This window comes from Evtepia gabavorous, from assembly GCF_003425665.1.
Taxonomy (GTDB): Bacteria; Bacillota; Clostridia; order Oscillospirales; family Oscillospiraceae; genus Evtepia; species Evtepia gabavorous.
This window is the reverse complement of the sequence record NZ_QQRQ01000014.1, coordinates 1-52861: the sequence shown is the minus strand read 5'-3', so window position 1 is coordinate 52861 and position 52861 is coordinate 1. Positions and strand designations below refer to the sequence as shown.

48 protein-coding genes, 1 tRNA gene, 1 rRNA gene and 1 riboswitch are annotated in these 52861 nt (G+C 60.3%); of the genes, 9 read left to right on the top strand and 41 right to left on the bottom strand.

The features are described 5' to 3' along the window. Positions 1–488: ribosomal RNA gene (locus DV520_RS08585) — 16S ribosomal RNA — on the bottom strand; the annotation flags it as partial. 394 nt (positions 489–882) lie between these two features. Next, on the bottom strand, positions 883–1968 hold the full coding sequence (locus tag DV520_RS08580; protein ID WP_165850077.1) for an alpha/beta hydrolase: 1086 nt from the start codon (positions 1966–1968) through the stop codon (positions 883–885). Positions 1969–2229: 261 nt separating this feature from the next. Here DV520_RS08580 and metA point away from each other — a divergent pair, with 261 nt between their 5' ends. From metA to DV520_RS08565, 3 genes are all read left to right on the top strand, one after another. Further along, positions 2230–3153 (top strand): homoserine O-acetyltransferase MetA, encoded by a 924-nt coding sequence (gene metA / locus DV520_RS08575; RefSeq protein WP_021920368.1) that lies wholly within the window; start codon positions 2230–2232, stop codon positions 3151–3153. A 780-nt stretch (positions 3154–3933) separates the two neighbouring features. Continuing rightward, positions 3934–5079, top strand: coding sequence for a transglutaminase domain-containing protein (locus DV520_RS08570; protein ID WP_021920367.1), 1146 nt, complete (start codon positions 3934–3936; stop codon positions 5077–5079). Beyond that, positions 5076–5588 (top strand): DUF4358 domain-containing protein, encoded by a 513-nt coding sequence (locus DV520_RS08565; RefSeq protein ID WP_117142450.1) that lies wholly within the window; start codon positions 5076–5078, stop codon positions 5586–5588. Before DV520_RS08570 ends, DV520_RS08565 begins: the two co-directional genes overlap by 4 nt. Before the next feature lie 44 nt (positions 5589–5632). On the opposite strand, the gene DV520_RS08560 is transcribed toward DV520_RS08565, so the two are convergent. The 19 genes from DV520_RS08560 to DV520_RS08470 all read right to left on the bottom strand — a co-directional run bounded on the left by DV520_RS08560 (position 5633) and on the right by DV520_RS08470 (position 23717). Next, on the bottom strand, positions 5633–6352 hold the full coding sequence (locus DV520_RS08560; protein WP_021920365.1) for an MBL fold metallo-hydrolase: 720 nt from the start codon (positions 6350–6352) through the stop codon (positions 5633–5635). 13 nt (positions 6353–6365) lie between these two features. Next, positions 6366–7733 carry a dihydrolipoyl dehydrogenase gene (gene lpdA / locus DV520_RS08555; RefSeq protein WP_117142448.1) on the bottom strand — a complete coding sequence of 456 codons (1368 nt, stop codon included), beginning with the start codon at positions 7731–7733 and terminating at the stop codon, positions 6366–6368. Position 7734: 1 nt separating this feature from the next. Beyond that, positions 7735–8721: a lipoate--protein ligase gene (gene lplA / locus DV520_RS08550; protein WP_021920363.1), complete on the bottom strand. Its 987-nt coding sequence runs from the start codon at positions 8719–8721 to the stop codon at positions 7735–7737. Positions 8722–8742: 21 nt separating this feature from the next. Beyond that, positions 8743–10179: an aminomethyl-transferring glycine dehydrogenase subunit GcvPB gene (gene gcvPB / locus DV520_RS08545; RefSeq protein ID WP_117142447.1), complete on the bottom strand. Its 1437-nt coding sequence runs from the start codon at positions 10177–10179 to the stop codon at positions 8743–8745. Beyond that, positions 10176–11492: an aminomethyl-transferring glycine dehydrogenase subunit GcvPA gene (gene gcvPA, locus DV520_RS08540; protein WP_117142446.1), complete on the bottom strand. Its 1317-nt coding sequence runs from the start codon at positions 11490–11492 to the stop codon at positions 10176–10178. Before gcvPA ends, gcvPB begins: the two co-directional genes overlap by 4 nt. Before the next feature lies 1 nt (position 11493). After that, the gene (gene gcvH, locus DV520_RS08535; RefSeq protein ID WP_117142445.1) at positions 11494–11877 is read right to left on the bottom strand and encodes a glycine cleavage system protein GcvH; all 384 of its coding nucleotides are present in this window, start codon (positions 11875–11877) and stop codon (positions 11494–11496) included. A gap of 88 nt (positions 11878–11965) precedes the next feature. Beyond that, the gene (gene gcvT, locus DV520_RS08530; protein ID WP_021920359.1) at positions 11966–13051 is read right to left on the bottom strand and encodes a glycine cleavage system aminomethyltransferase GcvT; all 1086 of its coding nucleotides are present in this window, start codon (positions 13049–13051) and stop codon (positions 11966–11968) included. A 162-nt stretch (positions 13052–13213) separates the two neighbouring features. After that, positions 13214–13293, bottom strand: a riboswitch (glycine riboswitch). 216 nt (positions 13294–13509) lie between these two features. Next, complete coding sequence (locus DV520_RS08525) at positions 13510–14094, bottom strand: TetR/AcrR family transcriptional regulator (protein ID WP_021920358.1); 585 nt, start codon at positions 14092–14094, stop codon at positions 13510–13512. Between the two features lie 44 nt (positions 14095–14138). After that, the gene (locus DV520_RS08520) at positions 14139–15767 is read right to left on the bottom strand and encodes an AMP-binding protein (protein WP_117142444.1); all 1629 of its coding nucleotides are present in this window, start codon (positions 15765–15767) and stop codon (positions 14139–14141) included. 12 nt (positions 15768–15779) lie between these two features. Then, a complete protein-coding gene (gene accA / locus DV520_RS08515; RefSeq protein WP_021920356.1) occupies positions 15780–16592 on the bottom strand; it encodes an acetyl-CoA carboxylase carboxyl transferase subunit alpha in 813 nt (270 codons plus the stop codon). After that, a complete protein-coding gene (locus tag DV520_RS08510) occupies positions 16589–17452 on the bottom strand; it encodes an acetyl-CoA carboxylase carboxyltransferase subunit beta (RefSeq protein ID WP_242984673.1) in 864 nt (287 codons plus the stop codon). The genes accA and DV520_RS08510 overlap by 4 nt, the downstream gene beginning before the upstream one ends. A 5-nt stretch (positions 17453–17457) precedes the next feature. Further along, positions 17458–18765: an acetyl-CoA carboxylase biotin carboxylase subunit gene (locus DV520_RS08505; protein ID WP_021920354.1), complete on the bottom strand. Its 1308-nt coding sequence runs from the start codon at positions 18763–18765 to the stop codon at positions 17458–17460. Next, the gene (locus tag DV520_RS08500) at positions 18747–19184 is read right to left on the bottom strand and encodes a 3-hydroxyacyl-ACP dehydratase FabZ family protein (RefSeq protein WP_021920353.1); all 438 of its coding nucleotides are present in this window, start codon (positions 19182–19184) and stop codon (positions 18747–18749) included. Before DV520_RS08500 ends, DV520_RS08505 begins: the two co-directional genes overlap by 19 nt. A gap of 11 nt (positions 19185–19195) precedes the next feature. Continuing rightward, on the bottom strand, positions 19196–19621 hold the full coding sequence (accB, locus tag DV520_RS08495; protein ID WP_021920352.1) for an acetyl-CoA carboxylase biotin carboxyl carrier protein: 426 nt from the start codon (positions 19619–19621) through the stop codon (positions 19196–19198). Then, the gene (gene fabF / locus DV520_RS08490; RefSeq protein ID WP_242984672.1) at positions 19618–20865 is read right to left on the bottom strand and encodes a beta-ketoacyl-ACP synthase II; all 1248 of its coding nucleotides are present in this window, start codon (positions 20863–20865) and stop codon (positions 19618–19620) included. The genes accB and fabF overlap by 4 nt, the downstream gene beginning before the upstream one ends. A gap of 56 nt (positions 20866–20921) precedes the next feature. Continuing rightward, positions 20922–21656, bottom strand: a complete 735-nt coding sequence (fabG, locus tag DV520_RS08485; RefSeq protein ID WP_117142443.1) for a 3-oxoacyl-[acyl-carrier-protein] reductase — start codon at positions 21654–21656, stop codon at positions 20922–20924. Further along, complete coding sequence (locus tag DV520_RS08480) at positions 21650–22567, bottom strand: ACP S-malonyltransferase (RefSeq protein ID WP_117142442.1); 918 nt, start codon at positions 22565–22567, stop codon at positions 21650–21652. The genes fabG and DV520_RS08480 overlap by 7 nt, the downstream gene beginning before the upstream one ends. After that, the gene (fabK, locus tag DV520_RS08475; protein WP_021920348.1) at positions 22555–23499 is read right to left on the bottom strand and encodes an enoyl-[acyl-carrier-protein] reductase FabK; all 945 of its coding nucleotides are present in this window, start codon (positions 23497–23499) and stop codon (positions 22555–22557) included. Before fabK ends, DV520_RS08480 begins: the two co-directional genes overlap by 13 nt. Further along, positions 23496–23717 carry an acyl carrier protein gene (locus DV520_RS08470; protein ID WP_021920347.1) on the bottom strand — a complete coding sequence of 74 codons (222 nt, stop codon included), beginning with the start codon at positions 23715–23717 and terminating at the stop codon, positions 23496–23498. Before DV520_RS08470 ends, fabK begins: the two co-directional genes overlap by 4 nt. Before the next feature lie 340 nt (positions 23718–24057). Here DV520_RS08470 and vanG point away from each other — a divergent pair, with 340 nt between their 5' ends. From vanG to vanT, 3 genes are read left to right on the top strand one after another with little or no spacing between them, the layout of a single operon-like run. Then, positions 24058–25110 carry a D-alanine--D-serine ligase VanG gene (vanG, locus tag DV520_RS08465; RefSeq protein WP_117142440.1) on the top strand — a complete coding sequence of 351 codons (1053 nt, stop codon included), beginning with the start codon at positions 24058–24060 and terminating at the stop codon, positions 25108–25110. Next, the gene (locus DV520_RS08460) at positions 25107–25853 is read left to right on the top strand and encodes a M15 family metallopeptidase (protein ID WP_021920345.1); all 747 of its coding nucleotides are present in this window, start codon (positions 25107–25109) and stop codon (positions 25851–25853) included. Before vanG ends, DV520_RS08460 begins: the two co-directional genes overlap by 4 nt. Continuing rightward, positions 25846–27969: a serine racemase VanT catalytic subunit gene (gene vanT / locus DV520_RS08455; protein WP_117142439.1), complete on the top strand. Its 2124-nt coding sequence runs from the start codon at positions 25846–25848 to the stop codon at positions 27967–27969. Before DV520_RS08460 ends, vanT begins: the two co-directional genes overlap by 8 nt. Positions 27970–28022: 53 nt before the next feature. On the opposite strand, the gene yfcE is transcribed toward vanT, so the two are convergent. The 7 genes from yfcE to DV520_RS08420 form a co-directional block, all read right to left on the bottom strand. Then, positions 28023–28571: a phosphodiesterase gene (yfcE, locus tag DV520_RS08450; protein ID WP_117142438.1), complete on the bottom strand. Its 549-nt coding sequence runs from the start codon at positions 28569–28571 to the stop codon at positions 28023–28025. 187 nt (positions 28572–28758) lie between these two features. Then, positions 28759–29535, bottom strand: a complete 777-nt coding sequence (gene phnX, locus DV520_RS08445; RefSeq protein ID WP_117142437.1) for a phosphonoacetaldehyde hydrolase — start codon at positions 29533–29535, stop codon at positions 28759–28761. Next, entirely contained in the window at positions 29532–30629 is a 1098-nt protein-coding gene (locus tag DV520_RS08440; RefSeq protein ID WP_117142436.1) for a 2-aminoethylphosphonate--pyruvate transaminase, read from the bottom strand. The genes phnX and DV520_RS08440 overlap by 4 nt, the downstream gene beginning before the upstream one ends. An 87-nt stretch (positions 30630–30716) precedes the next feature. Further along, the gene (locus DV520_RS08435; protein WP_117142435.1) at positions 30717–31721 is read right to left on the bottom strand and encodes an extracellular solute-binding protein; all 1005 of its coding nucleotides are present in this window, start codon (positions 31719–31721) and stop codon (positions 30717–30719) included. After that, positions 31712–33382 carry an ABC transporter permease subunit gene (locus tag DV520_RS08430; RefSeq protein ID WP_117142434.1) on the bottom strand — a complete coding sequence of 557 codons (1671 nt, stop codon included), beginning with the start codon at positions 33380–33382 and terminating at the stop codon, positions 31712–31714. The genes DV520_RS08435 and DV520_RS08430 overlap by 10 nt, the downstream gene beginning before the upstream one ends. A gap of 11 nt (positions 33383–33393) precedes the next feature. Further along, positions 33394–34158, bottom strand: a complete 765-nt coding sequence (locus tag DV520_RS08425; RefSeq protein ID WP_117142433.1) for an ABC transporter ATP-binding protein — start codon at positions 34156–34158, stop codon at positions 33394–33396. A 187-nt stretch (positions 34159–34345) separates the two neighbouring features. Continuing rightward, positions 34346–35218, bottom strand: coding sequence for a MurR/RpiR family transcriptional regulator (locus tag DV520_RS08420; protein ID WP_117142432.1), 873 nt, complete (start codon positions 35216–35218; stop codon positions 34346–34348). Positions 35219–35515: 297 nt separating this feature from the next. On the opposite strand from DV520_RS08420, the gene DV520_RS08415 reads away from it, so the two are divergent. Then, positions 35516–36859, top strand: a complete 1344-nt coding sequence (locus tag DV520_RS08415) for an MATE family efflux transporter (protein ID WP_117142431.1) — start codon at positions 35516–35518, stop codon at positions 36857–36859. A gap of 69 nt (positions 36860–36928) precedes the next feature. On the opposite strand, the gene DV520_RS08410 is transcribed toward DV520_RS08415, so the two are convergent. The 10 genes from DV520_RS08410 to DV520_RS08365 form a co-directional block, all read right to left on the bottom strand. Continuing rightward, positions 36929–40009, bottom strand: coding sequence for a CocE/NonD family hydrolase (locus tag DV520_RS08410; RefSeq protein WP_165850076.1), 3081 nt, complete (start codon positions 40007–40009; stop codon positions 36929–36931). A 206-nt stretch (positions 40010–40215) separates the two neighbouring features. Then, complete coding sequence (locus DV520_RS08405) at positions 40216–41211, bottom strand: choloylglycine hydrolase family protein (RefSeq protein ID WP_021920334.1); 996 nt, start codon at positions 41209–41211, stop codon at positions 40216–40218. 191 nt (positions 41212–41402) lie between these two features. Then, entirely contained in the window at positions 41403–41939 is a 537-nt protein-coding gene (locus DV520_RS08400; protein ID WP_021920333.1) for a TetR family transcriptional regulator, read from the bottom strand. A gap of 35 nt (positions 41940–41974) precedes the next feature. Continuing rightward, positions 41975–43255, bottom strand: a complete 1281-nt coding sequence (gene obgE, locus DV520_RS08395) for a GTPase ObgE (RefSeq protein WP_021920332.1) — start codon at positions 43253–43255, stop codon at positions 41975–41977. Between the two features lie 81 nt (positions 43256–43336). Beyond that, positions 43337–43624, bottom strand: a complete 288-nt coding sequence (rpmA, locus tag DV520_RS08390; RefSeq protein ID WP_021920331.1) for a 50S ribosomal protein L27 — start codon at positions 43622–43624, stop codon at positions 43337–43339. Positions 43625–43627: 3 nt separating this feature from the next. Then, complete coding sequence (locus DV520_RS08385) at positions 43628–43957, bottom strand: ribosomal-processing cysteine protease Prp (RefSeq protein WP_021920330.1); 330 nt, start codon at positions 43955–43957, stop codon at positions 43628–43630. Further along, the gene (rplU, locus tag DV520_RS08380) at positions 43957–44265 is read right to left on the bottom strand and encodes a 50S ribosomal protein L21 (protein ID WP_021920329.1); all 309 of its coding nucleotides are present in this window, start codon (positions 44263–44265) and stop codon (positions 43957–43959) included. The genes DV520_RS08385 and rplU overlap by 1 nt, the downstream gene beginning before the upstream one ends. 170 nt (positions 44266–44435) lie before the next feature. Further along, complete coding sequence (locus tag DV520_RS08375) at positions 44436–45530, bottom strand: metallophosphoesterase (RefSeq protein WP_021920328.1); 1095 nt, start codon at positions 45528–45530, stop codon at positions 44436–44438. A 4-nt stretch (positions 45531–45534) separates the two neighbouring features. Then, on the bottom strand, positions 45535–46479 hold the full coding sequence (gene prmA / locus DV520_RS08370; protein ID WP_117142429.1) for a 50S ribosomal protein L11 methyltransferase: 945 nt from the start codon (positions 46477–46479) through the stop codon (positions 45535–45537). Positions 46480–46722: 243 nt separating this feature from the next. Then, positions 46723–47952, bottom strand: a complete 1230-nt coding sequence (locus DV520_RS08365; RefSeq protein ID WP_021920326.1) for a thiolase family protein — start codon at positions 47950–47952, stop codon at positions 46723–46725. A gap of 323 nt (positions 47953–48275) precedes the next feature. Here DV520_RS08365 and DV520_RS08360 point away from each other — a divergent pair, with 323 nt between their 5' ends. Then, the gene (locus tag DV520_RS08360) at positions 48276–49406 is read left to right on the top strand and encodes a response regulator transcription factor (protein ID WP_165850075.1); all 1131 of its coding nucleotides are present in this window, start codon (positions 48276–48278) and stop codon (positions 49404–49406) included. A 105-nt stretch (positions 49407–49511) separates the two neighbouring features. Here DV520_RS08360 and DV520_RS08355 read toward each other — a convergent pair whose 3' ends face one another. Further along, entirely contained in the window at positions 49512–50894 is a 1383-nt protein-coding gene (locus DV520_RS08355; protein WP_021920324.1) for an AlbA family DNA-binding domain-containing protein, read from the bottom strand. 186 nt (positions 50895–51080) lie between these two features. On the opposite strand from DV520_RS08355, the gene DV520_RS08350 reads away from it, so the two are divergent. Further along, a tRNA-Val gene (locus tag DV520_RS08350) sits at positions 51081–51157 on the top strand. 80 nt (positions 51158–51237) lie between these two features. Here the strand turns inward: DV520_RS08350 and DV520_RS08345 are convergent. Further along, a complete protein-coding gene (locus DV520_RS08345; protein ID WP_412246542.1) occupies positions 51238–52014 on the bottom strand; it encodes an HAD-IIA family hydrolase in 777 nt (258 codons plus the stop codon). Between the two features lie 259 nt (positions 52015–52273). Then, complete coding sequence (locus DV520_RS08340; RefSeq protein ID WP_021919109.1) at positions 52274–52834, bottom strand: HD domain-containing protein; 561 nt, start codon at positions 52832–52834, stop codon at positions 52274–52276. Between the last annotated feature and the right edge of the window lie 27 nt (positions 52835–52861).

The window sequence follows — 52861 nt, the reverse complement described above, 5'->3', positions numbered from 1 at the left end:
TCATGAGGTACCGTCACTTCCTTCGTCCCTCATAAAAGAAGTTTACAACCCGAAAGCCTTCTTCCTTCACGCGGCGTTGCTGGGTCAGGCTTGCGCCCATTGCCCAATATTCCCCACTGCTGCCTCCCGTAGGAGTCTGGGCCGTGTCTCAGTCCCAATGTGGCCGGTCAACCTCTCAGTCCGGCTACTGATCGTCGCCTTGGTAGGCCGTTACCCTACCAACTAGCTAATCAGACGCGAGGCCATCTCAGAGCGATAAATCTTTGGCAGTCAGAGCCATGCGACCCAACTGCATCATGCGGTATTAGCACAAATTTCTCTGTGTTATTCCCCTCTCCAAGGCAGGTTCCTCACGCGTTACTCACCCGTCCGCCACTAAGGATTCCTATCCGTTGTCCGAAAACTCCGTCAAGGGTCCTCCGTTCGACTTGCATGTGTTAAGCACGCCGCCAGCGTTCATCCTGAGCCAGGATCAAACTCTCAATAAAATGGTATCTAAACAGCGGCTTTCACCGCTATTCAAATCAATTCATTGATCGCTAATCGTTAGCTTCAAAGAAATAAAACGTTGCCCCACAAAGCCTTAAGCTTCATGGACAACTTCTACTTGTCCGTTTTGGTGCTTCGTGTTTCTTACTTACGTTGTTTAATTTACAAGGTGCACACCGCTTCTGCGGGGTAAGCTGTATTTTATCACAGCTTCGACGCTTTGTCAAGAAATTTTTTCCGTTTTTTTCAAACTTTTTTCATTTCCTGACCTCTTGTCGGCCCGTGTCTCGCGACAGCTTTGATAGAATACCACGCCTCCCCTGGAATGTCAACCCTTATTTTTCATTTTCTTTCTCTTTTTTTGAACCGCCTCCATTTCTTCCAAACAGCCTCTTATTGATGCTCCCCATTCCCTTGGGAATGACAGCACGCCTGCGCCACGTCAAAAACACAGTGCAAGCCTTCCGATAGCATACCGTTAAAAATATAATGCAGATAATTCAAATCGTGGTCATGTTTTGGAAAGGTAAAAATACGTAAATTCGACTTCCCCGCTCGATGAAAATCATCGTGGATATGATGGATCTCGGTAATTGGGACATTGGCATCATCCTCCCCCTGGAAAATATAAATCGGTACAGATAGTCTGCTCAGCATTGCAGATACGTTAGGCAAAGCAAAATGTTCCTTACACCACTTGGATGTAATTTGAACCGGATAGTTTTCCCTTAACCAAGTATCATCGTTTCTCTCGATCGCTTCAAAGACCTCTCTTTTATATTCTGCCAGTTGCAGTGCAAAATCACGCTGTGTCAGTTTTCCGTCTCCGTCTATGTCCAAGGCTTCAAAGGGTATGTCCTGAAACAGTGTTGGACGAACGTTATATTTATCACGGACAAAATCCTCCTTCTCTATAAATCCCTTTTCCCTGCAGTCAAAATACTTGCACATGTTAACCATGGAACTTCCGCCACTTAATTGCCAGTTCAAGGTATCCCTCATATTTCCATAGGAAAACCCTGCAAGCAGCAGCCCCGCAATATCATCACACTGAACCGCCGCAAATGGGGCCAGCGTGGCGCCTTCGCTGATCCCCATAAGCAGTATTTTTGCATATCTGAACTGCGGCAGTGCTTTTACATAGTTTTTCACCGTGATAATATCTTGAATCGAAGTTGCTGGACAATAGGTTTCATACCCCGCCCTGTCAATGGCCACGAAGTCGGGGGGATGATTTGACACAGCGCACCCCCTTGTGTTCCAGCGGCAGAAGGCAAGGCTTCGCCTGCAAAATTCATCCGCAAACAAATCAAAATAGTTAAAATGTTTTCCCTCAATTTCTCTGGGATTATCGTAAGTATTTGGGCCGCTGCCATGGCAAAAGATCACTATACCGTCACTCTTTCCAGGATAATCTATTTTAACTTCAAGTTTATAGTTGTCATGCGCTTTTACTTGTGCTATGTAAGTTTGCCTCATGTGGTTCCTCTCCCAAAAAGAAAAACAAAAATTCACCATTATGTCATATATGGTCTATGATTTTATTATAACAGTACCGGATTGGCCATTCAATGAAATTGCAAGAGGAGCAGCCGTGTAGGTCTCCCCGTTCCATAGGGCACATGGCGAAGGTTCTTTCCCTCCCGATGAGAAAGGTTTGCGTTCTCCCAAGATCTATGGTATTTTTAATAGGAAAAGGAAACCCAGTTTCCCCACCGCATACCAAGAGGGAGGTTCCCCATGCCCATCAAAATTCCCAACTCTTTGCCCGCCCGCGCCACTTTGGAGGGCGAGAATATTTTTGTCATGACGGAGTACCGGGCCATCCACCAGGATATCCGTCCCCTCAAGCTGTTGATCCTGAACCTGATGCCCACCAAAATTGCCACAGAAACCCAGCTGCTGCGGAAATTTTCCAACACACCCCTTCAGATCCAAGTGGAGCTGCTGCAAACCGTCAGCCACAGTGCCCAGAATGTAGATCGGAGCCACCTGGAGTCCTTTTACACCTCGTTTGACCAAATTAAGAACAAATTCTATGACGGGCTGGTGATCACCGGCGCGCCTGTGGAAAACATGGACTTTGAAGCCGTGGATTACTGGGCGGAGCTGTGCCAAATCATGGACTGGTCCAAAACCCATGTGCATTCCACGCTGCACATCTGCTGGGGCGCCCAGGCCGGTCTCTATTACCACTACGGGATCCCCAAATACGTTCTCCCCCAGAAGGTTTTTGGCGTGTTTGACCACCAGGTGCTCAAACCCTCCTCCCCCCTCTTCCGCGGGTTTGATGACCGTTTCTATGCCCCTCACTCCCGCCACACCGAAGTGCTGGAAGAGGATATCCGAAAAATCCCCTCCTTAGAGGTCCTGGCTGTTTCAGAAGAGGTGGGAGTTTTCGCAGTGAAAACAGAAAACAGCCGCCAATTTTTCCTGTTGGGACACCTGGAGTACGACCGGGATACCCTGGCCCAGGAATATCAGCGGGATGTTGACCGCGGCCTGACCATTCAAGTCCCCCGCCACTACTTCCCCGGGGACGACCCCACCAAGCCCCCCGTGGTTCGGTGGCGTTCTGCCGGGCAGCTGATCTACACCAACTGGCTCAACTATTACGTCTACCAGACCACGCCCTATGATTTATCCGCCCTGGACCGCGAATGACAGTTCCCGCAGACGCCTGAATGCGCCTTATTTTTTAGAAAATTTTTATATTTTCTCTTGACAACCTCCTATTTTTCTTGTATTATTTAGACAGAGAGAAGGAAAGATGCTTTCCAAACTCTCCGGAAGATTCCTCCCAGATGAATCAAAGAAAGGATCGGTGAGTCCCATGGGCGATGCAGTTTCCTTTCAGAGAGCATGGGCACCCCTTCATTGAGGCAAGTAGCAACGGGATATTTCCTACATGGGTTCTGTCCTCGTTCCTTGTAACCAGCAAAGGCTGTTTGGGCGGTTGTCCCTGTGATCTCTGATCTATGACCCCCAGAATGTTTCGCAAGTGCGGTAATTCTTCCTGCTCAATTGAATATAGAACCTTTTAAGTTTGCAAAGAAAGCGCATGTTCGACAGTGTGATTGTGTGATGTGAGAGAGCTACGCAAGCATCCCCTGTTTGGGTTTCCTTGGATGACCTGGGTGTGATAAGCTACGTTGTTCTTCCTTCGTTCCTCTGAGGAGAGGAGCAGTGATTTCAGCACACCCTGTACGATCAAGTGGCGTAGACGTGTCGAACTTATTCCAGAGGGTATTCCGAGTGGAATACCCTCTGTTTTTTTACTTCTGCCGCCATCCCTTACAAGAAAACAACAAATCAATAACAGTTTAGGAAAAATGCCGTAACCTTTATTATGTTTTTATTAAAACCATTGACAAAAACCTTTGCTTCCTATATAGTTTGCACGACTCAATGACAGAGCGTGTCATCTTAGAAAGCGAGGTTTTTATGACAGACACAAAGAAAAACACCCTCACCATACTGGCCGTCGTCTTGACAATCGCTGTGATTTTCAGTGCCTGCACCAGTATTTTCACCGCCAAAGCGGTGTATGATCTCCGGGCGGAAGCCAAAGCACAGACGGAAACCCAAGAGGATGGGGTTGTCATTCTGGACCAGTATGAAATTGTCTCCACCCTGCCCATCTCTGAGGCTTATCGTTCGGGCAACACCAACGGATTAAGCGCGAAGGACAAGGAGACCTTGGAACTGGCCTCCGCTGTGCTGAAAGAAATCATCACAGAAGATATGACGCCCTATGAGAAAGAAAAAGCGGTATATGATTGGATGGCCAAGGAATTGAGCTATGACACCGGCGCCCTTCAAGTCGTCCCGCAGACCTCCGCTGACTGCGACAACCCGTACGGGACCCTGAAATACCACAACGCAGTCTGCGTGGGATATGCCACAACCTTCCGTCTGTTCATGCAGATGCTGGATATTCCCTGTATGGTGGTCCACAACACAGAGCGCTATCACTCCTGGAATCTGGTTCAGATCGAAGGCAACTGGTATCACGTGGACATCTACTCCGACCAAGGGGTGGGGAGCTACGCCAATTTCAACATGAATGACGAGCTGGCCGCTGTCAGCCATGACTGGGACCGGGACTTCTTCCCCGCCGCCACTTCCCTGGAGTACAACTATGCTTATCAGAATAGAGTCTCCGTAAAAGACATCTATCAGATTCCCGCCATGATTCGGCAGGCGATGGAGGAAAAACAGGGCGGTCTCTTCCTGGACTTCCCCTCTTTGGATGAAAACGGCGCCCAGATCGTTGAGGCCATGATCAGCGGCGTGGAAACCGCCCTTGCAGAGTCCCCCGAGGGCCCCGCTCTCTGGATGCACTGGAGTTGGATGCCGATTTCAGGCAGTGGGTATGTCTTGGGACTCTCTATCGAAGGTTACGACGCGGAGGAAGCCCCAGAGGCCACGATTTCCGAGGAGGACCAGCAAAAGGTGGAGCAAGCCGTCAATGACGCCTTTGGAGCCAACCTGGATTGGGAAAGCATCCAGGCGGGCATGGACGATGGCGGTGGAAGCGGCGAGTCATCTGAATTCCTCACCGACAGCGCGGAGGAACTGCTCCCATGAGAAACAGAATCCGATTGCTTGTCATCGCTCTGCTCGCAGTCCTTTCTCTGGCCGCCTGCGGCAACGAGGGCAGCGGCACCGCCACCGTCAACATGAAGCAGCTCCAACAGGCCATGCTGGCCGCCGCGCCCTCCCTGTCGGAGACCGCCTCTACAACAGGGGACGCCGCCGACGCCAAAGAGACCTTTTCCTATGTCTCCGACCTTCCCTACGACAAGGTGGAAAACTTCCTCCTGTCTTACTCCACCACCGGCAAGGCCGACGAGATTGCCGTCATCGCGGTAAAAGATTCCGCGGATGTGACCAAGGCCGCCGACTCCCTCCGGGCCCATGTGGAAAGCCGCCGAAAGCTCTTCCTGCAATATGGTCCCGCCGAAGCTGCCCGGGTGGAAAAAGCCCAGGTTTTTACCAAGGATCAATATGCCGTTTTGATCATTTGCGACGATAGTCCGACTGTCAAAACCGCATTTGATGATTTCCTCCCTTCCTCGGACACTGGTTCCGACTAAAAAACCCTCCGGGGCAGCGCGGCTGCCCCGGAGGGTTTTTTCTGTCAGTCCGGTCGCTGCCACCGGCTCTGGTCGAAAAAAATCACAGACCTTCCCCCCGCCTCCCGATGCTGGCTCCGGCATACCCCCGAGCCATAGGGTCCAGGACGGGCGGAGGGTGCTTGTTGCAGATGGTCTAAATGCCGCAGATGGAGTCCCACCTGCTTTTTGCGCAGCGGCCCAGGGGTGTGGCTGGCCAAATACCGGTCAAAGGGCATTGCCTCTGCCGCCGCCAACGTACGCCGCAGCTGGGAAAATGATCCCGCCTCCGGCCCCAGCATCAGCAGCGTTGGGTTGAGGGCATCCCCTGCCAGGAGGAGCCGCTCCCTCTCCAGAAGCAGACCCACGGAACCCCTGGTATGCCCCGCCAGAGAGACCACCTGCGCCTCCCGTCCCCCCAGATCAAACCGCTGCCCCGGCTCCAGGGGACGAGCCGACCAATCTCTCCCTGTCAATCTGGCCTGGGCAGCCAGCAGCGGCCAGTCCGCCGGATGGGCATAGACCAAGGGGAAGCGAAAATTCCCCCCAATGTGGTCGCTGTGGCCATGGCTGTTGCACACTATACAGGGTGTGGACACCTGCGCGGCCACCCAGGCCGACAGGTCCTGTTTCCCCTGTCCGGTGTCCCAGAGGATGGCCAGCCGCTCCCCCTGTACCAAGGTGCAGTAAACCCGATAGTCCTCCTCCCAGTGCCAGATCCCCGGCTCGATCTCCCTTCCATTCACAGGGTAATCCGATTCACTCCAGCCGCAGGCCTTCCGCCGCGCCGAAGAGCATTTCGCTGAAGGTGGGGTGGGGATGGATAACCGCGGACAGGTCGTCGGCGGTGAGGCCCTTCTGAATGGCCAGGGTCAGTTCGCCCACCATGTCCGTGGCCCGGGGGCAGACCAGCTGCGCCCCCAAGATCCGTCCGCTGGCCCCGTCGGTGACCAGCTTGACATATCCGCTCTCTGTCCCTTCAATGAGGCACTTGCCATTGGCGCCGGTGAGATACTTTCCGGTCTTTACCGGGATCCCCGCCGCCTTGGCTCCCTCTTCCGTCAGCCCCACCGAGGCAATTTCCGGTTCTGTGTAGACGCAGCTGGGCACCACGGACAGATCCAGGGGCGGATTTTTGCCGGCAATGACCGCCACCACATTCTCCCCTTGGGCGCTGGCCACATGGGCCAGCTGAATATTTTTGGCCTTGGCATCCCCGATGACATAGACATGGGGAACACTGGTGCGGCCCATGTCATCTCCTACCACAGCCCCCCGGTCCAGTTCCAAGGAGAAATCTGGGCCAAAGAGGCCGTCCAGGTTGGCCTTTCGTCCGGCGGCGGCCAGAACCCCTTGGGCTGTCACGGTGTGCTCGGCCCCCTTCTTATCTGTATAGGTAACCGTCATCTCTCCAGGGATTCCCGTGATCTTCTGGACGCTGGCCTTGGCCTCCACCTTGACCCCCTTCTTTTTCAGAATCATGGTCAGGCGCTGGGCAATCTCCCGGTCCATAAAGGGCAGGATGTGGTCTGCCGCCTCCAGCACGGTGACTTCGCAGCCCAGGCAGTGGTAAATGGAGGCGCACTCCACCCCCACCACACCGCCGCCGATGATGACCAGGGAGGAAACCTCCCGCCCGCCCCCTTCCAGCAGATCCCTGCTGTTGTAGACCCCCGGCAGATCTATGCCGGGAATGGGGGGATAGGAGACCTTGGACCCGGTGGCGATGACAATATCCTCAGCCTCATAGGTCTCCCCATGGCAGGCAATCACGCCGGCCCGCTGGATGCAGGCCGAGCCGCTGACCACGGTGATCTTATTGGCCTTCATCAGCTTCTCCACCCCTTGCCGGAGGGTCTCCACCACCTGGTCCTTCCGCCGGTGCATGGCGGCAAAGTCATAGGATACCCCCTGGGTCTGGATGCCCAGGGTCTGGGCATGCTCCAGGGCCGCATAGGTCTCCGCGCTGTGGAGCAGGGCCTTGGTGGGCATGCAGCCCCGGTTCAGGCAGGTGCCTCCCAGGTGATCCTGCTCAAACAGGACCACCTGCATCCCCGCTTTCGCGGCTTTCTCCGCGGCGGTGTACCCACCGGGGCCGCCGCCGATGATCGCAATGTCGTACTTCATGTTATGCCTCCTCCATGAGCAGTGTCAGGATGTCTTCCACCAGTGTCCTTTCGGCCCCCTTTAGGGCCATGAGCCGCGCCCGAACCGCCGCCGGCTGCCGGGGGCAGCCCTGAAGCGCGCCGGGGACTTGGCTTAAAAAGTCCGCCTCCAGCCCGTCCGACCAGAGAGCCGCCTGGGTGATACTCCCCTCCGCCTGGCTGTAATCCAGGCGCAGCAGTCCCCAGGTAAACCGGGCCTCCCGGCTCACCGCCAGGGGGCGGCTGTCTCCATAGACCCAGGCCGGGTCGGCAAACCGGGCTCGTCCCCGGGCCAGGGCCTGGGCGTCCAGCTGATCGGTCCGAAGGGGATGGACCGGCAGACCATACACTCTGCCGAAGGCCTCCACCAGCGCCTGGCGCAGCTGGGCAACGGTGAGCTCCGGCCGGAACTGGGTCAGGTTCACCACCCGGGCGCGCACCGACTTCACCCCTTTGGCCTCCAGCTTCAAGGGGGACACCTGCAGATAGGCTGCCAGAGGGGACAGGTCCACCGACACCATCAGCGTGCCGTGGTGGTAGCACTGCTCTCCAGTTTGATAGTACGCGTGGCCGGAGAACTTCCCCCCTGCCGCCGTCAGGTCATTTCTTCCGTTCTTCTCCGCCGGAATCCCCAGGGCCCGCACCGCCTGGAGAATGGTCTCCGTCTGCCTGGCCACGTCGTAGTCCCGCCGGACGGTGAGAAAGGTAAAGTTCAAATTTCCCAGGTCGTGGTAGACCGCCCCACCACCGGACAGACGGCGGACAAGATGTCCGCCGTCTGCTTCCAGTGCTTGAATCCGGCACTCGTTGGATGCGTGCTGATTGCGCCCGATCACCACGGTGCGCTGGTTTTGCCACAGGTACAGGATACACTCCCCCGGCTGTACCCGCTCCAGGAGATAGGCCTCCAGGGCCAGATTTTCATAGGGATCTGTGCCCTCTGCGGCAATGGCATATAAACGGCGCAGCATGTCGGTCTCTCCCTGCCCCCGTTATTCCCCAAAGGAATACCGAAGGATGGGAGACCGTGCCGCTGTCACCTCGTCGGGCCGTCCCACCGGGCAGCAGCGGGGGGCCTGGTGAAGGCTCTCCGGGTCCGCCTTGGCCTCAGCCAGGATATCCAGGAAGACCTGGGCCGCCTGGTCCAGGGTCTCGGGGCTCTCGGTCTCCGTGGGCTCCACCATGAGGGCCTCATGGACAATGAGGGGGAAATACATGGTGGGGGGATGGATGCCGAAGTCCAGCAACCGCTTAGCCACATCCATGGCGGTGACCCCTGTGTCGTGGGCCAGCCCCTGGAGGGTCATGACGAACTCGTGCATACAGCGGGTGTTGTAGGACATGTCATAGTGGTCCATGAGCTGCTTCATCAAATAGTTGGCGTTGAGTACCGCCCCGGCGGAGGCTGCGGGGATGCCCTCCTTACCCAAGGTCAAAAGATAGCTCAGGGCCTTCACCACCACCAGGAAGTTGCCATAAAAGCTGCGCACCTGGCCCATGGTCTGCTCCGGCGTGAACAGGGAATAGACGCCGTCGGCCTCCTTCACCCGCGGGGTGGGCAGGAAGGGCTCCAGCATGGCCTTGCAGCCCACCGGGCCGCTGCCCGGGCCGCCGCCGCCATGGGGCGTGGAGAAGGTTTTGTGCAGGTTCAGGTGGACACAGTCAAATCCCATGTCCCCGGGGCGCACCTGTCCCATCACCGCGTTGAGATTGGCGCCGTCGTAGTAGCACAGGCCGCCGGCGTCGTGGACAATCTGAGTAATCTCCAAAATGTTGGCGTCAAAGAGACCCACCGTATTGGGGTTGGTGAGCATCAGGCCAGCGGTATCCGGTCCCACCGCCTGGCGCAGGGCGTCCAAATCCACTCCGCCCGCCTGGTTGGAGGGAATGGAGACCACCTGGAATCCCGCCATGGTGGCCGAGGCGGGGTTGGTGCCGTGGGCCGCGTCAGGGACGAGAATCTTGGTCCGGGCGGCATCCCCCCGGGACTGGTGGTACTTGCGGATGAGGAGCAGGCCGGTGTACTCCCCATGGGCCCCGGCGGCGGGCTGGAAGGACATGCCGTCCATCCCTGTAATTTCACACAGCAGGCGCTCCGCCGTGGCCAGGACCTCCAGCGCCCCCTGTACCGTCTCCACCGGCTGGAGGGGGTGCAACTGGGTAAACCCGGGCTGGGCCGCCGCCTCTTCGTTGACCCGGGGGTTGTACTTCATGGTGCAGGAGCCCAGAGGATAGAATCCATCGTTGACCCCGTGGGTCTGCTTGGCCAATTCCGTATAGTGCCGGCCCAGGTCCACCTCGGCAATCTCCGGCAGGCGGAGCGGGGCGCCACGCAGCAGGGATGGGTCAAACTGCGTCACCGGCACATCGCAGGGAGGGAGCAGATCATTGCCCCGGCCGGGGCGGCTCCGTTCAAACAGCAGTTTCATTTTCCAAGCACCTCCCCAATGACCGCGATGAGTTGATCCATGTCCGCCTTGGTGTTCAGCTCTGTACAGCACCAGAGGATGCCGCCGTCCACCGGCAGACCGCCCAGAATCCCCCGTTCCTCCAGCTTGGCGCAGAGCAGCGCAGGGTCCATGGGACAATCCGTGCAGAACTCATGGAAGAAGGGTTTTTCCCCGCTGCGCAGGGAGAAGCCCAGCTTGGCCAGTTCCCCCGCCAGATAGTGGGCGTGGGAAGCACAGGTCTCCGCCACCTGCCGCAGGCCCCGGGGGCCCATGGCGGCCAGGTAGACCGAAGCGGTCATGGCGCACAGGGCCTCATTGGAGCAGATGTTGGAGGAGGCCTTCTCCCGGCGGATGTGCTGTTCCCGGGCCTGGAGGGTGAGCACAAAGCACCGGTTGCCCTGGGCGTCGGTGGTCTGGCCCACAATCCGGCCGGGCAGCTTCCGCATCATGGCCTTTTTACAGGTCATAAAGCCCAGATAGGGGCCGCCAAAGGAGAGAGGCATGCCCAGGGGCTGGCCCTCTCCCACGGCGATGTCCACGCCGTACTCCCCCGGGGGTTTCAGCAGGCCCAGGGAGATGGGGTTGACCCCCATAATGACCTTCGCCCCCGCCCCGTGGGCAGCGGAGACAATGGCATCCATATCCTCCAGCACGCCGAAATAGTTGGGGCTTTGGACATAGACCGCGGCGGTATCCCCGGCCAAAACCGCCTGCAAGGCGGCCGGGTCGGTGGCACAGCCGTCCACCGGCAGGATGGTCACCGGGACATCCCGGCTCTCGCAATAGGTCTTAATCACCGCCAGGGTCTGGGGGTCCGCGGCGCCGGAGACCACCACGCTGGTGCGCTTTCTCTCCTGGCACATGAAGATGGCCTCTGCGGCGGCAACCGCACCGTCATAGACCGAGGCGTTGGACACCTCCATCCCGGTGAGTTCACACATCTGTGTTTGGTACTCAAAGATTGACTGAAGAACCCCCTGGCTGATCTCCGCCTGATAGGGCGTATAAGCTGTGAGGAATTCCTCCTTGCTGGTGACGGTTTTCACAATGGACGGGATATAGTGGCGGTATGCCCCGGCCCCCCGGAACACGGACCGAAAGACCCGGTTCTTCTCGGCCAGGGAAGCCATGGTCTGACTGACCTCCCATTCACTCAGGCCCTCGGGCAGGTCCAGATTCTTTACCCGGACCGCCTCCGGCACCACGTCAAAGAGCTCTTCCACAGAGGTCAGGCCGATGGCCTGGAGCATGGCTTGCCGCTCTTCCCCTGTGGCGGGAATGTAGCTGCCCATCTTACGCCTCCTCTGCGGCCACAACCGCTTCATATCCCTCCGCGTCCAGCAGCTCCTCCGTGTCGCTGACCTGGGATACCTTGATGAGCCAGGCCTCATAAGGGGCCTCGTTCACCTGGGCGGGATCGTCCAGCAGCGCCTCGTTCACCGCAGTCACCGTGCCGGTGACGGGGGAGAACACGTCGGAGACCGCCTTGACCGACTCCACGTCGGAGAAGGACTCCCCGGCGGTGACGCTGTCTCCCTCCTCGGGGAGGTTGATGAACACGATGTCTCCCAGCGCGCTCTGGGCATAGTCGGTCAGGCCGATGGTGAAGACGCCATCCTCCTCCAGAATCCACTCATGGGACTTGCTGTACTTCAGGTTTGCGGGAATGTTAGACATGATTTTTTCCTCCATTTTGATTGATCTGTATGCGCTATTTTACTATGATTTCCGTTTCCATGGCTCCTCAGCCCTGCAGGTGCTGGTCTCAGCCTCTCTTATAGAAGGGCAGGGGAACAATCTTGGCGCCGATCCGGCGGCCCCGGACCTCCACTTCCAGTTCGGTACCCTCCTTGGCGTGCTTGGCGTCAAGGAGCGCCATAGCCACCGCCTTGCCCAGATAGGGGCAGTGGGTGCCGGAGGTGGTCTGGCCGATCTTCTCCTGGCCTAAGAACACATCCTGGTGCTCCCGGACGATTCCCCGGCCCGTGACCTCCAGGCCCACCCGGACCCGCTGGGGGGCGCCGGCCGCCACAAGGGCATCTTTTCCAATAAATTCCGCCTTCTGCAGCTTCACGCCAAAGTCCAGCCCGGCCTCCAGGGGGGTGACGGTCTCATCCATCTCATGGCCGTACAGGGGCATTGCCGCCTCCAGGCGAAGGGTATCCCGGGCACCCAGGCCGCAGGGAATGAGGCCGAACGCCTCCCCGGCCTCCCGGAGAATCTTCCACAGCTTGGGGGCGTCCTCGTTGGCCGTATAAATCTCATAGCCCAGCTCTCCGGTATAGCCTGTGCGGGAGATCATGCACGGTATCCCCTGTATCTCCACACGGGGCAGGGCGGTGTAGTATCCCTTGGGAATCTGGTCCTCCGGCAGCAGGCTCTTCAGGATAGCCGGGGCCTTGGGCCCCTGTAAGGCCAGCTGGGCCACCGTGTCCGAGATGTCCTCGGCCTTGGTGCCGGGCAGCAGGTTCTGGGCCATGTGGGCATAGTCCTTCTCCCGGTTGGAGGCGTTGACCACCGCCAGATAGGCCTCCTCTCCAAACTTGTAAACCACCAGGTCGTCAATGGTGCCCCCCTGGGCATTGCACATGACGCCGTACCGCACCTTGTTCACGGGCATGCCGCTGTAATCGTTGGTGAGCAAGTGATTCAGCGTGTCCAGGGCCGTGGGGCCGGTGAAGAGAATCTCCCCCATGTGGGAGACGTCGAACAGGCCCGCCTGCTGGCGGACGGCCATGTGCTCTTGGATGACGCCGGTTCCATACTGCACAGGCAGCAGGTAGCCAGCGAAGGGGACCATCTTGCCGCCCTCTGCCACATGGACATCATAGAGTGGGGTTTTTCGTTCCATTGTGTTCGCTCCTTTTCCTTCTCATGTTCCAGTCGCCGTTTTCAAAAAACGGAGGCACTGCATCTGGACCCATGCCAAATACAGTGCCTCCGTAACCTAACCTGAAAGATTCTCCGCCGGGACGGATTGCCTCTTCGGTGCGTCCTTCGCTCTCCGGAGTCTCGTCAAAAACCGGTCCTTTTGCCTGAGAGTTTCCGCTGCCCCTTCGGCTCCGCTTGCACGGCATCTCCCGGTTTCATCATCCGATCCATATCTGATTCCATTCTCAGCTCAGCTCCCCCGTGATCTGCCCAGGGGGCCCAGCTGGTTTTCTGGTTCTATTATAATAACCGCCCCTCCCCCTGTCAACGCATTTTTTCCAGAGAACGGCAAATCCTTCCCCTCTCCTCCCCGCCCCCTGACCGCACAGCGCCCCCTTCGGCGTGTATATTCCGAAGGGGGCGCTGGTTCCTGTCCCGTCACGGCAGCAGGAGCTCTCGCTCAATGCTGTCGTGGACCATTTTCAAGGTGTGCTCACTGTATGGGAGCTCCCCGTTGTCAAACTGAATGGCCGCCCCAAAGATCAGGGAGCGGACCACATAGACCTTCCGCTGGCGGGTTTCCTCATCCAGCTGTTCCTCCTGGCAGTACCGCTGGATCAGCCGCTGGGTGGGGCTGCTGAGTTCCCCCCGCACCCGATGGTAGACGTTGTCAAAGTCCCGGTCCTTCAGGGTGAGGATGGCCCGCAGGTGGGGATTCTCCGCCAAAAACTGAACATAGCCCGTACTCATCTCCACGATCTGCTTCCGGGTGTCCCCTTCATAGGCCGCCAGGAGCTCGGCCTGCCGGGCATGCCACTGGGCGTTGACATCGTCGATGATGGCGGCAATGAACTCCTTCCGGTCCCCAAAGTGCTTATAGGGCGCGCCGCAGGACACCCCGCACAGCTGGGCGATCCGCCGCATGGAAAACCCGGCCACCCCGTAGCGGTTGATCTCCTCCACCCCGGCCTTGATGAGCTCTTCCCTGGTGTTGCGGCGCCTGGCTTTTGGCTGCTCTGCCATCTTCTGTTCCTCCTGCCTGGTGAATTGGGCGGCCAGAAGCTCCCTCAGGTTCTGAGTTCGGTTTTTCGAATCTTCCCGCTGATGGTCTTGGGCATCGCCGCCACGAACTCAACGGTGCGGACCCACTTGTACTCCGCCAGCCTGCTGTTGCAGAACGTCCGAATCTCCCGCTCCAGGGTCTTGCTGGGCTCCCGTTCCGGCACAGGGACCACCACCGCCTTGATGGCCTGGCCCCGGAGGGGATCGGGAATCCCCACCACACTGCACTCCAGCACCGCCGGGTGTTCCATGAGAATGTTTTCCACCTCAAAGGGGCCCACCCGGAACCCGCCCGTCTTGATGATGTCATCAAACCGGCCGTGGAACCAGTAGTACCCCTTCTCATCCTGCCAGGCCGCGTCCCCTGTGTGGTAGACGCCGCCTCTCCAGGCCTGGGCGTAGAGCGCCGGGTCCCCCAGGTACTCGGTGAACAGGCCCACCGGCTTGCCCGTCTCGGGGGGCAGGATGACCACCTCCCCGATCTCTCCCACCGGTGTGGGGGTGCCGTCGGGGTTTTGCAGCTGGATGTGGTAGAGGGGGGAGGGCACCCCCATGGAGCCCTCAAGGGGCTCCCAGCCCTGCAAATTGGCCAACAGCAAGGTGGTCTCCGTCTGCCCGTATCCCTCCATCAGCGGCAGACCGGTGCTCTGGGTGAACCGGCGGAAAATCTCCGGGTGCAGCTGCTCTCCCGCGGTGGCCGCGTGCCGGAGGGTGGGCATGGGCGGGATGCCCTTTTTCACCAGGTACCGGTATACCGTGGGCGGGGCGCAGAAGGAGGTCACCCCGTATTGGTTAATGATCCCCACAAGCCGTTTGGGATCAAAGTTGTCAAAGTCAAAGACCATCACCGCGCTCCCGATGAGCCACTGGCCATAGATCTTTCCCCAGGACGCCTTTCCCCAGCCGGTCTCCGCCACGGTAAAGTGGAGCCCGCCGTCCTGGGCCTGCTGCCAGTGCTTGGCCGTGACAATATGGGCCAGAGGATAGGTAAAGTCATGGACCACCCCTTTGGGCTGTCCCGTTGTCCCGGAGGTAAAGTACATAATCATCGGGTCGGTGGCCAGGGTGGGGAGCCGGTCCAAGGTGTCCTCGGCCTCCTCCATGGCCCGGGTGAGGTTAGAGAAGCCGGGGATATCCTGCTGAACCGTCCACAGCTTACACGCGCCGCCCGCCTGGGCCACGGCGCCGGCTACCCGCGCCGGCACTTGGTCCTGGGGGGTGCAGACGATGGCCTGGACCGGCGCGCAGCGCAGCCGGTAGAGGATATCCTCCTGGGTGAGCATGTGGGTCATGGGAATCAGGACCGCGCCGATCTTGTGCAGCGCCACGGTCACAAACCAGTATTCATAGTGGCGCTTCAGCGCCACCATCACCCGGTCTCCCCGGCGGATGCCCGCCTGGAGAAAAACCTGGGCGGCCTGGCTGCTCCGGCGGCTGATGTCCGCAAAGGTGAACTGCGCCTCTTGGCCCTCGCTGTTGCACCAGACCAGCGCTTTCTGCTGGGGGGCCAGGCGGGCCATGGCGTCTACCACGTCGTAGGCAAAGTTGAAATCCGCCGGGTAGTCCAGCTGGATTTGGGTCAGCCGGCCCTTTTCATCAAAGGTCTCCCGGCAGTAGGTCTCATAAACATGCATCAGGTTACTCCCTTATTTCACCCCTACCAGGGGCTGGGTCTCCAGGGGTTTTGGGCTTCCAAAGGCGCGAAAGCGCGCGTAGCGGCGCTGGAGCAGGTCCTCCTGTCCCATGAGCACGTGAAGCTCCTTTTCCAAACGGTCCGCCAACAGGCCATAAAACGCGGGCTGGCCCAGATCCCGCTCGGGGATGATCTTCTCAATGATCCCCAGCTCCAGCGCGTCCCGGGCGGTGAGCCGCAGCCGCTGGGCCGCCTCATCGGCCTTGCCCGCGTCCTTCCAAAGGATGCTGGCACAACCCTCGGGGGAGATCACGGAATAAACCGCGTTCTCCAGCATCCACACCCGGTCGGCCACCGACAGCGCCAGGGCGCCGCCGCTGCCGCCCTCCCCAATGAGAAGGGTGATCACCGGGGTGTTCAGGCTCATCATGCCCATGAGGTTCTCCGCAATGGCCTGCCCCTGGCCCCGCTCCTCGGCGCCAATGCCGCAGTAGGCCCCGGAGGTATCCACAAAGCAGAGCACCGGGCGGTGAAACTTCTCCGCCTGGCGCATGAGACGAAGGGCCTTTCGATACCCCTCAGGGTGGGGCGCCCCGAAGAAACGGCTCATCCGCTCCTTGGCGCTGTGCCCCTTTTCAATGGCCACGAAGGTCACCGGAATCCCCCGGAAGTGGCCCACGCCCCCCACAATGGCGGCATCGTCGGCATAGCACCGGTCCCCGTGGAGCTCTAAAAAATCCCCGCACAGGTTCTGGATATAGTCCAGCCCCGTGGGCCGTTTGTTGCTCCGGGCCAGCTTAACAATATCATAGGCTTGGGTACTCATAATGCCTCCCCTCTCTGGTGGAGCTTCAGCAGAGAGGACACCACCTGCTGCTGGTCCCGCCGGGGGACAATGGCGTCCACAAAGCCGTGCTTAAGCAGGAATTCCGCAGTTTGGAATCCCTTAGGCAACGCTTTCCGGGTGGTCTGCTCCACCACCCGGGCCCCGGCAAAGCCCACCGTGGCGCCGGGCTCGGCCAGGATGATGTCTCCCTCCATGGCAAAGCTGGCCGTTACCCCGCCGGTGGTGGGGTCGGTGAGCACCGTGCAGTAAAACAGACCGGCGTCGCTGTGGCGCTTCACCGCGCCGCTGGTTTTGGCCATCTGCATAAGGGACAGCAGCCCCTCCTGCATCCGGGCCCCGCCGGAGACGGTATAGCCCACCACCGGCAGGCTGTGCTCGGTGGCGTATTCAAAGAGGCTGGTGATCTTTTCTCCCACCGCCGTGCCCATGCTCCCCATCATAAAGTAGGGCTCCATGATAAACAGACAGCAGGGCGCACCCCCGATCCGGGCGGTGCCGCAGAGGACCGCTTCCTTCTCACTGCTGGCGTCCCGGACCATCTCCAGCTTTTCCCGGTAGCCGGGAAACGACAAAGGGTCCCTCCCCTCCACCTGGGAAAACAGCTCCTGAAAGGAGCCCTTGTCCGCCAGGAACCGAAGGCGCTGCCGCCCTCCCATGCGGAAGTGATAGCCGCAGGCACAGGTGTTCCAGTTGGACCACAGCCGGCTCAGGGGGATGGACTTGTGACAGTTGGGACAGGTCTTCTCCGGCTCGCTGGCGTCCTCTTGGACCAGCGCCGCCGTGCGGCCTCCCTTTTCCAGCTCATTTTTTGGTTTGTGAATAAAATTCAGAAAGGGCAACGGTGTCACCTGCCTTCCATAAAGGTCAAATCATATTGCCCGGTCATAAACCGGGGGTCGCTGACCAGCTCCAGCTGCTCGGCAATGTTGGTTTCAATGCCCTCCACCACCAGCTCACACAGAGCCGCTTTCATCTTTCGCATGGCCTCCTCCCGGGTGCCGGCGTAGACGATGAGCTTGCCCAGCAGCGCGTCATAGTAGGGGGAGACAGAGATGCCGCTGACCAGATAGGTGTCAAAGCGGACAAAGGGGCCGCCGGGCACGTGGAGCATGGAGAGGGTCCCCGGCGTCAGGGCGTTGATCCGGCACTCCACACAGGCCCCGTTGAGGGCGACGTTCTGCTGCTGGAAATTCAGCGGAACCCCTGCGGCGGTGCGGATCTGCCACTTTACCAGGTCCACCTGGGTCAGCATCTCCGTCACCCCGTGCTCCACCTGGAGGCGGAGATTCATCTCCATGAACCAGAACCGTCCGTCCCGGTCCAGGAGGAATTCCAGGGTCCCCACCCCCACATAGCCGATGGCCTTCACCGCCCGGGCGGTGAGCTCCATGAGCTTTTTCCGCTGGGAACGGCTCACCGCCGGAGAGGGGGACTCCTCAATGAGCTTCTGGTGGTGGCGCTGGACCGAGCAGTCCCGCTCCCCCAGGCAGACCACGTTGCCCGCCTCGTCGGCCAGAACCTGTACCTCAATGTGCCGGGCGGGGTGGACATACTTCTCCATGTAAACCGACCCGTCCCCAAAGGAGGCCTCCCCCTCGGCCACCGCCAGGGCATAGGCCTGGGTCATCTCATTGGGGGCGCTCACCAGCCGGATGCCCCGGCCGCCGCCGCCGGCACTGGCCTTGAGCATCACAGGATAGCCGATCTCCGCCGCTGCCGCCAGCGCCGCCTGGGCGCTGGCGAGCACCTGGGTGCCCGGAATGACCTCCAGGCCGTTTCTCCCCATGATCTCCTTCAGCCGGGCTTTGTCGCTGAGCTCCTCCATGCTCTCCGGAGAGGGTCCGATGAACACCAGCCCATTTTTCCGGCAGAGGGCGGCAAAGTGGGCGTTTTCCGACAGGAAGCCATACCCCGGGTGGATGGCCTGGGCCCCGGAGACCAGGGCGGCGGAGACCACCCGCTCCTCGTTGAGGTAGCTCTCCCCGGGGGAAGCGCCGCCCACGCAGTAGCTCTCATCTGCCAGGGCCACGTGGAGGGCGTCCCGGTCCGCCTGGGAGTAGATGGCCACGGTGGCAATGCCCATCTCCTTGCAGGCCCGGATGATCCGGACGGCGATCTCCCCCCGGTTGGCAATCAGGATCTTTGAAAACATACTTCGCGCTCCGTAATCCCAAAGGAGAATTCCGCCTTCACGCAGAGGGTATCCCCCACATACCCCTCTCCCTCGGCAAAATAGAAGGGATGCTTGGCCCGGGTGATGCGGCACTTGGTCTCAAAGAGGTCCCCCGGCAGCACCGGGGCCCGGAACCGCACGTTCTTCATGCTGGTATACATGGGGATGGTGTCCTCGGTGAGGGAATCCTGCATCAAAATCCCCGCCGACTGGGCCAGAATCTCACAGAGAATCACCCCAGGCACCACCGGGGCGTCGGGGAAATGTCCCTGGAGGAACCACTCGTCCCCCTTCACCCGGTACTGTCCATGGGCGATCTCTCCCTCCCGGTCCAGCTGATCCAGCAGGAGCATGCTGTCCCGGTGGGGCAGGATGGTTTTGATCTCATCTCGATTCATCGCGGTCCTCCTTACTGCCCTTTGATGCGGAAGAGGGGACAGCCGAAGTCCACCACCTGCCCGTTCTGGACGCAGACCTCCACGATCTCTCCGTCCAGCTCGGCCATGATCTCATTCATCAGCTTCATCGCTTCCACAATGCACAGGGTCTGTCCCCGTTTCACCCGGTCTCCCACCTTGACAAAGGGTTCCGCGTTCTCTGCCGGGGCCGCGTAAAAGACCCCCACCATGGGAGAGGTGACCTCCGTGGTCCCTTCCTGGGGCGCAGCCGCGGGAACTGGCGGGGCCGGGGGAACCGCCACCGTCTCCCGAGGAAGCACCGGGGCGGCCGGGGTGCGCTCCAGCCGGACCACACAGCCGTTCTCCGTCACTTCCAGGCCGGTCAGGTCCAGCTCCCGCATCAGCTCGGCATACTTTCTAATTTCTGCTTCGTTCATCGTGTCACCTTCCGGAATGCAATGCAGGCGTTGTGGCCGCCAAAGCCCAGGGAGTTGGAGAGAACCAGGTCCACCTCCGTGTGGATCGCCTGGTTGGGCACATAGTTCAGGTCACAGGCCGGGTCGGGGTCCAGGAGGTTGATGGTGGGCGGCAGAACGCCCTCATTCAGGGCCTTCAGACAGGCCAGGGCCTCAATGGCGCCGGCGGCGCCCAGCATGTGGCCGGTCATGGACTTGGTGGAGCTCATGTAGGCCTTCTTGGCCTCCTCCTCTCCCAGGGCCAGCTTCACCACCTGGGTCTCCAGGGAATCGTTCATGGGGGTCCCGGTGCCGTGGGCGTTGATGTACACCCGCTCTCCGGCCTGGTGGCCAGCCTCCTGCAGGGCCAGCTGAATGGCCCGGGCGCCGGCGCTGCCGTCGGGCCGGGGCGCGGTGATGTGGAAGGCGTCACAGGTGGCGCCGTAGCCGCACACCTCGCCGTAGATCTTAGCGCCCCGCTTCACTGCGTGCTCATACTCCTCCAGCACCAGGGCAGCGCCCCCTTCCCCGATGACGAAGCCCCCTCTTCTCTTATCGAAGGGAAGGCAGGCCGCGTTGGGGTCCTCCGAGGTGGACAGGGCCTGCATATTGATAAAGCCGGCCACGCCGCACTCCGTAATGGCCGCCTCAGAACCGCCGGTGATCACCGCGTCGGCATAGCCGTGGCGGATGGCCCGCATGGCCTCACCGATGGCATTGGTGCCGGAGGCGCAGGCGGTCACCGAGGGCATCGCCGCCCCCCGGCAGTTAAAGCGAATGGCGATCATTCCCGCGGCCATGTTGGCAATGAGCATGGGGATAAAGTAGGGGGAGACCCGCTTGGGGCCCCGGGCCAGGAGCTTATTGTGCTCCTCGGTAAAGGTGCGAATGCCGCCGATGCCGGAGCCGAAGTACACCGCCACCCGCTCGGGGGGCAGGGTGCCGATGACGCCGCTCTCCTCCACCGCCTGGCAGGCCGCCGCCACCCCGTACTGGGAAAAGGCGTCGCTGCGCAGTACCTCGGTTTTGTCCATATAGGCCCGGGGGTCAAAGTCCTTCACCTCGGCCGCGATCTTGGTCTTGTAGTCTGTGGTATCAAAAAGAGTGATGGGGCCGATGCCGTGGACGCCGGACTTCAAGCTGTTCCAGCACGCCTCCACCGTGTTGCCCACGGGGCTGATGACCCCCAGGCCGGTTACCACCACTCTGCGCATGGTATTCTCCATTGGTATTGGTCCTCCGTTTAACGGGGAAGGGCCCCAGACCCTTCCCCCCAAAAATGTTACATCGCAATGCCACCATCCACCCGCAGCACCTCACCGGTGATATAGGGCGCGGTGGCCAAAAACGCCACTGCCTCAGCCACTTCCTGGGGCTGGCCCATCCGTCCCAGCGGGATGGCGGCCAGGAGCCCGTTGTCCTGGCCGGACAGGTCTCGGGTCATATCCGTCTCGATAAAGCCCGGGGCCACCGCGTTGCAGGTGATCCCCTTGGGGGCCAGCTCCTTGGCCACGGCCTTGGTCAGGCCGATGAGCCCCGCCTTGGCGGCGGAGTAGTTGGCCTGGCCGGGGTTGCCGATCATCCCGGACACGGAGCTGACATTGACAATGGCGCCGTGCTTCTGCCGCAGGAACATCCCGGCACAGTGCCGGATGCAGTTGAAAGCCCCTTTCAGGTCCACGTCCAGGACCCGGTCAAAGCTCTCCTCCTTCATCATGGCCAGCAGGCCGTCCTGGGTCACCCCGGCGTTGTTCACCAGGATGTCCACGGTGCCAAACTCCTTTTTAATCTGGGCCATCAGGTCCTTCACCGCGGTAAAATCCGCCACGTCGCAGCGGTAGGCCACGGCTTTTCCCGAAAACTCCGCCGCGCACTGGGCGCACAGTTCCTCCGCCAGGGCCTGGCTGCCGGCATAGACCACCGCCACGTTGGCCCCTTGAGAGGCCAGCTTTCTCACAATGGCCGCGCCGATGCCCCGGGAACCACCGGTGACCACCGCCGTCTTTCCTGTCAGCATCCTTTGACCTCCTTCAAGATGGTCTCCAAGTCCGCCTGGGTGGACAGCGCGTAGGTTTTCACGGTTTTGTCGATCTTTTCAATGAGGCCGCACAGGGTCTTGCCCGGCCCCAGCTCCACAAAGGTGTCCGCCCCGGCGGCAATCATATTCCGCACGATGGTCTCCCACCGAACCGGGGAGGCAATCTGCTGGGACAGCAAAGGTTTGGGGTCCCCTTCGTAGACCGCCCCCGTCCGGTTGGAATACAGGGGCATCTCCGGCTGTCCCACCCGGCATTCCTCCAGCACCTGGGCAAAGCCCTGGGCTGCCGTGGCCATGAAGGGCGAGTGAAAGCCCCCCCGCACCTTCAGCGGCAGAGCCCGTCCCCCGGCCGCCTTCACCGCGGCGGAGAAGGGGGCCAGCTGCTCCTTGGCGCAGGCCACGGAGACCTGTCCGGGACAGTTGTAGTTGACCGGATAGACCTGCGCAAATTGGGCGCAGATCTGCTCCACCTCCTCGTTGGACAGCTTCAGCACCGCAGCCATGGCGGTGGGCTGCTCCTCCGCGGCCGCCTGCATCAGTTCCCCCCGGCGGCAGACCAGGTGGAAACCGGTCTCCAGGTCCACTGCCCGGGTGTAGGTCAGGGCTCCAATCTCCCCCAAGGAGAATCCAGCGGCCATGTCCGCCCGCAGCCCCCCCTCTTCCAGGGCGGCGGCGGCGGCCAGCTCCACGGCAAACATGCAGGGCTGGGTGTTCTTGGTCTCTTTCAGTTCCTCATCGGTGCCCCCGAAGCACTGGGCAGAGGTGCCCGGCCGCAGGGCGTCCAGCTTTGCAAAAATCTCTGCGGCCGCCGGGGAGCACTGGGCCAGCTCCTGGCCCATGCCGGGATACTGGGCCCCCTGGCCGGCGAAGACAAAGGCTATTTTACCCATTGTGTGGCTCCTTTCAGCACGGGCTCGGCCCCTTCGATCACCTCTCGGACAATCTCAGCCGCCGGCTGGATTTTGTTCACCATGGCGGCCACCTGGCCGGAGAGGAAGCACCCCTCCTCCAGATCGCCTTCCACCACCGCCTTGCGCAGGGCGCCGCTGCCCAGGGCCTCCAGGGCCTCGTCGTCCATGCCGCCGTACTCGGCTTTGGCATAGTTGCGGGCAAAGTTGGTCCGCAGGCTGCGCACGGGATGCCCCAGGCGCTTGCCGGTGACCATGGTGCACAGGTCGTTGGCCTTCAAAATCCGCTCCTTATAGACCGGATGGATGGAGCACTCCTCGGCGCTGAGGAACCGGGTGCCCATCTGGACCCCGCAGGCCCCCAGCATGAAGGCCGCCGCCACGCCGCGGCCGTCCGCGATGCCGCCGGCGGCGATGACGGGAAGGGTGGTGGCGTCACAAATCTGGGGAACCAAAACCATGGTGGTCAGCTCCCCCACGTGGCCGCCGCTCTCGCCGCCCTCCGCAATGAGGGCGGAGGCCCCCAGGCGGGTCATCAGCTTGGCCATGGCCACCGAGGCCACCACGGGGATCACCCGGATGCCGGCCTCTTTCCACAGGGCCATGTACTTGGTGGGGTTGCCGGCGCCGGTGGTCACCACGGCCACCTTCTCCTCAGCCACCACCTGGGCCACCTCTTCCACAAAGGGGCTCATCAGCATGATGTTCACCCCAAAGGGACGGCTGGTCAGGGACTTGGCCACCTGGATCTGCTCCCGGACCGCGTCTCCCGGGGCGTTGCCTGCGGCAATGATGCCCAGGCCGCCCCCCTCCGACACCGCCGCGGCCAGCTTGCCGTCGGCGATCCAGGCCATGCCCCCCTGGAACACCGGATACTCGATGCCCAGCAGATCACATAACGGCGTGCGAATCATGCCTGCTTGCTCTCAATGAAGGCCACCAGGTCGCCCACGGTCTCCACCTTCTGGTCCAGCTCGATCTCAATGCCCAGCTTGTCCTCCAGGTTCATCAGCAGCTCCACGGTGTCCAGGGAGTCAATGCCCAGGTCCCGGAAATTGCTCTCCATGGTGATCTCGGAGACATCCTTTTCCACGCGCTCTGCTACCAGCTCTGCAATTGCTTCAAATACCATGATAAATGACCTCCATGTGTCGTTTTTTACAAGTTTTTATGTTAGTAATCACTGATTACTTCCGCTATATATACCGCGCCCCATGCCCTTTGTCAATACAATTTCTAAAATTATTCACATTTTGTTCACATTTCAGGGGGAATTCCCCGGGTTTTCCCCTATGGGCCCCGGCGCTTCAAATCTTCTTAATGGTTTTTAAGAAAGACGCAATTCTTTTTAAGAAAACCGCAAGGTTCTCTTAAAACATGAATCACTTTTCTCTGCTACAATAACAGGCAGATTCCCGACGAATTTCTTTTTTTGCCCCAATTCGTTCTTCTACATTGACAGGAGGATTCCCATGAAAAAGCCCACCCTTGCCGTGCTCTTCGGCGGCTGTTCCCCAGAGTATTCCGTCTCTTTGCAGTCGTCCTACGCTGTTTTATCCAACCTGAACCCAGACCGATACACGGTCCTTCCCGTGGGGATTACCCAGAGCGGCCAGTGGTTCCACTACACCGGCGCCTATGATCGGATCGCCACGGACTCCTGGGCGGAGGACCCGGGATGCCTCACCCCTGTGGTGGTCTCCCAGGACCGCTCGGTCCACGGGCTCCTGGCCTTCTCCGCCCCCCGGCACCAGGTGATCCAGGTGGATTACGCCCTGCCCATTCTCCACGGAAAGAACGGAGAGGACGGCACTGTGCAGGGGCTGCTGGAGCTGGCCGGTATTCCGGTGGTGGGCTGCGGCACCTTGGCCTCCGCCCTGTGTATGGACAAGGACCGGGCCCACAAGCTGGCCTCCCTGGCCGGGGTGGCAGTGCCCGCCTCCCTGGTTCTCAATCTGGGGGAGGACCCCCAGGCCGCCGTAGACTTTGCCCGGCAGACAGGCTATCCCCTCTTTGTGAAGCCCGTGAAAGCGGGCTCTTCCTACGGCATCTCCCAGATTCACCAAGAGGAAGAGCTTCTTCCCGCCCTGGACCTGGCGTTTCAGTACGACAATCAGGTGATTTTAGAGGAGACCATCCCCGGCTTTGAGGTGGGCTGTGCCGTCATCGGCACCCGGGAACTGCTGGTGGGAGAAATTGATGAGATCGAGCTCTCCGGCGGGTTTTTCGACTTTACGGAGAAATACACCCTGAAGACCTCCGCCATCCATGTTCCCGCCCGGGTGGACCCCCAGACGGCCCAGGCAGTCAAGCAGACCGCCAAGGTCCTATACCGGGCCCTGGGCTGCGCCGGCTTTGCCCGGGTGGATCTGTTCCTGACCCCCCAGGGCAAGATTGTTTTCAACGAGATTAACACCATTCCCGGGTTCACCGAGCACAGCCGTTTTCCCGGGATGATGCAGGCGGCGGGGATGACCTTCCCAGAGATTTTAGACACCATTCTCGGGCAGGTGATGGCCCCATGAACACGCTGATCCTCACGCCGGAGGCCATGTTCCAGGGGGACCTGCTGCTGGTCAACCCTTCCTTTCCCCACCATCCCCTCCCCCATCCGGACCTGGTCACAGTGGCGGACACGGACATTCTCTTGGAGCGCCGGGCCGCCCAGGCCTTAGACAGCCTGATGGCCGCCATCGGAGGCTGGAAGGAGATTGTGCCCGTCAGCGGCTGGCGGGCGCTGGAAGAGCAGCAGGCCATTTGGGAGGACTCCCTGGCGGAAAACGGCCTCCCCTTTACCCAGACTTACGTAGCATATCCCGGCCACAGCGAGCATCAGACCGGCCTGGCCATTGATCTGGGCCGCCGGAGCGCGTCCATCGACTTTATCCGCCCCGACTTTCCCTATACCGGGCTCTGCCAGACCTTCCGCCGGGAGATGGCCCGGTACGGCCTGATCCAGCGGTACCCCGCCGGGAAAGAGGAGATCACCGGCATCGGCCATGAGCCTTGGCACTTCCGCTATGTGGGCCAGCCCCACGCCGCCATCATGGAGGCCCGGGGACTGACCCTGGAAGAGTATATCGCCTGGCTGCGGGAATTTCCCTACGAATCCTGTCGATACCAGGAAAAAAATGCCATTGTCTCCTTTTTGCCGGGCGCCTCGGACGGTCCCACGATTCTCAAGCGGGATTCCGACCTGCCCTGTACCATCTCAGGAAACAATGTGGACGGGTTTATCATCACAGAATGGAGGCGGGCCCATGGGTAATCCCCCCCGTTACGGCGGCCTGGACGCCTTCAAGGTCATCGCCGCTCTGTTGGTGGTGGCCATCCACACCTCCCCTCTGACCACCTACTCCCCGGACGGGGACTTCCTGCTCACCCGAAGTCTGGCCCGGGTGGCGGTCCCCTTCTTCTTCATGGTAACCGGCCAGTTTGTCCTGGGCAAGGTTCTCCAGGGCCGGCGGCCCTTTTCCGCCCTGTGGCGGCAGGTGAAGAAAATTCTCCTGCTCTACCTGGTGGCGGTGGTGCTCTACCTCCCTGTGGGGCTCTACGCCGGCCACTACCAGGGGCTCTCCCCCCTGTCCGCCCTCCGTCTGTTACTCTTCGACGGCACCTTTTACCATCTCTGGTATTTTCCTGCCTGCGCCACAGGGCTGCTTCTGGTGTATCTGCTGGGGCGGGTGCTGCGGGGCAGAGGGCTGCTGGCGGTCACGGGACTGCTCTATCTCATCGGTCTGTTTGGGGACAGCTATTATGGCCTGACCGCCGCGCTGCCGCCTCTGGCAGCGGCCTACGAGGCCGGCTTCCAGGTGTTCTCCTACACCCGCAACGGCCTGTTTATGGCCCCCCTGTTTCTCCTCCTGGGCGCCCGGCTGGGAAGCCGGCCACCCGCCGGAAGGCCCGCTGTCAACGGGCTGGGGCTTTTGCTCTCCCTGGTTCTGATGACTGGGGAGGCTTTCACCCTGCGCCACTTTGCCCTGCAGCGCCATGACAGCATGTATCTCCTGCTGCCGGTGGTGATGGTCTTCCTCTACCGCCTTCTGCTGGCCTGGTCCCCCCAGGCCCCGGCGTTCTGCCGGCCCGTGTCCACCTGGGTGTATATCCTGCACCCGGCCATGATTGTGGTCATCCGGGGGGCCGCTGAGGCGGTGGGGCTCACCGCCGTCTTGGTGGACAACAGCCTGGTCCACTACCTGGCCGTTTGTCTGCTCTCCTTCCTGGCCGCCGCGGTCATCGCCTGGGCGCTGGCCCGTCTCCGTCCTCCCCGGCCCACCCGCGGCAGGGCCTGGATTCAACTGGACCAGGATGCGCTGGCCCACAATGTGTCGGCACTGCGCTCCCTGCTTCCCCCTGGCTGCCAGCTGATGCCGGCGGTCAAAGCCAACGCCTACGGACACGGCGCCCTGCCCATAGCCCGGGCCCTGGCCGCCCAGGGCATTTCCGCCTTTTGCGTGGCCTGTCTGGAGGAGGGCATTCAGCTGCGGAAAGGGGGCATCCGCGGGGAAATTTTAATCCTGGGGTATACACCCCCTAGCCAGGTCCCCCTGCTGCGCCGGTACAAACTCACCCAAACCGCAGTGGATTTCTCCCACGCCGTGCAGCTCAGCCAAGCCGGCAAATCCCTGCCGGTCCACCTGGCCGTTGACACCGGGATGCACCGCCTGGGTGAGCCCTGCCATCACCTGGAGGAGATCGTTCAAATCTTCACCATGAAGCACCTTCGGGTCGAGGGGATTTTCACCCACCTCTGCACAGCGGACAGCCCCTCCCCCGCCGACCGCGCCTATGTCCAGCGGCAGGTTCAGGCCTTCCAGCAGCTGCTGGAGGAGCTGAAAAACCGGGGGATTCCCCTCCCCAAGGTCCATCTTCAGGCCAGCCATGGACTGCTGAACTACCCCGATATCTCAGGGGACTACGCCCGGGTCGGGATCGCTCTCTACGGCCTGCTCAGCACCCAGCAGGATTGGAACGCGGCTGCGCCGCCGCTGCGTCCGGTTCTCTCCCTCCATGCCCGGGTGGCCGCGGTCAAATCCCTGCCCGCCGGCGCCGGCGCCGGATACGGGCTGGCGTTTGTGGCCCAGCGCCCCACCCAAGTGGCCGTGCTCACCATCGGCTATGGGGACGGTCTGCCCCGCTCCCTGACCGGCGGAGAGGTTTTGCTGGGCGGCCGCCGGGCCCCCATCATCGGGCGCATCTGCATGGACCAAACCCTGGTGGACGTCACAGACCTCCCCGCCGTCCAGCCCGGGGACGAGGCCATTCTGATCGGCTCTGCCGGCCAGGAGACCATCACGGCCTATGACCTGGCCCGCCAGACAGACACCATTACCAACGAGATCCTCAGCCAGCTGGGGACCCGCTTGGAACGAATTCTTTCCTAAAACATCAGGGGCCGGAGACAGCAAAGCTGTCTCCGGCCCCTGATGTTTTCCTCTCAGCCGACTGTCAATGTATGGTAGGTCCCGCCGGACAGGTCCTTCCACTGGACCCACGCCCCCTCAAGAATCATATAGCTGTGGGGGCTGCCCGCCTTGGGCAGGGCGACGGAGCCAGGATTCCAGCACTGCCGTCCCTCCTCCAATGTCTCCCATCCGGGAATATGGGTGTGCCCATGCAGCAGGATGTCTCCCGCCTGGAGAGGCGGCAGATGGTCCTTATGAAACACATGCCCGTGGGTGAGATAGAGCAGCCGGCCGCCCAGGGCCAGCACCCCATAGTCGGCCAGGATGGGAAACTCCAGCACCATCTGGTCCACTTCACTGTCACAGTTTCCCCGCACGCAGAGGAGGCCTTCCTTTCTCTGGTTCAGCATAGCCAAAACTTCTTTGGGCGCGTATTCCCTGGGCAGATCATTTCTGGGCCCATGGTACAGAAGATCTCCCAGCAGGATCAGCCGGTCGGCCTGTTCCCGGTCCCACGCCTGGAGTAACGCCCGGCAGTAATACGCAGAGCCGTGAAGGTCTGAGGCAATCATCCATTTCATCGCTTGCCGCCTTTCTGTGTTCCCTCTTGCCTCTCCGGAAGGACAGCCAAGCCCCCCGGCTTTGCAAGGCACCCCTATTTTAGGCGAACAAGCCGGGAAATGCAATAGGGCCGCGCCCCTTTTCCCTCTATCCCTCCCGGTCTCCGGGTTCCCCGTTTCAGAAGAGAGCGGGCCCGAATCCCTGCTTTCACACCTGCCCGTTCTCCAGCCACTGGGGCAGCTGATCCAGGGTATCCAGCACCCCATCCGCTCCGGCGGCCAGGAAGATCTCCCGGGCCCGGTCCTTCTCTGCTTGGCGCTCTGCCTGGGGCAGGGCCTCATACTCCGCCTGGGTGTATCCCATAACGCTGCTGCCCTCCAGCACCCCCAGGGAGAGGACCCCCGCGTGCTTGCCCTCCTGAATGTCGGCCACTGTGTCGCCCACCTTGACGACCTGTTCCACTGAAGCGATCTGGAACTTTGCCATATTGGCATAGATCATATAGGGATAGGGCCGGCCCAACCCCTGGACGCTGTCCGGGCTGAACCAGGCGTCGGGGGCATAGCCCTGCCGGGCGGCTTCCGCCGTGACCACCGCCATCATTTTATCGGTATAGCCAGTGGTGGAGCCAACCTTCATCCCCCGCGCCCTGAGTTCTGCCACGGTTTCCAGCACACCGGGTTTGGGCGCGGCATACTGGGAGAGGCTCTCCATGAGCGCGTCTTCAAAGACGCCGTAAATTTTTTCCACCGCCGCTTCATCAAACGCGCCCTGCTTCTCCTCCCACTGCTGCCGGATGGCGGGCATGGCCAGCATGGTGCGGATGTGATCCCGCTTGAGCATCCCCATGGGGGCCCGGATTTCCTCCACCGTCGGGGTGACCCCAAACTTCTGGAAAGCCAGGGCAAAGGCATTCACAGGCGCAAAGCAGCCATAATCCACGGTCGTCCCCGCCCAGTCAAAAATCACCAGCTGAGGCTTCATGCCGCCACCTCCTTGAGAAAGTCAGCCAGAATGGCGCTGAGTTTGGCAATATCCTCTGGATAAATCTCCCCGATGTTGCCCACCCGGAAGGTTTCCGCCTCCATCACCTTGCCGGGATAGAGAACATAGCCCCGGGCCTTGATGTATTCATACATCTGCTGGAAGGTGAAACGGGCGCCCGCCGGATACCGGAAGGTGGTGATGATGGGACCCTGCACGGCGGGGTCCAGGTAGGGCACAAAGCCCAGGGCGCGGAAGTTCTCCGCCAGCAGCCGCTGGTTCTGGTCATACCGGGCATGGCGGGCGGGCACCCCACCCTCCTCCTTCAGTTCCTCCAGCGCCTGGGCAAAGGCCAGCACCACATGGGTGGGGGAGGTAAAGCGCCACTTTCCATCCTCGTTCATGGTCTTCCACTGGTCATAGAGGTCCAACGCCAGGGACCGGGCCTGGCCGGCACTGGCCTCCAGCTTCTCCCGGTTGGCCAGGATGAAGGAAAAGCCGGGCACCCCCTGAATGCACTTGTTGGCGCTGGACACCAGGAAATCAATGCCCCAGCCAGCCACCGGGATGTCCACGCCGCCGAAGGTGGACATGGCGTCCACAAGGAAGGTCTTGCCGGCGGCCTTTACCACCCGGCCCACAGCCTCCACATCGTTGAGGATGCCGCTGGTGGTCTCCCCATGGACCATGGACACGTGGGTGATGGCCAGGTCCTCTGCCAGGTACTTTGCCACCACGTCCGCCTGGGGACGCTTGTGGTTGTCCTGCTCATAGAGGGTATACGCAATCCCCGCGTGGCGGCAGATCTCCGCCATCCGCAGGCCGTAGGCCCCGTTGGCCGCAATGAGGAGCTTGTCCTCCCGTCCGATGACGCTGGTGAGCACAGACTCCACGCCAAAGGTTCCGCTGCCCTGCATGAGCACAGCGGTGTACTCCGGCTCGGACACGTGTCCCAACGCCAGCAGCGTGCGACGGATGGTCTGGGTGATCTGCTTGTAATCGTCATCCCAGGTGCAGTGGTCAAAGAGCATCACCTGCTTCACGGTGTCGGTGGTGGTCAGCGGGCCGGGGGTGAGCAGTTTATAGGAATTCATGGTATGTTTCTCTCCTTATATTCTGTGATGGTTTCCGTTTTTCATTAGAAGAGGGCGCCTTTCGCGCCCTCTTCTGCATCGTATCCCTCAGGGCTTGGCAGCCTCAGAGATCTGCTGGTGCTTTTCGTACAGTTCAAAGGTCAGCGGCTCCTGGAAGGTCTTGGGGTAGGCGGATTTGTTGGCGCTGTCCGCGCTCTCTCCCTCATACAGGGGGTTGGGGTAGTTTTCCTGGAGCTCGGCACGGCCATTTTCGATGATGCACTGGGCCATCTTCATGGCCAAAGGATTGGTGCTCTCCCCTTTGTCCACAATGGCCACAGACTCCGTCAGGGAGAAGTTGCCCTCGGTGGGGTCCACATAGTCGATGGGCAGGCCCTCTGCCTTGGCCGCCACCGCCTGGTGGCGCAGGCCAAAGCCCACGGCGATTTCCCCGGCCTCACAGAGCTTCAGCGGGGCAGAGCCGGAGGTCTCAATGTGGTCCCCTGCGTTGGCATAGATGTCGTGGAGAACCGTCTGTGCCCCGTCCTCCCCATATTCCGAAACCAGCGCCTGCATCAGCAGCCACGCGGTAGAGGAGGACTGCACATCGGTCACCGCCAGGAAACCGGCATAGACAGGATCGGCCAGATCCTTCAGGCAGGTGGGCATGGGCAGATTATTTTCCTTCAGAACCTCTGTATTGACAATAATGGCGCCCTCCTGGGAGGTAATGGGCGCGGTATAGTCCGGGACCTCCTCCAGGGTATTCACCGGGAAGGTCAGGGGGACAAACATTGTGTTCTGCTCCTGGGCACTCTGGAGATAGAAGGTGCTCATGGTGACCAGATCCGCCTCCAGGTTGGTCCCTTCGGCCAGGAGCTTCCCCCCCAGTTCCGAGGTGCCAAAGGTCTGGAAGACATACTGGCCCGCATAGCCGCCGGCGTTCAGGGCGTTGGTCATGGCGGTAATCGCCTCTTCGTCGGCGTTGGAGTAAATGATAACCTGCTCCGACGGGGTACCGCCTTCCGCGGTCTCTTGCTGGCCGCAGCCGCTCAGCAGGGCCACAGCCATGGTCAGGGACAGACCCAGCGCCAGTAATTTTTTCAGATGCATGATGGTTTCGTTTCCTTTCTCTTCTTATTGTTTCGTTTTCCCGTTTGGGCACTTCTATTTGCAAGCCAGGTGAAAATGGCCTTTGCAAGCAGGTTGGTAAAGAGGATCAGCAGGGAGAGGACAAAGACCTCATTGTATTCATTGACATACTGCAGCTGCTTGATCTTGGTGGTCAGAACCATGGTCCGGGCACCGGCCAGGAAAATCAGGGCGCTGATGGTAACCATGGCGTTGATGAAATAGTAGCTGAACACCTCAATGAGACTGGAGGCCGCATTGGGGGTCACCACCCGCAGGATGGTCTTGGGCCAGCTGTCTCCCATGAGCATGGCCGTGGTCTCCCACCCCGCGTTCATCTTGGACAGGGAGTTTTTCATCATAAGATAGGGAGTGGAGAAATAGTGGACAATATTACACAGGATCATCAGCGGGAAGGTATTCTGCAGGGGGGTTCCCGTGAAGGTGAACAGAAAGGCCAGGCCCAGCACCATGCCGGGGATGGTATTGGTCACCAGCGCGATGGAATCCACGCTCTGCTTGCGCCACTTGGGCAGGGTGCTCCGGGCAGTGATCAGCGCCGCGCCGTAGGCCAGCAGCGTCCCAAAGAACGCCGTACACAGCGCCATGCCCAGGGAGTGGAGGTACACCGTCTGCAGCTCGCTGTCTGCAAAAACCGCCTGGACGTGGGCCAGGGTGAACTGGGTCTGGTAGGGCCAGTTCTGCACCAGAGGTACCACAAAGATCACCGCGAAGATGGAGAGCATTCCCACCGACAACACGGTCCCCGACAGCCCCCACGCCGTGTCCCTGCCCCGGTTGGGGCGAAGATCGGCGTCGCTGATGCGGTCATAACGGATGTTATACCGCTCCAAAAACCGCAGCAGCAGAATACTGACAATGGACGGCAGCAGCATCACCATGGCCACCACGGCGCCCCGGTTGAAATCGGGCACGCCGCCCAACATCTCGTTGTAGAGCACCGTGGCCACCACATCATACTTTCCGCCCACAGAGGCAGGAATGCCAAAGTCAGTGAAGCAGAGGAAAAAGGACTGGATAAACGCCCCTGCCAACGTCCCCAGCAGCGGCCGGAGGATGGCGATCCAGAAGGTGGACAGGTGGCCATCCCCCATGGCCTTGGAGACAACCAACGTCTTCTTGTCAACATACCCCATGGTGTTGTGGATCAGCAGGAAAGCCACAGGCACCGTATAGATTACATAGCCCAGCAACAGGCCGCCAAACCCATAGATGTTAAAGATCTGGTGGCCCAACAGGCGAGTGATCAGGCCCTGCTTGCCAAAGGAGTAGATGATGGCGAAGCCGTAGGTAATGGTGGGAAGGAACATGGGCAGTGTCGCCACCGCCTGCATCGCCCGCCGAAAGCCTCGGGGCAATCGGGTGTAATGGATGAGGTAGGCCATCACAAAGGCAATCCCCACCGCCAGCAGCGCAGAGGCCGCAGAGACGGCGAAGCTGTTCCTGAGTGCTGTGCCGAACTGTGGGGCAGTCAGCACCGAGGTATAGAATTCTGTGGTCAATCCAGTCTCGCCCCAAAAGGACTTGACCAGCAGCCGGATGGCCGGAATGGCCAGAAAGGTTGCAAAGAGAATGACCAACAGGATGAAAATGAGCGTAAGCTCCCAATGCTTTCGTTTCATAGGGCCACCGATTATCCGGCTCTCCCCGCAGCATCGGCGCCGAAGAGGGCATAAATGTTGTTGCGTTTGATCTCCAGCTGGTTGAGGATAAAGGTCCGGACAAAGTCGTTTTCCGGCTTCTGGATGATGTCCGCCGGGCAGCCATACTGGGCGATGGTGCCCTGGTCAATGATCAGCACCCGGTCGGAAAGGGTGAGGGCCTCCTCCGGGTCATGGGTGACAATGATGGTGGTTAGATGAAACTCCCGGGCAATGGTCTTGATTCGGTCCTTGATAGACTCTTTGATAACACCGTCCAGGGCAGACAGGGGCTCATCCAACAGGAGAATCCGGGGCTTCATCACCATGGTGCGGGCCAGAGCTACCCGCTGCTTCTGCCCGCCGGAGAGCTGGTCCACCCGTTTGGACAGATGCTCCTCCAGGCCCAACAGATGGATCAGTTCTTCCACCTCCTTTTGGGTGGAAATTCCAGGCCTGTTTTTCAGGCCATAGGTAATATTTTGGTAGACATTGAGATTGGGGAACAGGGCATAATCCTGGAAGACAATGTTAAAGCCCCGCTTCTCCATAGCAGCCCGGGTCAAATCCTCCCCGTTGTAGCAAATGGTTCCCGCGTCTGCCTCTACAATGCCTAAAATGAGATTCAGCAAGGTGGTCTTGCCGCAGCCGGAAGGCCCTAGAATGGAGACAATCTCTCCTTCCTCCACCTGCATCGAGATATCCTTCAACACCGTGACCCCGTCAAAGGATTTTTGAATATGGGTCAGTTCTAACATGGTATGGCTCCTTTCCCACCGGGATGTCCGGCCTGTTCTGTTCTCTTTCATTTTCCAGGGACAGTGTAGCAAATCCACGCCGCCCCTTACCACCAACCCCGGGTAAAACCTCCGTGAAGCCCGGGTTAAATCCCATCAAATATAGAAGGGCGTCCTTGTAGTTTTCTACCAGGACGCCCTGTCTCTCTTAGGTTTGTGCATACCCCCGGTCCGCAATCACCTGCCCGCTGCGGTCCAAGTTGCGGGAAAACCGCTCATAGTCGCTGAGAATGATGCCCATATACAGCATATCCACCACCGCCAGGTCCGCCACCCGGGAAAAAATGGCGTTGCCATAGACGGTTTGGCCCCCCCCGCCCACAGAGAGGGTGAGATCGGCGTACCGGCTCAGCAGGGCGGTTCGCTCGCCCGTCACCGCAATGGTAGCAGCCCCAGCTTTTTTAGCCAGCCGCAGCGCCTTCACGGTGTCCACAGACCGGCCCGAGCGGGAAAAGGCCACCGCCACATCCCCCTTCCTCAGATGGGCCGCGCTGATCTGCTGAAGATACGCGTCGGTGCAGAAGCGGCACCGGAGCCCCAAATAGGTCAGTTTGGTCAGCAGATCGCTGGCCGGGGCACAGGAATTCTCCACACTGTACAGATCAATCAGCCGGGCTGAGGCCAGAGTTTGGGCCGCTTGGGCCAGGCTGTCAGGGGACACAGACTTCAGCACGTCCTCCAAGGCCTCCCGCTGGGTGCCCACGGCCTTCAACGGAAGGTTCTCCATCCGGTCCCAGGGCCGGAGGGAAAAGCCCCCCAAATGGTCAAAGGCACTCTCCTCTCCGGCCTCCCATCCCCGCAGGGCCCCCTTGAAGGCCCGGTATCCCCGGTAGCCCAGCCCACGGACACATCGGATCACTGTGGGCTCACTCACGCCGGCCGCGCTGGCCAGCTCCCCAATGGTCAGGGACTCCAGCTCCCCGGCGTGGGCCAGGAAAAAGGACGCCACTTTCTGTTCCGACGGCCGCAGGGAGGCATACGCCCCTTTGATCCGGTCCTCCCATGAGATACCTCGCTCCATTCCCCGTTTCCTCCTTCGGCCGGAAAACCTACAAAAAGATGCCGCATTCTTGTAGTTTTCCTCTCAAAAAGTTTCCCCGGCCCGCTTTCTTTGGAGATCCGCCTATGGTGGGATCGGTACGGGCCGTTTTGCTCCATTGTAGCGCGGCCCCTCTCCCCCTTCGATCCGAAAAGGGCTAAATTTTTGTTTGGGGTTGGTTAAACCTTTCCTCCCCCGCTCCTCTCCTTCCATTTGCAAATTTTCTCCGTGCATGATACACTGGAAAAACACTCTGATTGGAAAGGAACTCCCGTCGCTATGTTTGCCAAACGTGACCTCACCCAGGGAAGCATCCCCCGGGGCCTGCTGGGCTTTGCCCTTCCCCTGATCCTGGGCAACCTCCTGCAGCAACTGTACAACCTGGCCGATACCTGGGTGGTGGGCCGCTTCATCGGGGAAGGCGCGCTGGCCGCGGTGGGGTCCTCTTACACTTTGATGACCTTTTTGACCTCCATTCTCCTGGGGCTGTGCATGGGCAGCAGCGTCTATTTTTCCATTCAATACGGCCGCCAGGACCCCGACCGGCTGCGAAATGGGATTTTTCAGTCCTTTCTGCTCATCGGCGGGCTGACGCTCCTGCTCAACCTCACCGTCTATCTGGCCCTGGACGGGATTCTGGTCCTCCTGCAGATCCCACCGGATATTTTGGGTCTGACAAAGGAATACCTGCAGTGGATCTTCGCCGGCATGGTCGCCACCTTTCTGTACAATTTTTTTGCCAATCTTCTCCGCTCCGTGGGGGACTCCGCCACCCCGCTGGTCTTTTTGGGGATTTCCGTGGTTCTGAACATCGGCCTGGACATCCTCTTTGTGGTGCCCTTGGGCATGGGGGTTCGGGGGGCCGCCATGGCCACGGTGATCGCCCAGTTCGTCGCCGGCCTGGGCCTGTTTCTCTACACCTGGTTTGCCTTCCCCGCTCTGCGGGTCCAAAAACGCCACCGGTATTGGGACCGGGCCGCCTTGAAAAACCTGCTGAATCTCTCCCTTTTTACCTGTCTGCAGCAGTCGGTGATGAACTTTGGCATTCTCATGGTCCAGGGCCTGGTGAACAGCTTCGGTACCGCGGTCATGGCCGCCTTCGCCGTGGCGGTGAAGATCGACACCATCGCCTACATGCCGGTTCAGGACTTCGGCAACGCCTTCTCCACCTTCGTGGCCCAGAACTACGGGGCGGAAAAACGGGACCGCATCCGCACCGGCACCCATTGGGCGGTGTTCTGGGTGGTCCTCTTCTGCCTGGTCATCGGCGGTCTGGTCTGCCTGTTGGCGCCCCGGCTCATGGCCGCCTTTGTGGGCGGGGATGCCGCGGAGGTGATCGCCATCGGCACAGGCTATCTCCGCATTGAGGCCGCGTTCTACCTGGGCATCGGCATTCTTTTCCTCCTCTACGGCTATTTCCGGGCAGTGAACCGCCCCGCCGTGTCGGTGGTCCTCACCATCTGCTCCCTGGGCACCCGGGTCCTGCTGGCATACACCCTGTCGGCACTGCCGGCGCTGGGGGTCAACGGCATCTGGATTGCCATTCCCATCGGTTGGTTTCTGGCCGATGCCACAGGGATTTTGCTCTGGCGGCGGGAGGGCAAAAGCGCCAAGACCCCATAACGCACCCCACCAAAAAAACCTCCCTGGAAGCATCCTTCCAGGGAGGTTTTTGTTCCGTCCGAAACGGGGTTACTGATTCACATTTTCCGCAAAGCGCATGAGCATGGTTGCCACCTGGGCGCGGTTGGCGCCGTTCTGGGGCACCAGGTTGTCCCCGATCCCGCTGATCAGGCCGGCATCCACCGCCCACTGCATGGCCTCTTTGGCATAGGCGCTGACTCGGGCGGCGTCTGCAAAGGCGGACAGGTCGTTGCGTCCGCTGACATCGTACTGCTTCTCCTGGGCATAGCGGTAGAGGATGGTGGCCATCTGCTCCCGGGTCACCGTCTTGTCCGGGCCGAAGGTTCCGTCCTCATAGCCGTCCACAATCCCCTCGGATGCCGCCCAGCGGACCGCCTCGGCATAGTAGGCGTCCTCCTTCACATCGGTAAAGTCCATGCGGTAGTTCACCACAGGGCTCCCCTCCATCCGCCAGAGCATGGTGACAATCATAGCCCGGCTGGTGGTGGTCATGGGAGAGAAGGTGGTGGGCGTTGTCCCGTTCATAATGCCCTGGTCGGTCACGTACTTCACCGCTTCATAGTACCAGCTGTCGGCGGCCACATCCGTGTAGGGCAGGCCGGTGGGGTTGCTGGGGGCTTTCTCCACCGGGATCTCCGCGGACACCGAGGCATTGTCCACCGTGATGGTATAGTTCTGGGCGTAGGTCGCCTTGCCGGGCTCATAGGCGTAAATCACCAGGGCCAGTCGGTGCCCTGCCTCCACCTCATAGAGGTTGGGCTGGAGGTAGAGGGTATAGTCATAATACTTTCCCTCCACCAGTTTTACCTTGTTCTGCGCCGAAGCCGAATCATAGCCCGCGCCGGGGTTGCACAGGTCCATCCAGCCCCGGGCCACAATTTTATAGGATACGTCCGTGGGCTTCAGCTCCACCAGGTCCAGGTTCTCCAGGCCACCGCCCATCCAGGCACCGTCCTTGGCCAGGATTGTCTTTTCAACATAGGTGGGCGCGGTGTTGAAGGCGGGGAAGGTCTCCCCCTCCGGGGCGATGTCCACCAGCATGGCGCTGACCATCAGGCCGTCCCGGTTGATGAGGGCGGCCTCCGGGGTGTCCACGGTCTCGCCGGTGGCGGCGGCGCCCACGTAGTTGTCATGGTCCAGGGCAGCGGGGTCCACGGCGCTGTCATGGTCCACTGCGGACCGGCTCTCCCCTCTGGGGGTCTCCACCATCGCACCGTTGGTGGTGGCAGCCTGGAAGTTCACCGCCACAGAGCCCTTGAGGACGGTGTCCGCTGTCACATCCATGGTATACATGGCGCTGGAGGCTGTGGAGCCGCCGGTGAACACCTCTTCCCAGTTGTCCTTGTTCACGCCAATGGCGTCATAATCGCTGCTGATGGACGCGGTCTTTTCCTTGGCGCTCTCTCCGGTCAGGGTAATGGCGTCCTCGGTCTTCCAATCGTCATAGGTGTTCCACACCTTGGTGTCGTTGTTGCTCTGGGCCGTGACTGCGGGCATGTTCTCAATGCCGTTGTCCACCCCATACAGATAGTGGCTGAACCACTGGTTCAGGATTTCATCGTAGGACTGCGCCCCGATCATAAACTGAATGCCCCCCGAGGGATAGGTGGGGGTCAGGTGTCCATCCTGATGGAGCAGGAGCTTGGCGGGCACCCCGGCCTTCTCATAGGCCTGGTACATCAGGTCAAACTCCTTGGTCCGCACGTTGTCGTCGTTCAGGCCGTGCACAATGAGGGCCGGGCACTGAATCTTATCGGCGTCCAGGGTATAGTCCCGGTTGGCCCAGTGGTCGCTGTAATCCCCGTTGGAGGCCAGCTGGTCCTGCCGGATTTGATTGAGGTAGTTTCCATACTTGCCGGCAATGGTGTTCCAGTCCGCCTCATCCAGGTACCGGCCGGCGCAGTACCAGGCCAGCCAGTCGCTGTAAGCGGGGTCGCTCCGGGTGGCAATGCCCTGGGAGTTGGTATACTCATACCAGCTGGCAATCCCCGCCACGGGGACGATGGTCTCCAGCCCCTCCACCCCAGTGGTGGCCAGGCCGAACTGGGTGGTGCCGGCGTAGGACCGCCCGGTCATCCCCACCTTGCCGTTGGACCAGTCTGCCTCAATGGCGATGTTGCTGGTCTTGTCCGTATAGGCAACCCGCTCGCCGTTGAGCCACTCAATCACGCACTTGAACGCGTCGATCTCCAGGTCGCTCCCGCAGGTTTCAAAGCCCTCTGAGCCCTTGGTGCCCAGGCCGCCGCACTCCACCACGGCAAAGCCCCGGACCAAATAATAGTCGTACCACGTCAGGTCCTCATAGTCATACATCTCCTCGTGGGGGTTGTAATAATACCAGTCCGAGGAATCTGCCTGGGCTGCTGCCTGGGCCGTGGTGGCGGTTCCCGCCGCCTTCCGCGCTGCGGGCTGGCTGTACATCTGGTCCAGGTCATAGCCGTCCTTGCCATAGGGCGCCTCTCCAGAGGTACAGCCGGTGATATAGGGCCGGGCCTCATAAATGGTGGCGGCCTTATAATCCCCTTCCATGGCGGCCCGGGGAATCTGCACCAGGGCCTTCACCAGGTCCCGCTTGCCGTCGGCATCGGTGTCATAGTTGGTCTCCACATAGACGCAGTAACGGATGATGTCACTCTTGGCGTTGTCATAGCCCTCGGTCACAGCCCCGGTGGTATAGGGGAAAATGGGCTGGGCCATGCCGTTGAGGAACAGAGGCTCCAGCGTCTGGCCGTGCAGGGCCTGGTAAAGGACCTGGGCCGACTGCTTCATCACCGCCAGGTTCGCCTGGGTACAGGGATCGGTGGGGCTGTACTGGGCAATCCCGTCGGTCATGCCCATGCTGTCCGCCATGGCGTTGTAATCCCTGGGATAGGTTCCCAGCTGGCTCTCTTCCATCCCCGCCCAGCGGAGGAGGAAGGCCACGGCCTCTTGGTTGGTCACGGTCTGGTCCGCCTGCCCGGAGACAGGGAGTTTCAAGTCCGGCGCATCCTTGGTCAGCTCTCCCCAGGTCACAACCGGGGAGGCCGCAGCCGCAGACACCCCATTCTCCGTCTCCACCGCCACAGCCGGGGTGACCAGAGACAGGGCCATCATCAGCGCCAGAAGCAGGCCAGCGACTCGTTTCTTCATCTGATTACCTTCTTTCTCACTTCTCAATTTTCCTCCTATGCGCAAGCCTGCCATCCCCACCGCACCCGGAGGGGGAAAAGAGGAGACCTGAACGACACGTAGGTAATCTCCAGTATAGGCGCTCCCTCGAAAAATGTCAACGCACACCGGAGAACCGTCAAAAATTTCTCGCTCTTCCTGCCGCTGGAACAACGGGAACGGTTCTTTTAACGCAAGTGCCCATAAAAAATGGACGTCTGGATGCTGCCCAGGTCCTGTACCACTTTTTCTTTGGATTTCCAGAGGGGCTTCATATCCACTTGGATGACCTGAGGGTTCTCATAGGTTTTGAAATAATAGACCTTCTGCCCCAGATCGATCATGGCTGTGTATTGGGTATAATCGAAGGTCCCATTCGCTGTCTTTACCACGCCGTTGGGCAGGGTAACCCCCTCCAAAATGTGAAAGCCAGCAACGACAGCCTCCTCTATCCCCTTTGGCGGTACCATGTGCAGCTTCTGAAAAACAGTCCGCACAAATCGGGCGGGAGGTGTATACCCGCCTGGCAAGGCGCTTGTTCCGCCAGCCTGTCCAAATGGCTCCATCTGCAAACCGTTCCAATCCACCTGCTCTGTCTGCTCTGGCGCAACCCCAAGGTAGTTGCGTAAATTTGTCATCTGCCAGGGAAAATCTGGGCTGTTGGTTAGAACGCCCACTGGATTTTCATAGATATGCAGTCCCAGCGCGGTCTGCTCCACGACGAGACCCCTGCCAGACAAGTCGGTAAACATCCAGTGCATTGGCGCAACGGTGCCGGTCAGGCCATCCTGGATTCCCACCAAGGTGAGATCGGCCAGGCGTTCCCGGATGTCGTCCAGGGAAGCACAGCTGCCCAAGGCGTAGTGCAAGAAGTCCAACGCCGAGAGCTGGACCTGACCACTGTGCTTGGAGGGCTGCGGAAAATCGGCATACCCCTTAAAATACAAGGCACCGCCCGCAAGTCCCATTTCGTTGACGCCGTCAAACAGGACATAGCGATGTTGGGCGTGACGCCCGATTCCCCCAACCCCATACTGGTCCGCAAGGGTCTGCCCAAGCATGGTTTCCCAAGAGGCTCCTGCGGGGAAGGAGACAAGGTGCGGGTCCAGGATGGCGTAGAAATCCATTGTCCGTCCAAATACAGTTTCGTTCGCTTGATCTAAGAAATTGATTGCAGTACACATAAAAAATCCCTCTGCTTTCTGAAATTCTGCCGGCAGCCTTGCCGCTTCTGGCTATGTGCCTCACCACTTTGATGCTTTGATTTTAATCAGGGCGGGCGCCAGGGACAATAGGCAGAAAAAGAAGTCCGTATTGACAGAAACGCCGTCGTGTAAAAGATTTTACACGACGGCGTTTCCGTCAAAAAGAGGGATTATTGCCTGGGGGAAATCTCCCCCACAATCAGCTGATGAACAACATGAACAATATGGTCCAAATCATCGCTGTCTGCCTCGGACCAGCTCCTGAGGATGCCAAGAACCGCCTGACTGTGATAGCGCATAACGAGCTTTAACTCCCAGTGACTGCATTGGGCGTACAGGCCGTGCCTTTCCGCCACCTGCAGAAAGAAAGTAAACAGCTGTTCCTCGACCATCCGCGTAATTTCGTCCCGGTAGTTGGTCCGCAGGCCATGCTCTACATAGGGTCGGGTATTCAGCGCCAGCAAAAACAGGCAGCGCAGGCCCTTTTCCGCATTCCCCTGGGCAAGCGTTTCCTTCAGCAGCTGATCTGTATTTCGCTCCAAAACCCATTTTAACAGGTCCGGGATATCTCTGAAATGATAGTAGAACGTCTGCCGTGTGATCCCGCATTCCTCCACGATATCTTTCACCGTCAGCTTTTTGACCTTCTTTTGCATCAAAAGCCGTTCCACAGCCTGTACAATCAGTTCTTCTGTCCCGATTGTCACCTGGTTATCCCTCCATCCCCCGCTGCCACGGGTGCTTATCTCTGGTACTCAAAATCCAAGTTGTAGAGACTCACCAGGTCTCCGTCCTTGATGCCCATCTCCTCCAGCCGGTCAAACAGACCGGCGTTGCGGAGCATCCGGTCAAACCAGTTTCGGGACTCGTAGTTGGAGAAATTGACGTTGGCCATGATCTTTTGCAGCCAAGGGCCCTCCACGATCCACACATCGTCCTCGTGCCGGATGGTAAGGGGGTCACTGGTGTCCACCTGGGGGGGCCGCTCCACGTACTCCGGTTCATAGGTAATCACCGGCGGCAGGTGGGCCAGTTCCCCGGCGGCGGCCTTCATCAGCTCCCTGACCCCCATGTGGGCGGCGGCGGACAGCTCAAAAAAGCGCAGGCCCTGGGCCTCCACGTGGGCCTTGAGCTTGTCCAGCAGGGTGCGGTCGGCCAGGATATCGGTCTTATTGGCGGCCACAATCATCTTCCGGCCGGCCAGTTCCGGGCTGTATTCCCGCAGCTCGGCGTTGATGGTCTCAAAATCCTCCACCGGGTCCCGTCCTTCGGAACCGGACACGTCCACCATGTGGATGAGCAGGCGGCACCGGTCGATGTGCCGCAGAAAGTCATGGCCCAGGCCGGCTCCGTCGGCGGCCCCCTCAATGATGCCGGGGATGTCCGCCATGACAAAGGAGACCCCCTCCTCCACAAAGACCACCCCCAGGTTGGGAAACAGGGTGGTAAAGTGGTAGTTGGCGATCTTGGGCCGGGCCTTGGTGGCCACGGACAGCAGGGTGGACTTGCCCACGTTGGGGAACCCCACCAGCCCCACATCGGCCAGGAGCTTCAGTTCCAGCAGCACCGTCCGCTCCTTGCCGGGCAGACCGGCCTTGGCAAACTGGGGGGTCTGCCGGGTGGGGGTGGCAAAGTGCTTGTTGCCCCAGCCCCCGTTGCCCCCCCGGCAGAGGACGAAGGGTTCGTCCCCGGACATATCCTGAATGATCTCCCGGGTCTCCGCATCCCGGACCACCGTGCCCCGGGGGACCCGGATGATCAGGGGAGCGCCGTTCTTTCCGGTGCACTGCTTGCCGGCGCCGTTGCCGCCGTTCTCCGCCACGTATTTGCGTTTGTAGCGGAAGTCCATCAGGGTGGACATCCGGTCATCCACCTGCAGGATCACATCGCCCCCCCGGCCGCCGTCGCCCCCATCGGGACCGCCGGCCGCCACGTATTTTTCTCGGTGAAAGGCCACCGCGCCGTTGCCGCCAGCCCCAGAGCGAACCAGGATGCGGGCGGTATCAATGAATGTATTTGCCATAGGGCACCTCCTTTGGTACCGGTCCGATTGGAAAAAAGCCCCGAACGGCGGTCCGTTCGGGGCTTGGGATGCACGGGAAAATTACTCCGCGACAGCCTCCACGATGGAGACCTGCTTGCGGTCCTTACCCAGCCGCTCAAACTTGACGCGGCCGTCCTTCAGGGCAAACAGGGTATCGTCCTTGCCGATGCCCACGTTGGTGCCGGGATGAATGTGGGTGCCGCGCTGACGGACCAGAATGTTGCCGGCCAGAACGAACTGCCCGTCGCCCCGCTTGACGCCCAGACGCTGAGCCATGGAATCACGGCCGTTCCGGGTGGAGCCAACGCCCTTCTTATGCGCGAAGAACTGAAGTCCGATATGAAGCATAGGTTACACCTCCATGACGTTAATGTGTTCGGGATATTCCTCCTGCAGCTGGACCAGGTAGACCATCAGGGCGGCCAGCAACGTCTGGCACACCTGGTCGGCCTCTCCGGCCAGATTGCGGGGAAGTTTCAAAGTGACGGAAGCATCCTGCTGGTTGACCTTCACCGGGGCCTCCAGCCCCAGCACGTCATTCACGGCGCACTCGGTGAGGCGAACGGCGCTGGTGACGGCGGCACAGAGGATGTCTTCTCCTGCCTCGGCCAGGCCGGTGTGCCCCTCCACGGTGAAGGAGACAATCCGGCTACCGTCCATTGCAAAGGAAGCTCTGGTCATCAGGCGTTGATCTTCTTGATCTCAACCTTGGTATAGGGCTGACGATGGCCCTGACGCAGACGATAGCCCTTCTTGGGCTTGTACTTAAAGATGACAACCTTCTTGCCCTTGCCGTTTTTCACCACGGAGGCGTCCACGGAAGCGCCTTCCACCACGGGGGCGCCGAACTTGGGCGCGTCGCCCAGGATGGCCAGGACCTTGTCAAACTTGATGGCGTCACCGGCTTCCTGGGGCAGCTTCTCGATGAACAGAACGTCGCCTTCCGCGACCTTATACTGCTTTCCGCCGGTCTCAATGATTGCATGCATTGCTCTTGCACCTCTTTCCTTTATCACGGGCTCGCTGTCGGGGGCGAAGCGCGGCGGAAAACGGTCTGTCCCGCCCACGCCTGCTTATGACCCATTCAAAGCGGCTCTGAAATTATAGCAGGCAGGAACGGCAAAGTCAAGGGAAGGGGCAGAATTTTTTGCCTTTTCCCTCACCCTTCGCCCAAGGGGCCCAAATACCACCCTGTCACCCCGTCCTTCTTCGCCAATGCGCCCCGGCTGGTGCGCCGGACCACGGCCAGGCGCTCCCCGGCGGTCACCGGCAGCAGGTAATCGGTGGAGTCCAGACAGTAGGTCCCCTGGGGGCCCTGGCGGAGGTAGTCGGTGAGGATATCCAGCTCCCGCCCGGTCTCCAGGTGGCGGCACCGGGAGAACTCCTCCCCCAGGGAGAGCACCTCCAGGGCGCTGTGCCCCCAGCGGATGTTCAGGGGATCGGGGGAGGGCGCCTGGGAAGCCAGGGCCGTCATCACGGGAAAACCGTCATAGGCCCGATAGGAAAATGCCCCGCCGGGCTCTCTGGGCAGGATCAGGGCGTTGAGCTGTCCGTCGGCCTTCAGCGTACAGCCCCCGTCGATGCTGGCGATGTGCCGGTCCGGCAGGAGAAGGGGCTTAGCCGAGGGGATGTCCGGGTGGTACAGAGTAACCGGCCAGTGTCCCACCACCACCCACCGCTGAAAGCGGTGCCCCTGGTCGAGAAACGCGTCGTTTTTCATACACGCCCGGGCGCTCAGGGTCTCTAAATGGTGCTCTCTGGGGACCCCGCCGTGGACAAAAAGGTAGTGTTCATGGAGCAGGATAGTGGGCATGGCCCGGAGAAAGGCCAGCTCTTCGGGAAACAACGCCTCAATGGCCTGCCGGGCGGCGGGAAATGCCTTGGGATCGGAGACATCCACCCCCGCCTGGTGGGCCATGGAAACCCAGGCGCACTTCTCCCCCCAAAAGTTTCCATACTGGGCGGCGGCCTGGTCGGGCCAGGCCCCGTTGAGAAAGTCCAGGGTGACATTTTCACAGTTGCCCTGGAGGAAGAAGAGGGTATGGGTCCGGCGCAGGTCCATGAGATACCGCAGGGTGTCCAGGCCGCCGGTGGATTTCTCCAAAATATCCCCCAGGACCAGCAGAATGTCGTCGGTGGAAAACTGGACCTTTTTCAGCAGGCCCTTGAGAAAGGGAAGATTGCCGTGAATGTCGCTGATGACCAGCACCCGCCGGTCCGCCGGCAGGGAGAGGGGACGTACAACCGCTCTCATGGCGTCATCGCACCCGGGCTTCCAGGGCAATCCAGCCGTTCTTTTCCCGGCGGGTTGTCACCAGCAGCCCCGCCTGCTCCAGGGCGGCGGCCACCTCGTCTCCCCGGGTGTCGATGATGCCCGAGCAGAGGAAGGTCCCCTCACGGTCCAGCAGTTGGGGAACCACCGGCGCCAAGGGGATGATAACATCCGCCACAATGTTGGCCAACACCACCTGGGCTTTTTCTCGGGCCAGTTCCTGAACTAACCCCTGGTCCGCGATAACATTTCCGGCCAAAAACCGGCAGTGGTCCCGCCCGATGCCGTTGAGCGCGGCGTTTTCATAGGCCACGTCCACAGCCTTGGGGTCAATGTCCACCCCGACCGCCTGACCGGCTCCCAGGCACAGGGCGGCAATGGCTAAGATGCCGCTGCCGCACCCCAGGTCCAGCACCCGGTCCCCCTTCCGGGTACAGGCCTCAAGCCCCTCCAAGCACAGCTGGGTAGAGGCATGGGACCCGGTGCCGAAGGTAAGCCCCGGATTCATCAGCAGCCGGGTGGCGCCGGCGGGAATGTCCGCGGTGTCCCGCTCCCATTCCGGGACAATGTACAGCTTCTCCCCCACCGCCATGGGCCGGTAATACTTCTGCCAGCTGTGGGCCCAGTCGTACTCCCGGAGGGCGGCGGTGGTATAGGGCAGGTCAATGCCGGCCAGATAGCCCTTCAGCTGCGCCTGCCCGTCGGCATCATCGGTGACATAAATCTTGACCCGGGAGACCCCCTTCATCTGCTCCATAAGGGCATCGTCCACATAGTCCCAATACTGCCGGTTCTCCTCCAAAAAGGCCCGGAACTCCTCCTCTTCCTCCACTGCCAGGCCGGGCACGCCGTTGGCAATGAGTTTGCCGCAGAGGTCATCCAGTTCCTCCGACCTCGCGTTTATCACAATTTCCAGCCATCTATGATCCATGCAGTTCCTCCTCACTGGGCGCATTCCAATCTGCGGGCCAATGGATCTGCCCGCCTGTTTATGGGTTCCATCTTACCATGTTTTGAAACCGTGCGCAACCGCGAAAGCCTATCACGAAAAAATGCCCGCCGCAGATGCGGCAGGCATTTTCTCTGGATTTCAACCGAACGAATCGGATCTACTCCGGTGTTGACCGGAAAATTGTGCCAGGCACAATTTTTTATACAAGGGAAACGAGAGGACTCAGTCCATCTTCTTGGTCCACAGGGAGGCCATGGCGGGGCCGCCGCCCACACACAGGGAGGCGCCGCCCACTGTGGCGCCGCGGCGCTCCATTTCGTAGAGCATGGAGACAATGATCCGCAGGCCGGTGCAGCCGATGGGGTGCCCCAGGGAGATGCCAGAACCGTTGGCATTGGTCTTGTCCAGGTCCACTTCCCAGCCGTGCTCCTCCTTCAGCTTGCGGCCAACGCCCAGGAACTGGGCGGCAAAGGCCTCGTTGATCTCCCAATAGTCCACCTCGGAGAAGTCCATGCCGGCGCCCTTCAGGCACTTGGGAATGGCATAGGCGGGGCCAATGCCCATATACTTGGGCTCCACGCCGGCAGAGCACATATTGATCATCTTGGCCATGGGCTTGATTCCCAGCTCCTTGGCCTTGTCCGCAGACATGACAATCACAGCCGCAGCGGCGTCGTTGATGCCGGAGGCGTTGGCAGCGGTGGTGACGCCATCGGGGGTAAAGACCGCCTTCATCTTGGAGATGGTCTCATAGCTGCAGTTGCGGATGGGGTGCTCATCGGTGTCGATGACAATGTCGCCCTTTTTCTTGTTGTGGATCACCACAGGGACAATCTCATCCTTGAACTTGCCGGCGTCGATGGCGGCGCAGGCGCGGTTGTGGCTGATGACGGCCAACTTGTCACATTCCTCCCGGGAGACGTTGCAGAGCTTGGCCACGTTGTCGGCGGTCACACCCATGTGGCCGGGGACCAGGGCGTCGTACAGTGCGTCGTGGAGCAGGCTGTCATAGAGCTCCGCGCCGCCCTCGGTGGGGATGCCACCCATCCGATAGCCCATACGGGCTTTGGGCAGCAGGAAGGGGGCCTGGGTCATATTTTCCACGCCCACCACCAGGCCGATCTCGGTCTTGCCCAGCTGAATGTTGTTGCAGGCGATTTCCAGCGCGCGCATACCGGAGGCGCAGTTCTGGTTGACGGTGACAGCGCTGCTCTCAATGGGCAGGCCGATCCGCATGGAGACCTGGCGGGCAGGCAGGGAACCCTGCATGGCGGTATAGCACTCGCCCATGACAATTTCGTCGATGGTGTTGATGTCCACACCAGCGCGGCGAATGGCTTCCTTCCCCGCAGTGATGGCAAGTTCTCTGGCGGGAACATCCTTGAATTGCCCCTGGAACTTACCGATGGCGGTACGGCAGGCGCTGACAATGACTACATCTCTCGGTTGCATTTGAGGTATCCTCCTGTACTGTCTTGTATTTGTTCATTTTATACTAAAATGCACTAATTCATGTCATAGGGTAGCTATATTATACACCGAAAAGGCGGGTTGTCAAGGCAAAGTTACAAAAAGGTCACAAATTTTTCTGATGCTTTTTGAGGAGAAGGGATTGAATTTATGGTATAAAATGTGTATAATGTCGCCAATACAGAAATGATGCCGAGGAAATGATGCAGCAAATCTGTCATTTCACGGCAAGATCCGGACCCTTCCGGTGCGGAAAGGAGGTACCTGCCATCAGCAGAATTCCAGAACCCTGGCACGACGCAGCAATGGCATTTTCCCTGGATCTGGCCAGGGACAGCGACAATTTTCCCAAAAAAGTGCTGGCACTGTTCGACAAGCATTTCGGCTTTCGGCGCAGCATCTTCTTCCCCTATCACTACACGGCCTTTCCCGGGGGCCAGGCCCGGCGGGTGAACACCCTGAGCAACTACATCACCTACGGCATCCGGTATGGCCCCATGTATGACTACAAAGATCACATTTACAAGGATGACATCTTCCGCTATTCCTCTCTGCCCCCCCATCTGAAGGGGAAGCGGGTGATTTTCACCGAGGACGTTATGACCCTGGAGGACTATGAGCGCACCCCCTACGGGATTCACATGTCCGCCGAGGATTTATATTATCAGGCGGTCCTCTTCTTCTTCCTGGGGGACCGGGTGATCGGTTCCATGGGGCTCTTTCACACCAAAGAGGAGGGCGGCTTTCGGGAAGAGGAGCGGGGCCTGCTGGAGTATCTGGCGGAGCTGGTGGAGGCCAACTACCAGAACTATCTCCGCCACAGCGGGGAGGCCCGGTTCCATGACAGCTTCCAGCTCTTTTTCCAAGACGTGAAAATGGGGGCGGTGATCCTCAACCAGGACATGACGGTCATGCAGACCAACAAGGCGGCCCAGGAGATCAGCCAAATCTTCTGGGAACAGTACCGGCACAACCAGGGCCACTTCCTCCGGAGCAATTACCAGGGAGACCCCAAGTTCCGGGAGGTCCAGACCATGATCAACGAGATCAGCGAGCGTCTGACCACCCAGGGCGGAACCAGTCAGACCTTCACTTCTCCGGCCGGGGACATCACCTTTTATCACACCTCGTTTCTCTCCTCCAGCGCGGCGGGCCTGATCCAAACCTGGCACCTTATGCTCATCACCTGCCAGACCAAGGACCTGCCCAAGAATTTGAATCACCCCTACAACACCCTGACCCAACAGGAGCGGCGGATCGTCTACTACCTGGCCTCCGGCATGAAGAATGAACAGATCGCGGAGGAGCTCCACATCAGCATCTACACCGTCCGCACCCATATTGCCAACATTTATAAGAAATTTGAGGTCAACAACAAGGTGGACCTGCTCATGCATCTCCAGCCCATCCTCAAGGATCAGACAACCCCACCCTAATGATCCACAGAACGGACAAACCGCAAGAAGCCTCCCTGAGACAGGGAGGCTTCTGATTTTTTAATAAAACGGGAAGAGGCAAAAAGGGGTACCCTCGTTCCTCTATTACGCCCGCAGACGGTAGCTTCTCCCCTGCCGGACCACCAGGTCCCGCCCCAGAAGGGCATCCAGCCCCGCCTGTACCTCTCCGTCGGGCAGACCGAGCTCCTGGGCCAGGGTCTTAACGCCGGCGGTGACATGGTCGGTGAGGTAGGCGATGATCTGCCGTTGGGTGAGCTCCGCCGAAGAGAAGGTCTGGGGCGGGAGGGGAAGGGAGAGCTGGGTCACGCCGGTGCGAAACGCCTGGGACAGGGTGGGCGTCTGCCAGCCCCGCCGGGCCCAGAGGGCATAGATCCCATGGAGCCCCTGCCCCGTCCCCGTGGCCAGACGGACCAGGGAAAACAGCTGGATCAGCCCCCGGTTCCGGGGATCAGCCGCCCGCCCGGCCTGGGCCTGTTCCGGTGAAACCCGGAGCAGACCCCCGTTGGAGACGGTGAGCTCCGCGGCGGTCCGCTGGATGGTCAGGCCGCCCCGGCTGAAGTAATCGGCGTGGAGAACGGCATTGAGAACGGCCTCCCGCAGGGCGCCGGCCAAGGCCTCCCCCTCCCCCGGGTCCTGGGCCAGCAGAGAGGAGACCGCAGTCAGCCGCCGGGAGACCATGGTGTAAAAGGAGAACACATTTTCCGGCGGCCCCGGGCGAAGGGTGGACAGGCAAAATCCGGTGTCCGTCTCCCGATACTCCAGGCGAAAGGCGGGAAAAACCGCCCGCAGCGCCTTGCGCTTGCCCAGCAGCAGGAGTCCGGCCAAGGTGGGGTGCAGTTTTCCCCCCTGTCCCGGCCCCAAAATACCGGCAGCAGGCAGGAATTGGTCATCCGGGAGGGCGTTCCAGGGATGGTCCGGCTGCCGCATCACCATGCACAGCCGGAACTGGCGCAGGGTCTCCCCGGAGAGGACTTCCGGTCCACGGCTCTCCAGCACCGCCAGGTCGGCGGGGGCGTCGTCCCGGTCCCGCAGCATGGCCCGGACCTCGTCTGGGGAACAGTGATAGTCCCCCTCGCCGTCCCGGCGGTACGCGCCGGTAAAGGGGCTGTCCCCAATGTACACTGGCCGCTGGTGCCGCTCTGCCTGGGGCACGGAGATCACCAGAACCTCTTTGCCCGCAATGGTGTGGAGGGTGACATCCTGGGGCTGGAGAATGTTGGCGCTGACCTTGGCGGGGTCCTGCACCGTCTGCCAGAACAGACGTACATACCCTGGACCATCCGGGATGCCGGTGACCCGGAGGGTTTTGTCCCGGGCCTCCTCCACCCCCAGCAGGATCAGACCGCCGATGGTGTTGGCAAAGGCGGAATAGGTCTCCCACAGGCTGTGGGGAAAGCCCCCCGCGGCCTTTTTGGCCTCAATGCGGTTGTTCTCTTGGTACCGGGCGATGTGGTTCAGATCAATCATGGGCCCCTCCTGATTCCGCCGCGCGCCATTCCTAACTGAATGGTATTATAGAGAAGTCCCCTTCCCTTGTCAATTTTTCCATCCCCGGGGGCCGGCGGACAACCGGCGCGGCACAAAAGTTTTTTGAAAAAATCTATTGACAAATCTCCCGAAATCCGATAAAATAATACTCGTTCCGCAAGAGACGGACGATTAGCTCAGCTGGTATGAGCATCCGCTTGACGTGCGGGAGGTCACAGGTTCAAGTCCTGTATCGTCCACCAGAAAAACCCTGAAGCCGAGAGGTTTCAGGGTTTTTTGTTTTCTCCCACCAGGAATAGACCGTCCCGGGGCGGGCAGGCCCTTAGCCCACTGCGGACTCCAGATGCACGATCCCCTCCTCCGCCGCGTCCGGGATGTCCCCCACCCCCTGCAAGACCAGCCGGGGGCGATAGGGGAAGTGGTCAATCATGGACCGGTCTGTGACCCCGGAGAGAACCAGCACCGTGTCCAGGCCGCATTCAATGCCCGCCACGATGTCCGTGTCCATCCGGTCCCCAATGATGACGGTGTCCTGGGAGTGCCCCCCCAAGAGGTTGATGCCCGTCCGCATCATCAGCGGATTGGGCTTGCCGATGTAGTAGGCCTCCTTCCCCGTGGCCAGCTCAATGGGGGCCACCAGGGCCCGACAGGCGGGCACGATGCCCTGCTCGGTGGGGCCGGTCAGGTCGCTGTTGGTGCCAATGAGCCGGGCGCCTTTTTGAACGCACCGCACCGCCCGGCAGATATTGTCATAGGTATAGCTGCTGGACTCCCCCACGATCACATAGTCTGGGGAGACATCGTCAAAGGTGATGCCCTGTTCATACAGGGCGTTGAGCAGGCCGGGCTCCCCAATGACAAAGGCCCGGGCCCCCGGCATTTGGGTGGCAATAAACTGGGCGGTGGCCAGGGCACTGGTGTAAAAATGCTTCTCGTCAATGTCCAATCCCATCCGGGAGAGCTTGGCTTGCAGCTCCCGCTGGGTCTTTCCGCTGTTGTTGGTTAAAAACAGAAAGTCCTTCTTTTCCCGCTGCAGCCAGTCCACAAATTCCCGGACCCCGGGCAGCAGACGGTTGCCGTGGTAGATCACGCCATCCATGTCACAGATGAATCCCTTTTTATTCCGTAACGTTTGCACCGTATTCCCTCCTGTCTGGGCCTCCCAGGCCCGCGTTCTTACTGTACGTTTCTGATTCTTCCGGTTTGATTGTATCAGGCGCCCGTAAAGTTTTCCCCCATCCTTTCGTTAAATTTCCGTGTCTTTTTTGAAAACATCCACCCAAACCAGAGAGGCCGCCGGCGCATCTGCGCCGGCGGCCTCTCTGTGGATGCAAGGTATCTTCTCTGGGCAGAGACGCTCAGAGCTCTCCCAGCTTACGCAGGGTGTCCTCCCGCACCGCCTGCCGCAGTGCCACGAGATAGTCGGAAAAGGCCACCTTGTCGTCAGCATAGGTTTTGTTCAGCGTGTACTCCAGCGGAATCCAAGTGGACAGGTCTGAGGCGTTGTGCTGGATCACCGCCTCCAATCCGTCAATGGCCTTATAGAGCTTGGCCTCCAAGGTGTTCCGCTGGGCCATCTCCTCGTACAGTTCCTCCATTTCCCGGGCGCAGGACGCCGGGAGGGAGGCCACCCACCGGTGCAGCAGCGTCTCCTCCCGATCCTCGTCCGCCGGGCTCTTTTCAAAGCTGGGGATGTCCCCCGTAAAGGCCTCCCCCAGGTCATGGATGATACACATGCGAATGACCTTGTTCATGTCGGCTTCCGGGAATTCCTCTTGCAGGAAAAAGGCCATCAAGGTCATCATCCAGCTGTGCTCGGCCACGCTCTCCCGCCTGCCGTTGGAAGTGTAGCAGTGGCGGGTGGTCCCCTTCAGCCGTTCTGCCACGGCCAAGGCGTTCAGCAGGGTTCTTGGTTCCATCCGGTATCCTCTCCCATCTCATCCCCC

Bases quoted from the DNA above. Each gene is read 5' to 3' on its own strand.
- phnX (WP_117142437.1), bottom strand. From the start codon at position 29,535: ATGAAGCCTCAGCTGGTGATTTTTGACTGGGCGGGGACGACCGTGGAT.
- obgE (WP_021920332.1), bottom strand. From the start codon at position 43,255: ATGGCAAATACATTCATTGATACCGCCCGCATCCTGGTTCGCTCTGGG.
- rpmA (WP_021920331.1), bottom strand. From the start codon at position 43,624: ATGCTTCATATCGGACTTCAGTTCTTCGCGCATAAGAAGGGCGTTGGC.
- yfcE (WP_117142438.1), bottom strand. From the start codon at position 28,571: ATGAAATGGATGATTGCCTCAGACCTTCACGGCTCTGCGTATTACTGC.
- vanG (WP_117142440.1), top strand. From the start codon at position 24,058: ATGAAAAAGCCCACCCTTGCCGTGCTCTTCGGCGGCTGTTCCCCAGAG.
- fabG (WP_117142443.1), bottom strand. From the start codon at position 21,656: ATGCTGACAGGAAAGACGGCGGTGGTCACCGGTGGTTCCCGGGGCATC.
- DV520_RS08440 (WP_117142436.1), bottom strand. From the start codon at position 30,629: ATGAATTCCTATAAACTGCTCACCCCCGGCCCGCTGACCACCACCGAC.
- DV520_RS08520 (WP_117142444.1), bottom strand. From the start codon at position 15,767: ATGCATGTTTATGAGACCTACTGCCGGGAGACCTTTGATGAAAAGGGC.
- fabK (WP_021920348.1), bottom strand. From the start codon at position 23,499: ATGATTCGCACGCCGTTATGTGATCTGCTGGGCATCGAGTATCCGGTG.
- accA (WP_021920356.1), bottom strand. From the start codon at position 16,592: ATGAGTACCCAAGCCTATGATATTGTTAAGCTGGCCCGGAGCAACAAA.
- gcvPB (WP_117142447.1), bottom strand. From the start codon at position 10,179: ATGAAACTGCTGTTTGAACGGAGCCGCCCCGGCCGGGGCAATGATCTG.
- DV520_RS08340 (WP_021919109.1), bottom strand. From the start codon at position 52,834: ATGGAACCAAGAACCCTGCTGAACGCCTTGGCCGTGGCAGAACGGCTG.
- lplA (WP_021920363.1), bottom strand. From the start codon at position 8,721: ATGCTGCGCCGTTTATATGCCATTGCCGCAGAGGGCACAGATCCCTAT.
- metA (WP_021920368.1), top strand. From the start codon at position 2,230: ATGCCCATCAAAATTCCCAACTCTTTGCCCGCCCGCGCCACTTTGGAG.
- gcvT (WP_021920359.1), bottom strand. From the start codon at position 13,051: ATGGAACGAAAAACCCCACTCTATGATGTCCATGTGGCAGAGGGCGGC.
- DV520_RS08580 (WP_165850077.1), bottom strand. From the start codon at position 1,968: ATGAGGCAAACTTACATAGCACAAGTAAAAGCGCATGACAACTATAAA.
- DV520_RS08425 (WP_117142433.1), bottom strand. From the start codon at position 34,158: ATGTTAGAACTGACCCATATTCAAAAATCCTTTGACGGGGTCACGGTG.
- DV520_RS08415 (WP_117142431.1), top strand. From the start codon at position 35,516: ATGTTTGCCAAACGTGACCTCACCCAGGGAAGCATCCCCCGGGGCCTG.
- DV520_RS08420 (WP_117142432.1), bottom strand. From the start codon at position 35,218: ATGGAGCGAGGTATCTCATGGGAGGACCGGATCAAAGGGGCGTATGCC.
- DV520_RS08405 (WP_021920334.1), bottom strand. From the start codon at position 41,211: ATGTGTACTGCAATCAATTTCTTAGATCAAGCGAACGAAACTGTATTT.
- rplU (WP_021920329.1), bottom strand. From the start codon at position 44,265: ATGCATGCAATCATTGAGACCGGCGGAAAGCAGTATAAGGTCGCGGAA.
- vanT (WP_117142439.1), top strand. From the start codon at position 25,846: ATGGGTAATCCCCCCCGTTACGGCGGCCTGGACGCCTTCAAGGTCATC.
- DV520_RS08505 (WP_021920354.1), bottom strand. From the start codon at position 18,765: ATGTTTTCAAAGATCCTGATTGCCAACCGGGGGGAGATCGCCGTCCGG.
- DV520_RS08480 (WP_117142442.1), bottom strand. From the start codon at position 22,567: ATGGGTAAAATAGCCTTTGTCTTCGCCGGCCAGGGGGCCCAGTATCCC.
- DV520_RS08570 (WP_021920367.1), top strand. From the start codon at position 3,934: ATGACAGACACAAAGAAAAACACCCTCACCATACTGGCCGTCGTCTTG.
- DV520_RS08375 (WP_021920328.1), bottom strand. From the start codon at position 45,530: ATGAGAGCGGTTGTACGTCCCCTCTCCCTGCCGGCGGACCGGCGGGTG.
- DV520_RS08360 (WP_165850075.1), top strand. From the start codon at position 48,276: ATGGCATTTTCCCTGGATCTGGCCAGGGACAGCGACAATTTTCCCAAA.
- fabF (WP_242984672.1), bottom strand. From the start codon at position 20,865: ATGGAGAATACCATGCGCAGAGTGGTGGTAACCGGCCTGGGGGTCATC.
- DV520_RS08355 (WP_021920324.1), bottom strand. From the start codon at position 50,894: ATGATTGATCTGAACCACATCGCCCGGTACCAAGAGAACAACCGCATT.
- accB (WP_021920352.1), bottom strand. From the start codon at position 19,621: ATGAACGAAGCAGAAATTAGAAAGTATGCCGAGCTGATGCGGGAGCTG.
- DV520_RS08565 (WP_117142450.1), top strand. From the start codon at position 5,076: ATGAGAAACAGAATCCGATTGCTTGTCATCGCTCTGCTCGCAGTCCTT.
- lpdA (WP_117142448.1), bottom strand. From the start codon at position 7,733: ATGAAGTACGACATTGCGATCATCGGCGGCGGCCCCGGTGGGTACACC.
- DV520_RS08460 (WP_021920345.1), top strand. From the start codon at position 25,107: ATGAACACGCTGATCCTCACGCCGGAGGCCATGTTCCAGGGGGACCTG.
- DV520_RS08385 (WP_021920330.1), bottom strand. From the start codon at position 43,957: ATGACCAGAGCTTCCTTTGCAATGGACGGTAGCCGGATTGTCTCCTTC.
- gcvPA (WP_117142446.1), bottom strand. From the start codon at position 11,492: ATGGGCAGCTACATTCCCGCCACAGGGGAAGAGCGGCAAGCCATGCTC.
- DV520_RS08430 (WP_117142434.1), bottom strand. From the start codon at position 33,382: ATGAAACGAAAGCATTGGGAGCTTACGCTCATTTTCATCCTGTTGGTC.
- DV520_RS08365 (WP_021920326.1), bottom strand. From the start codon at position 47,952: ATGCAACCGAGAGATGTAGTCATTGTCAGCGCCTGCCGTACCGCCATC.
- DV520_RS08435 (WP_117142435.1), bottom strand. From the start codon at position 31,721: ATGCATCTGAAAAAATTACTGGCGCTGGGTCTGTCCCTGACCATGGCT.
- DV520_RS08410 (WP_165850076.1), bottom strand. From the start codon at position 40,009: ATGAAGAAACGAGTCGCTGGCCTGCTTCTGGCGCTGATGATGGCCCTG.
- DV520_RS08500 (WP_021920353.1), bottom strand. From the start codon at position 19,184: ATGAATCGAGATGAGATCAAAACCATCCTGCCCCACCGGGACAGCATG.
- prmA (WP_117142429.1), bottom strand. From the start codon at position 46,479: ATGGATCATAGATGGCTGGAAATTGTGATAAACGCGAGGTCGGAGGAA.
- DV520_RS08525 (WP_021920358.1), bottom strand. From the start codon at position 14,094: ATGGCAGAGCAGCCAAAAGCCAGGCGCCGCAACACCAGGGAAGAGCTC.
- DV520_RS08345 (WP_412246542.1), bottom strand. From the start codon at position 52,014: ATGGATGGCGTGATCTACCACGGCAACCGTCTGCTGCCCGGGGTCCGG.
- gcvH (WP_117142445.1), bottom strand. From the start codon at position 11,877: ATGTCTAACATTCCCGCAAACCTGAAGTACAGCAAGTCCCATGAGTGG.
- DV520_RS08470 (WP_021920347.1), bottom strand. From the start codon at position 23,717: ATGGTATTTGAAGCAATTGCAGAGCTGGTAGCAGAGCGCGTGGAAAAG.